General features: G+C 43.0%; 58 protein-coding genes and 1 pseudogene (2 of these 59 cut by a window edge). 49 read left to right on the forward strand and 10 right to left on the reverse strand.

The window, feature by feature from the left end; translation table 11 throughout:
* On the forward strand, positions 1 to 289 hold the 3' portion of the coding sequence (gene fni, locus U5K72_14285; GenBank protein MDZ7719981.1) for a type 2 isopentenyl-diphosphate Delta-isomerase. It extends 749 nt beyond the left edge of the window; 289 of the gene's 1,038 nt are visible here — the last part of the coding sequence; the start codon falls outside the window, past its left edge; its stop codon occupies positions 287 to 289.
* 2 nt (positions 290 to 291) lie between these two features.
* Here the strand turns inward: fni and U5K72_14290 are convergent, their stop codons facing one another.
* On the reverse strand, positions 292 to 1,131 hold the full coding sequence (locus U5K72_14290) for a lytic murein transglycosylase (GenBank protein MDZ7719982.1): 840 nt from the start codon (positions 1,129 to 1,131) through the stop codon (positions 292 to 294).
* Positions 1,132 to 1,836: 705 nt separating this feature from the next.
* Here U5K72_14290 and U5K72_14295 point away from each other — a divergent pair.
* From U5K72_14295 to U5K72_14315, 5 genes are all read left to right on the forward strand, one after another.
* On the forward strand, positions 1,837 to 2,337 hold the full coding sequence (locus tag U5K72_14295) for a hypothetical protein (protein MDZ7719983.1): 501 nt from the start codon (positions 1,837 to 1,839) through the stop codon (positions 2,335 to 2,337).
* 110 nt (positions 2,338 to 2,447) lie between these two features.
* On the forward strand, positions 2,448 to 4,637 hold the full coding sequence (locus U5K72_14300) for an alpha-glucuronidase family glycosyl hydrolase (protein MDZ7719984.1): 2,190 nt from the start codon (positions 2,448 to 2,450) through the stop codon (positions 4,635 to 4,637).
* 70 nt (positions 4,638 to 4,707) lie between these two features.
* Positions 4,708 to 6,243 carry a hypothetical protein gene (locus U5K72_14305; protein MDZ7719985.1) on the forward strand — a complete coding sequence of 512 codons (1,536 nt, stop codon included), beginning with the start codon at positions 4,708 to 4,710 and terminating at the stop codon, positions 6,241 to 6,243.
* Between the two features lie 317 nt (positions 6,244 to 6,560).
* A complete protein-coding gene (locus tag U5K72_14310) occupies positions 6,561 to 7,802 on the forward strand; it encodes a glycosyltransferase (protein ID MDZ7719986.1) in 1,242 nt (413 codons plus the stop codon).
* 506 nt (positions 7,803 to 8,308) lie between these two features.
* The gene (locus U5K72_14315) at positions 8,309 to 8,476 is read left to right on the forward strand and encodes a hypothetical protein (protein MDZ7719987.1); all 168 of its coding nucleotides are present in this window, start codon (positions 8,309 to 8,311) and stop codon (positions 8,474 to 8,476) included.
* Between the two features lie 1,077 nt (positions 8,477 to 9,553).
* Here U5K72_14315 and U5K72_14320 read toward each other — a convergent pair.
* The 5 genes from U5K72_14320 to U5K72_14340 all read right to left on the reverse strand — a co-directional run bounded on the left by U5K72_14320 (position 9,554) and on the right by U5K72_14340 (position 12,627).
* On the reverse strand, positions 9,554 to 10,690 hold the full coding sequence (locus tag U5K72_14320) for an IS110 family transposase (GenBank protein MDZ7719988.1): 1,137 nt from the start codon (positions 10,688 to 10,690) through the stop codon (positions 9,554 to 9,556).
* 480 nt (positions 10,691 to 11,170) lie between these two features.
* The gene (locus U5K72_14325; GenBank protein MDZ7719989.1) at positions 11,171 to 11,485 is read right to left on the reverse strand and encodes a winged helix-turn-helix domain-containing protein; all 315 of its coding nucleotides are present in this window, start codon (positions 11,483 to 11,485) and stop codon (positions 11,171 to 11,173) included.
* Between the two features lie 29 nt (positions 11,486 to 11,514).
* On the reverse strand, positions 11,515 to 11,691 hold the full coding sequence (locus U5K72_14330; GenBank protein ID MDZ7719990.1) for a helix-turn-helix domain-containing protein: 177 nt from the start codon (positions 11,689 to 11,691) through the stop codon (positions 11,515 to 11,517).
* A gap of 80 nt (positions 11,692 to 11,771) precedes the next feature.
* Positions 11,772 to 12,290, reverse strand: coding sequence for a hypothetical protein (locus U5K72_14335; GenBank protein ID MDZ7719991.1), 519 nt, complete (start codon positions 12,288 to 12,290; stop codon positions 11,772 to 11,774).
* Positions 12,291 to 12,453: 163 nt separating this feature from the next.
* Complete coding sequence (locus U5K72_14340) at positions 12,454 to 12,627, reverse strand: hypothetical protein (GenBank protein MDZ7719992.1); 174 nt, start codon at positions 12,625 to 12,627, stop codon at positions 12,454 to 12,456.
* 756 nt (positions 12,628 to 13,383) lie between these two features.
* On the opposite strand from U5K72_14340, the gene U5K72_14345 reads away from it, so the two are divergent.
* On the forward strand, positions 13,384 to 13,734 hold the full coding sequence (locus U5K72_14345) for a transcription termination/antitermination NusG family protein (GenBank protein MDZ7719993.1): 351 nt from the start codon (positions 13,384 to 13,386) through the stop codon (positions 13,732 to 13,734).
* Here the strand turns inward: U5K72_14345 and U5K72_14350 are convergent.
* The 4 genes from U5K72_14350 to U5K72_14365 all read right to left on the reverse strand — a co-directional run bounded on the left by U5K72_14350 (position 13,731) and on the right by U5K72_14365 (position 16,734).
* The gene (locus U5K72_14350; GenBank protein MDZ7719994.1) at positions 13,731 to 14,771 is read right to left on the reverse strand and encodes an IS630 family transposase; all 1,041 of its coding nucleotides are present in this window, start codon (positions 14,769 to 14,771) and stop codon (positions 13,731 to 13,733) included. The two genes, U5K72_14345 and U5K72_14350, sit on opposite strands and share 4 nt — an antisense overlap.
* 106 nt (positions 14,772 to 14,877) lie before the next feature.
* Positions 14,878 to 15,165 carry a transposase gene (locus U5K72_14355; GenBank protein MDZ7719995.1) on the reverse strand — a complete coding sequence of 96 codons (288 nt, stop codon included), beginning with the start codon at positions 15,163 to 15,165 and terminating at the stop codon, positions 14,878 to 14,880.
* Complete coding sequence (locus tag U5K72_14360) at positions 15,152 to 15,916, reverse strand: IS630 family transposase (GenBank protein ID MDZ7719996.1); 765 nt, start codon at positions 15,914 to 15,916, stop codon at positions 15,152 to 15,154. Before U5K72_14360 ends, U5K72_14355 begins: the two co-directional genes overlap by 14 nt.
* A gap of 491 nt (positions 15,917 to 16,407) precedes the next feature.
* Positions 16,408 to 16,734 (reverse strand): hypothetical protein, encoded by a 327-nt coding sequence (locus tag U5K72_14365; GenBank protein ID MDZ7719997.1) that lies wholly within the window; start codon positions 16,732 to 16,734, stop codon positions 16,408 to 16,410.
* Between the two features lie 165 nt (positions 16,735 to 16,899).
* On the opposite strand from U5K72_14365, the gene U5K72_14370 reads away from it, so the two are divergent.
* The 42 genes and pseudogenes from U5K72_14370 to U5K72_14575 all read left to right on the forward strand — a co-directional run.
* Positions 16,900 to 18,396, forward strand: a complete 1,497-nt coding sequence (locus U5K72_14370) for an IS1182 family transposase (GenBank protein MDZ7719998.1) — start codon at positions 16,900 to 16,902, stop codon at positions 18,394 to 18,396.
* Positions 18,397 to 19,082: 686 nt separating this feature from the next.
* A complete protein-coding gene (locus U5K72_14375; protein ID MDZ7719999.1) occupies positions 19,083 to 19,403 on the forward strand; it encodes a Gfo/Idh/MocA family oxidoreductase in 321 nt (106 codons plus the stop codon).
* Positions 19,404 to 19,576: 173 nt separating this feature from the next.
* Positions 19,577 to 19,900 (forward strand): hypothetical protein, encoded by a 324-nt coding sequence (locus U5K72_14380; protein MDZ7720000.1) that lies wholly within the window; start codon positions 19,577 to 19,579, stop codon positions 19,898 to 19,900.
* A 617-nt stretch (positions 19,901 to 20,517) separates the two neighbouring features.
* Positions 20,518 to 20,784: a hypothetical protein gene (locus U5K72_14385; protein MDZ7720001.1), complete on the forward strand. Its 267-nt coding sequence runs from the start codon at positions 20,518 to 20,520 to the stop codon at positions 20,782 to 20,784.
* A 222-nt stretch (positions 20,785 to 21,006) separates the two neighbouring features.
* Complete coding sequence (locus U5K72_14390; protein ID MDZ7720002.1) at positions 21,007 to 22,101, forward strand: DegT/DnrJ/EryC1/StrS family aminotransferase; 1,095 nt, start codon at positions 21,007 to 21,009, stop codon at positions 22,099 to 22,101.
* 335 nt (positions 22,102 to 22,436) lie between these two features.
* Positions 22,437 to 22,958, forward strand: coding sequence for a UpxY family transcription antiterminator (locus U5K72_14395; protein ID MDZ7720003.1), 522 nt, complete (start codon positions 22,437 to 22,439; stop codon positions 22,956 to 22,958).
* 752 nt (positions 22,959 to 23,710) lie between these two features.
* The gene (locus U5K72_14400; GenBank protein MDZ7720004.1) at positions 23,711 to 26,140 is read left to right on the forward strand and encodes a polysaccharide biosynthesis tyrosine autokinase; all 2,430 of its coding nucleotides are present in this window, start codon (positions 23,711 to 23,713) and stop codon (positions 26,138 to 26,140) included.
* Between the two features lie 191 nt (positions 26,141 to 26,331).
* Positions 26,332 to 26,526 (forward strand): hypothetical protein, encoded by a 195-nt coding sequence (locus U5K72_14405; GenBank protein ID MDZ7720005.1) that lies wholly within the window; start codon positions 26,332 to 26,334, stop codon positions 26,524 to 26,526.
* A gap of 3 nt (positions 26,527 to 26,529) precedes the next feature.
* The gene (locus U5K72_14410; GenBank protein ID MDZ7720006.1) at positions 26,530 to 26,823 is read left to right on the forward strand and encodes a type II toxin-antitoxin system RelE/ParE family toxin; all 294 of its coding nucleotides are present in this window, start codon (positions 26,530 to 26,532) and stop codon (positions 26,821 to 26,823) included.
* A gap of 10 nt (positions 26,824 to 26,833) precedes the next feature.
* Positions 26,834 to 27,013 (forward strand): hypothetical protein, encoded by a 180-nt coding sequence (locus U5K72_14415; GenBank protein ID MDZ7720007.1) that lies wholly within the window; start codon positions 26,834 to 26,836, stop codon positions 27,011 to 27,013.
* A 17-nt stretch (positions 27,014 to 27,030) separates the two neighbouring features.
* The gene (locus U5K72_14420) at positions 27,031 to 27,570 is read left to right on the forward strand and encodes a hypothetical protein (GenBank protein MDZ7720008.1); all 540 of its coding nucleotides are present in this window, start codon (positions 27,031 to 27,033) and stop codon (positions 27,568 to 27,570) included.
* Between the two features lie 375 nt (positions 27,571 to 27,945).
* Positions 27,946 to 28,236, forward strand: a complete 291-nt coding sequence (locus U5K72_14425) for a hypothetical protein (protein ID MDZ7720009.1) — start codon at positions 27,946 to 27,948, stop codon at positions 28,234 to 28,236.
* Between the two features lie 3 nt (positions 28,237 to 28,239).
* Complete coding sequence (locus U5K72_14430) at positions 28,240 to 28,461, forward strand: DUF4258 domain-containing protein (GenBank protein ID MDZ7720010.1); 222 nt, start codon at positions 28,240 to 28,242, stop codon at positions 28,459 to 28,461.
* A gap of 61 nt (positions 28,462 to 28,522) precedes the next feature.
* Positions 28,523 to 28,747: a type II toxin-antitoxin system MqsA family antitoxin gene (locus U5K72_14435; GenBank protein ID MDZ7720011.1), complete on the forward strand. Its 225-nt coding sequence runs from the start codon at positions 28,523 to 28,525 to the stop codon at positions 28,745 to 28,747.
* A 988-nt stretch (positions 28,748 to 29,735) separates the two neighbouring features.
* Positions 29,736 to 30,008 carry a DUF433 domain-containing protein gene (locus tag U5K72_14440; protein ID MDZ7720012.1) on the forward strand — a complete coding sequence of 91 codons (273 nt, stop codon included), beginning with the start codon at positions 29,736 to 29,738 and terminating at the stop codon, positions 30,006 to 30,008.
* Complete coding sequence (locus tag U5K72_14445; GenBank protein ID MDZ7720013.1) at positions 30,008 to 30,334, forward strand: DUF5615 family PIN-like protein; 327 nt, start codon at positions 30,008 to 30,010, stop codon at positions 30,332 to 30,334. The genes U5K72_14440 and U5K72_14445 overlap by 1 nt, the downstream gene beginning before the upstream one ends.
* A 637-nt stretch (positions 30,335 to 30,971) precedes the next feature.
* Entirely contained in the window at positions 30,972 to 31,280 is a 309-nt protein-coding gene (locus tag U5K72_14450; GenBank protein MDZ7720014.1) for a DUF4258 domain-containing protein, read from the forward strand.
* The gene (locus tag U5K72_14455) at positions 31,277 to 31,522 is read left to right on the forward strand and encodes a type II toxin-antitoxin system MqsA family antitoxin (protein ID MDZ7720015.1); all 246 of its coding nucleotides are present in this window, start codon (positions 31,277 to 31,279) and stop codon (positions 31,520 to 31,522) included. Before U5K72_14450 ends, U5K72_14455 begins: the two co-directional genes overlap by 4 nt.
* 724 nt (positions 31,523 to 32,246) lie before the next feature.
* Positions 32,247 to 32,552, forward strand: coding sequence for a transposase (locus tag U5K72_14460; GenBank protein MDZ7720016.1), 306 nt, complete (start codon positions 32,247 to 32,249; stop codon positions 32,550 to 32,552).
* Between the two features lie 11 nt (positions 32,553 to 32,563).
* Complete coding sequence (locus U5K72_14465) at positions 32,564 to 33,424, forward strand: IS3 family transposase (protein ID MDZ7720017.1); 861 nt, start codon at positions 32,564 to 32,566, stop codon at positions 33,422 to 33,424.
* A 1,017-nt stretch (positions 33,425 to 34,441) separates the two neighbouring features.
* Positions 34,442 to 35,083, forward strand: coding sequence for a DUF6266 family protein (locus U5K72_14470; GenBank protein ID MDZ7720018.1), 642 nt, complete (start codon positions 34,442 to 34,444; stop codon positions 35,081 to 35,083).
* Positions 35,084 to 36,334: 1,251 nt separating this feature from the next.
* Positions 36,335 to 37,684 carry a hypothetical protein gene (locus U5K72_14475; GenBank protein ID MDZ7720019.1) on the forward strand — a complete coding sequence of 450 codons (1,350 nt, stop codon included), beginning with the start codon at positions 36,335 to 36,337 and terminating at the stop codon, positions 37,682 to 37,684.
* Complete coding sequence (locus U5K72_14480; GenBank protein MDZ7720020.1) at positions 37,681 to 39,753, forward strand: Piwi domain-containing protein; 2,073 nt, start codon at positions 37,681 to 37,683, stop codon at positions 39,751 to 39,753. Before U5K72_14475 ends, U5K72_14480 begins: the two co-directional genes overlap by 4 nt.
* A gap of 1,445 nt (positions 39,754 to 41,198) precedes the next feature.
* A complete protein-coding gene (locus U5K72_14485; GenBank protein ID MDZ7720021.1) occupies positions 41,199 to 41,375 on the forward strand; it encodes a hypothetical protein in 177 nt (58 codons plus the stop codon).
* 1,516 nt (positions 41,376 to 42,891) lie between these two features.
* Positions 42,892 to 43,404, forward strand: coding sequence for a UpxY family transcription antiterminator (locus tag U5K72_14490; GenBank protein MDZ7720022.1), 513 nt, complete (start codon positions 42,892 to 42,894; stop codon positions 43,402 to 43,404).
* 955 nt (positions 43,405 to 44,359) lie between these two features.
* Positions 44,360 to 44,593, forward strand: coding sequence for a hypothetical protein (locus U5K72_14495; protein ID MDZ7720023.1), 234 nt, complete (start codon positions 44,360 to 44,362; stop codon positions 44,591 to 44,593).
* 255 nt (positions 44,594 to 44,848) lie between these two features.
* Positions 44,849 to 45,250: a PIN domain-containing protein gene (locus U5K72_14500; GenBank protein ID MDZ7720024.1), complete on the forward strand. Its 402-nt coding sequence runs from the start codon at positions 44,849 to 44,851 to the stop codon at positions 45,248 to 45,250.
* Between the two features lie 453 nt (positions 45,251 to 45,703).
* Positions 45,704 to 47,362 carry an ABC transporter ATP-binding protein gene (locus tag U5K72_14505; GenBank protein MDZ7720025.1) on the forward strand — a complete coding sequence of 553 codons (1,659 nt, stop codon included), beginning with the start codon at positions 45,704 to 45,706 and terminating at the stop codon, positions 47,360 to 47,362.
* 1,000 nt (positions 47,363 to 48,362) lie between these two features.
* A complete protein-coding gene (locus tag U5K72_14510) occupies positions 48,363 to 48,641 on the forward strand; it encodes a hypothetical protein (protein ID MDZ7720026.1) in 279 nt (92 codons plus the stop codon).
* 853 nt (positions 48,642 to 49,494) lie between these two features.
* A complete protein-coding gene (locus tag U5K72_14515; protein MDZ7720027.1) occupies positions 49,495 to 49,629 on the forward strand; it encodes a hypothetical protein in 135 nt (44 codons plus the stop codon).
* 2,300 nt (positions 49,630 to 51,929) lie between these two features.
* Positions 51,930 to 52,187 (forward strand): hypothetical protein, encoded by a 258-nt coding sequence (locus U5K72_14520; protein MDZ7720028.1) that lies wholly within the window; start codon positions 51,930 to 51,932, stop codon positions 52,185 to 52,187.
* A 110-nt stretch (positions 52,188 to 52,297) separates the two neighbouring features.
* On the forward strand, positions 52,298 to 52,468 hold the full coding sequence (locus tag U5K72_14525) for a hypothetical protein (GenBank protein MDZ7720029.1): 171 nt from the start codon (positions 52,298 to 52,300) through the stop codon (positions 52,466 to 52,468).
* Positions 52,469 to 52,822: 354 nt separating this feature from the next.
* The gene (locus U5K72_14530; GenBank protein ID MDZ7720030.1) at positions 52,823 to 53,251 is read left to right on the forward strand and encodes a hypothetical protein; all 429 of its coding nucleotides are present in this window, start codon (positions 52,823 to 52,825) and stop codon (positions 53,249 to 53,251) included.
* A gap of 36 nt (positions 53,252 to 53,287) precedes the next feature.
* Positions 53,288 to 53,932: pseudogene (locus U5K72_14535) on the forward strand (glycosyltransferase family 2 protein).
* Between the two features lie 410 nt (positions 53,933 to 54,342).
* On the forward strand, positions 54,343 to 54,993 hold the full coding sequence (locus U5K72_14540; protein MDZ7720031.1) for a methyltransferase domain-containing protein: 651 nt from the start codon (positions 54,343 to 54,345) through the stop codon (positions 54,991 to 54,993).
* Entirely contained in the window at positions 54,974 to 55,300 is a 327-nt protein-coding gene (locus U5K72_14545; protein MDZ7720032.1) for a hypothetical protein, read from the forward strand. The genes U5K72_14540 and U5K72_14545 overlap by 20 nt, the downstream gene beginning before the upstream one ends.
* A 47-nt stretch (positions 55,301 to 55,347) precedes the next feature.
* The gene (locus tag U5K72_14550; GenBank protein MDZ7720033.1) at positions 55,348 to 55,629 is read left to right on the forward strand and encodes a hypothetical protein; all 282 of its coding nucleotides are present in this window, start codon (positions 55,348 to 55,350) and stop codon (positions 55,627 to 55,629) included.
* Between the two features lie 163 nt (positions 55,630 to 55,792).
* The gene (locus U5K72_14555; GenBank protein ID MDZ7720034.1) at positions 55,793 to 56,242 is read left to right on the forward strand and encodes a glycosyltransferase; all 450 of its coding nucleotides are present in this window, start codon (positions 55,793 to 55,795) and stop codon (positions 56,240 to 56,242) included.
* Entirely contained in the window at positions 56,243 to 56,380 is a 138-nt protein-coding gene (locus U5K72_14560) for a hypothetical protein (protein MDZ7720035.1), read from the forward strand. It abuts the gene before it with no gap.
* A 213-nt stretch (positions 56,381 to 56,593) separates the two neighbouring features.
* Positions 56,594 to 57,004, forward strand: coding sequence for a hypothetical protein (locus U5K72_14565; protein MDZ7720036.1), 411 nt, complete (start codon positions 56,594 to 56,596; stop codon positions 57,002 to 57,004).
* A gap of 14 nt (positions 57,005 to 57,018) precedes the next feature.
* Positions 57,019 to 57,336: a hypothetical protein gene (locus tag U5K72_14570; GenBank protein ID MDZ7720037.1), complete on the forward strand. Its 318-nt coding sequence runs from the start codon at positions 57,019 to 57,021 to the stop codon at positions 57,334 to 57,336.
* Between the two features lie 159 nt (positions 57,337 to 57,495).
* Positions 57,496 to 57,671: the 5' portion of a hypothetical protein gene (locus U5K72_14575; GenBank protein MDZ7720038.1), read on the forward strand. 151 nt of this gene lie beyond the right edge of the window; 176 of the gene's 327 nt are visible here — the first part of the coding sequence; the start codon lies at positions 57,496 to 57,498; its stop codon lies beyond the right edge, outside the window.

Genomic DNA, 57,671 nt, shown 5'->3' on the forward strand with positions numbered 1-57,671 from the left:
TCGTCAAATCGAACCATTGAAACGTGAACACTCTTTTGGGTTAATTGCATCTGGCGGGATCAGAAGTTCGTTTGATATTGTGAAAGCGATGGCACTTGGAGCTGATTTTACCGCTTCAGCTCAACCCATTATTAAAGCGATTATGGATGGAGGATACGAATCCCTGGAAAGCCTTTACATGAGTTGGCAAAAACAGGCCCGGTATATACTCACACTTCTCGGATGTAGCTCCTTTAAAGATCTAAACACCAATCATCTGTACAGGAAAAAACAGGGGATAGGTCAGTAATTTCAATCAGATGCACGGTACACTTGCTCTGCCTCATCGGCCAATGTTAAAACGGCATCTCTGTATAGGCTGCTTGGGTTGTACCGGTACACGGCCCCCTCAATAGATCCGGTTACTTCATGAAAATGAGCCAGGTAATTTCCAATGGAATGGATGTTGTTCTCCATATCAAAAATATCATCTCCCACAAACCAACGGTTGATTGAGTAGGGAATAAACTGGCCATAAGACATAGCACCTGCATAACTGGATTTCAGTTCAAATACATCAATATTATTACGCTCTGTAAAAAGCAACAACTCTTCTAACTGTGCTTTGGCAAAATCGGCACGATAATCTTCGGTGTACATGGAAACATACACATTAAGAGGATTGTAGCTTCCAATATTTTGCCCAAAATCTGACTCTATGCCGATAATTGCTGCGATGACGAACTTGGGGATGTTATAGGTCTGTTCGGCTTGTTGAAGGGCGTTGTAGTGAGTTTTAATGAAATCCCCGATTCTTCCTTTTTTGTCTTCATATCCAAGTACGCGAAGATAATCTTCGAGACTTCCAATTTTTCGTTCAGCCGATTTCCGAAAGCGGTCGCCAATTCCGTCATAAATCTCAAATTTCGGATGATCCAGATGCGATTGTAAATCAAGGTCTTTGGATTTAAAATATTCAATCAGAGATGTGAGTCGTTCAGGATATGTTTGATGGTATTGCTGGTTAGTGCTGATCTCTGTCGTTTCTAATAATGGCTGTTCATTCAAACTGTCTGTTTCAAAAGAGGTCGAAATCATTAAAAAAGGAGCAAAAAGAGCAACTGCAAAAATTTTATAGGAATAATTGTTCATAATAGCATCTCTGTGTTTAGATATTCTTTACTCTATTGATACTAAAAAACCCGTCTCAAATCAATAAAAACTGTGTAAGATTTTATAAAAATTGTTACACCTGTCCAATACGTTTCTCCCTGATCAGCTAATGCGGAGTACTTATTTAGCGCGAAAAGACGCTCGGTTCAAGATCATTCATCGTTTCGCCCTCACCCCTTCGCCCCTCTCCCGCTGGAGAGCATCTGTTTAGCGTCCTGGCAGAGTGCGATAGCTCCTGCCAGAGTCGCGTGGGTCGGTTTTCGAGGGGAATGCCTTATCCCACAACTCTGACAGGAACCGAAAAACACGGTGCTCTGTCAGGTTGTTTGACTCAAACCGCTAAACATGTACGCGGGAGAGGGGCGAGGGGACACACCGGTTTTGCCAGTGATTCGATTTTTATCTATTGATCGCTAAACAGATACAATGCTGATCAATATGATTAGGTGTTAGAAAACCCCAATTCAGGGGTTTGGTTTTGCCATCTTATAAATACCTTCTTTCAGAGATAAAAAAGATAGATTTCTTCTCTTTCTTTAAATGTCTTGGACAGCTATGAAAAATTGTTACATATAGTGGTTTAGTATCAGATGGAAAACGTATTCCTAATATATTTTTTGAATTTTTAAAATTGATCTACATATTCCTCAGGAATAATTAAAACTAACCCAAAGAAGTGTTGTTATGAATAAATTAAAATTTACGATTATTCTGTCATTAGGATTGTTCTTGTTAAGTGCTGTTTCAGTAAAAGCTCAAACCATTACAGCGGGAGGCGGTGTTGGATACGGTAGTAAATCGGAAGATTTTAATTTCCAGGTAAATGCATACTACAGTATTCCGAATTTACCTTTACGTATTGGCGGAGATGTTGGCTTTTCTAAACCGGAAGACAACCTCACTCAGATTGACGGAAATGCGAACGTCCACTTAATGATATTGGATAACGAAACTGCAAGTTTGTATGCGCTGACCGGCTTAAACGTTCTCTACTCCAAATTTTCAGTTGGTGATGTATCCGAATCTGAGACATTTACAGGATTAAACGCCGGTGGGGGTATTGAATTAGGTTTAGGTTTTGGCAGAGCATTTGGAGAAGTCAAGTATATCATCGGACGCGATATACCAAACGATGATGAGCAGTTAGTTATTGGAGCGGGTATACGTGTAAATATTTCAAATTGAGGAAGAAAGTTTTCGATGAAGTGAAAGCCTGGTTGTAGAATCAGGCTTTTTTTTTATAAACTGATTAAAGTTGATCAACTGATCTATTATTTCACTCACTTTTTATCATTATGAGATCATCCAATTCTTTCCTGATATTATTTTTGATCCTGATTATTCTGTTTTTTCCAGCTGTTTTATCTGCTCAACATACAGCGGAAGATGGCTACAGGGCGTGGCTCAGATATGAAAAAGTAGAGAATGAAAGCCTGTTGAAAGAATATCAGGAAGCTCTGAAGGCTGTTGTATTAAGGGGACACTCAGAAACAACCGGGGCAATTCAGGATGAACTTCAAAGAGCACTTCCCGGCCTGTTAGATATTAACGTTCCGTTTCACAATGATATTCAGGTTCATGGAACAGTTTTTATTGGTACTCCTGAAAGTTCGCAGGAAATTGCCAATCTGAACTTGAAGGAGGATTTGGACTCTGTTGGAGAGGAGGGTTATCTCATTAAAAAGACCGATGTGAATGGGTATAGTGCAACGGTCATTGCAGCAAATAGGGATATTGGCCTGCTTTATGGAGTGTTTGATCTTTTGCGGCACCTTCAAACTCATAAGGATATTTCAGAAATTTCCATACAAAATGCACCGAAGGTTGAATACAGGACAGTGAACCATTGGGATAACCTGAGCCGTTTGGTTGAACGCGGGTACGCAGGTCTCTCTATCTGGGATTGGGGGACACTGCCCGAATACAAAGATCCGCGATATACCGATTATGCCAGGCTGAATGCATCTATCGGAATTAATGCCACAGCGGTCAATAATGTGAATGCCGATCCGCGAATGTTAACCGGTCAGTTTTTAGAAAAACTGGTGGTTCTGGCGGATATATTTCGACCGTATGGAATTAAGGTTTTTATATCAATCAATTACCAGGCTCCGATCTCTGTTGGTGGGTTGGACACTGCCGATCCGCTTGATCCTGACGTCCGTCAATGGTGGGCAGACAAGGCTGATCAGATTTATGAGATGATCCCCGATTTTGGCGGATTTCTTGTGAAAGCCGATTCCGAAGGTCAGCCGGGTCCATTTGCTTACGGCCGAAATCACGCCGAGGGAGCCAACGTGTTGGCTGATGCAGTAGAACCCCATGGGGGTGTAGTGATTTGGCGGGCGTTTGTATACAGTCCCGAGCAGAATGATCGGTTCAGAGAAGCGTATGATGAATTCGTTCCGCTCGATGGCGATTTCAGAGATAATGTGATTCTCCAGGTAAAAAACGGCCCGATCGATTTTCAGCCCCGCGAACCGTTTTCGCCGCTGTTTGGTGCGATGGAGGAAACCAATACCATGCTGGAACTCCAGATCACACAAGAATATTTTGGATTTTCGTATCACCTGGCGTATCAAGGGACTTTATTTGAAGAAGCACTCGACTCAGATACCTATGCAAAAGGAGAAGGCTCAACCGTTGGGAAGGTTGTAGCCGGTGAGATTTTTGATTATGAACACACGGGCATGGCAGGCGTCCTTAATATTGGCAATTACCGAAACTGGACAGGCCATCCGTTTGTGCAATCAAGCTGGTATGCTTACGGACGTTTAGCGTGGGACTATACACTTTCTGCGGAAGAGATTGCGGATGAGTGGATGCGAATGACATTCACAAATAATGAATCATTTTTAAATCCGATTGGCGAAGTAATGATGGAATCGCGCGAAGCAGGAGTGAATTATCGATCCCCATTGGGATTGACGCATCTTTACGCGCAGGGCCATCACTACGGCCCCGCTCCCTGGACTTCCGATCTGCCGCGCCCCGATTGGACAGCTGTTTACTATCACAAAGCGGATGAAGAGGGAATTGGATTTGACCGCACCGAAACCGGCTCAAACGCGGTTGAGCAATATCATGAGCCCCTGGAAACTCGCTTTAGCAATATTGAAACAACCCCCGAAGATTACCTGCTGTGGTTTCATCATGCAGATTGGGAGTACGAGATGGACTCAGGGCGGACACTTTGGGAGGAACTGGTTCACAAATATTATAAAGGTGTGGAACAGGTTCGGTGGATGCAGGAGCAGTGGAATTTAATGGAAGGATTGATTGATCAGCAGCGGTTTGAGCATGTAAAGGCGTTGCTCGAAATACAAGAAAAAGATGCTGTGAGATGGAGAGATTCCTGTGTGCTCTATTTTCAAACCTTTTCTGATATGCCCATTCCCGATCAGTACGAAAAACCGGATCACAATCTGGAGTATTATAGATCACTTGAGGACTCTCTTTACATTCCGTCTCCAAGGTATGATTAATTTTAATGTTCAAAAATTGTATACTGCTTTTATAAGAATGTTTGTCTAAAATTTCTAAATAAAAAAAACTATGTCTTCACCCATTTTTCGCTACTCTTTGCCCGTTTTAATCAGCCTGGTTATTGGATTCTCCGCCTCGCTTAACGAACACGAAACAAATAACCTCGGAATCTTTGAAAACACACTGGATATCGGGGATGTAAAACATGAAGGTAAAGTTTCATATGATGAACGCACGGGAGAATATACTCTGACCGGTTCCGGTGAGAATATGTGGTTTGACAACGATGAATTCAGGTATCTTTGGACACCTGTTCAAGGCGATTTTATTCTGCGGGCTGAAGTTGAATTTCTTGGTGAAGGAGTTGATCCTCATCGAAAAATTGGATGGACCGTACGGAATACACTGAGCTCGAATTCAGCAATGGTAAATGCAGCCATTCACGGAGACGGGCTTACATCACTTCAATATCGAAAAACAGAAGGCTCGGAAACATTGGAAAGTGTGTCATCTGACAGCCTCCCAAATGTAGTTGAACTTTCCCGGATTGACGGAACCTATATCATGAAAACAGCCAAAAAGGGAGAGCCGTTTACAGCGGTTGAGGTTACGGATGTAGAGTTGAATAACGAACTCTTTGCCGGAATTTATATCAGTGCTCATAATGAGGATGTTGTGGAAACGGCCGTGTTTAAAAATGTAAGAATTACAAAACCCGCTCCGTCTGACCTTGTTCAGTATCAACAATACCTTGGAAGCCGTTTAGAGGTGCTGGAGATCGAATCGGGAACTCAGAAAGTGCTTCATACAACGGAGCACTCTATACAAGCTCCAAACTGGACCGTAGACGGCGAGCGCCTCATCTTTAACTCCAATGGCTATCTCTATAACTACTGGCTTGATGAGGGCAAAATTACGCATCTGAACACCGGCTTTGCGACCAGCAACAACAACGATCATGTTCTCTCATTTGATGGTACTATGCTGGCGATTAGTCATCATAATCCTGAAGATGATGGAAACTCAACGATTTATACACTTCCGGTTGAAGGAAGTGACAATCCAAAACAGGTGACGCAATCCGGTTTGGGGGCGTCTTATCTTCATGGAATTTCACCCGACAATCAAACTGTACTTTTTACGGGAAACAGAAACGGTCAGTATGACATTTACGCCGCCGATGTGAATACAATGGAAGAGACGCAGCTAACGGACACCCCAACATTGGATGATGGCTCGGAATATTCACCGGATGGAAAGTACATCTACTTTAATTCCGAACGAACCGGTACCATGCAGATCTGGCGAATGGATGCGGATGGAAGCAATAAAACTCAATTGACCTTTGATGAGAACTTTAACGACTGGTTTCCACATATCTCTCCCGATGGTGAGAAGATGGTGTTCATCAGCTACGGAACAGATGTGGCCTCAGGAGATCACCCGTTCTACAAAAATGTGACTCTTCGCATGATGCCGGTTGATGGAGGTGAACCAGAAATTATTGCTTACTTGTACGGCGGACAGGGAACTATCAACGTACCAAGCTGGTCACCCGATAGTAAAAAAATTGCGTTTGTAAGCAACACAGGCAGGTTTTATTGATTTGTACTCCCGAAAGCTTTCGGGGTTGTCCGGCACTGCAATTTGTTGGTAGGGCGAAGACCGGGAGGTTTTGTTTTTTGAACGATATTCAGGTGTTCTGATTCACACGCATCCGTAGATTTGAGTTAATCAGTAACGGGCAAGCTGCCCGTTGTACGCCGGACAGCTTGTCCGGCACCACAATTTGTTGGTGTGGCAAAACGGGTGGTTGGGTTTTTGAACGATATTCAGGCATCCTGTTTCACACGCATCCGTAGATTTGAGTTAATCAGTAACGGGCAAGCTGCCCGTTGTACATATCAAGAAAAAGTTAAATCATGCCAAATAATCTAAAACTATTAATCATCGGCAAAGTTTGGCCGGAGCCAAAATCCTCGGCGGCCGGCAGCCGAATGGTTCAGTTAATTCAGCTCTTTCTTGATGATGGCTGGCAGATTACCTTTTCCAGTTCTGCCTCGAAAAGTGAGTATTCATTTGCTCTTGAGGAGATCGGCGTGCGAGAAGAACCGATTAAAATGAATGATTCATCATTTGATGAGTTCGTTCGGGAGTTAAATCCGGATATAGTTCTGTTTGATCGCTTTATGATTGAGGAACAGTTCGGCTGGAGAGTGGCTGAAAATTGCCCGGATGCCGTTCGAATTCTTGATACGATAGATCTGCACAGTTTACGAATTGCTCGTCAAAATGCATTCAAAAAGGAACACGAATTCAACATACAGGATCTGTTGCTTGAAGATACTGCAAAAAGAGAGATCGCCAGTATGTTAAGATGCGATCTCTCACTGATCATATCTGATGCAGAGATGAAAATTCTGAAAGAGATTTTTCAAATAGATGAGGATCTTCTTTTTTACTTACCCTATTTATTGGATTTCGACTCGGACCCAATTCCGAAAGATACCCCCGGCTTTGAAGATCGGAACGGGTTTGTGTCGATCGGGAATTTTAAACATGAACCGAACTGGAATGCCGTTCTTTGGATGAAAGAGGAGATCTGGCCTTTGATCCGAAAGCAGTTACCGGAAGCCAAATTGTATCTTTACGGCTCATATCCATCCAAAAAAGTATTTCAACTGAGTAATTCGGATGATGGATTTTTGATTAAAGGCCGGGCGAATGATGCGTTGTCTGTTGTCAGCAAAGCCAGGGTATTAGTAGCACCATTGAGATTTGGTGCTGGTTTAAAAGGAAAATTAGTGGATGCTGCATTGAGTGGTACACCGAGTGTGACAACATCCATCGGATCGGAGGGAATCGAACTTGGATGTAAATGGAACGGCGTTATCAGCAATGATCCCGAACAGTTCGCAAATGCGGCTGTTCAACTTTACCAGAACAAAGAGTTCTGGGAGAGATCACAAAAAACCGGATATGAATTACTCAAAGATCGGTTTGATCTGAAAAAATTTGACACCTTTCTACTCAAAAGAATCAAAGAGCTTCGTCAAAACCTGGATGGCCATCGCCGGCAAAATTTTATCGGCGCTATGTTAAGACATCACACTATGAACAGCACCAAGTTCATGAGCCGATGGATTGAAGAGAAGAACAAGTAGCAGGGTACAAGACACAAGGCACAAGTTTCAGGATACAGACAGTGTCAATCCAGGGACACCGGACTGTGAGGACCCACCCCTTGGTCCCCTCCCTATGCCGAAAAAGAACGGCACAAGGAGGGGAGATCCATTGATTACCCATGGGCAAACCAACCCCGAAGGGGTGTAAAATCAATAGCCCCGGGTGGAGGACACATGAAGAGCGCTGCTCTGAATAGAGTCCGCAACTCGGGGGACAGAGACGCCCCCAAACCCAGATGCCCCGAGGCGATAAACGTGAATTGGTAATGATAAATGAATTCGAGGGGCTTCGCATTGGTTCAAAGTCTAATGTTTAAGGTTCAAGGTTTGTCAAATACAGTGAGCAGTTTGACAAAATCTGAAATCTGGATCTTGCATTCTAAAACCCGGAACCAGCAAATTTGTATAAATCAGAATAAGTGGTAAATCATATTTTGTATATTATAGAACCTTTAAAAATCACGTTTGACTAAATTATTGGAATTATGGTAACAACTATTAAAAAAGGTGCCTCTGAAGAATCTGTTAAGCAGAAATATGAAAAGCTCACAAAGGCATCAAAAAAAAATAATCTTCGAAAATATTGCGGAGTCATTTCTTTGAAAAAAGATCCTGTTGAACTCCAAAGAAAGTGGCGGGATGAGTGGAAGTAGTTTGCTTCTTGATACGAATATCATCCTTTATTTTTAAATGGAGATGATACGATTTTACCGCTTCTTGAAGAACGAAATCTGATTATATCTATAATTACAGAAATAGAATTGTTAGGATATGAAGGATTCAATAAAAGAGAGCTGTCTGTTACCAAAGATTTTCTTAAAAAATGTACAATTATCAATTTAAATACAGATATAAAGAATAAAGCAATTGCTATCAGAAGAAAATATAAGATGAAACTTCCGGATACGGTGATTATGGCCACAGCCAAAAGTTTAGAAATCCCCTTGATAACAGCCGATCATGACTTCAAAAAAGTTAAATCTGCCACTATTATCTTCTATGACAGTACTTTATAGTTTGCTAATGATTCAGTTGACAATAAACAAGTAACAAATTGTCAATCCAGGGATTGACAGTATGAATGATTGCCCATGGGCAATCCAACCCCGAAGGGGTACAAAATCAATAGCCCATGGCAAAAAACACGAGCGTTGCGATGTGTTTGCAGCCGTGGGTTGAACAGTTCCCAAACCCAGATGCCCCGAGTCGATAGGCGCGAATTGGTAATGATGAATGGATTCGGGGGGCTTCGCATTGGTCAAAGTCTAATGTTTAATGTTCAAGGTTGAAATAGAACTTTAAACCGTAGACTTGAAACCTTAAACCCATAGAGGGGCTGCATTGATAGACGTTGACAGGGTTCTTCCCTGAATCGCGGAGATCCCTGTTATGTTAAATCGCAAGTTTTTTACTAAAGCCTCCCTTTAAAGGACATACCTTATCTACCCAGGTTCTATTGGTTTTTACCTGTTCGGTCATGCCCGGTTTTTACATGGTTTTTGTTGTAGAGAATTACCTTTGTTTTTCGGTTCTTTTCTTTGCCATCTGACAATCTGTTATAAACAATCTTGCTGCCCCCTCATCGGGGTGGCCTTCAAGCTGCAAGGTTTCTTTCAGTTCAGGATAAAGTGGGGCGGACAGAACCTCCAGATAGCATGAACGGTACGGCCGAGGGCCGTCGCGCAGGGATCTCGAACTGCCGCCCCGAATTGAACGTTGCAGATGGGTAATCAAAGAACGTGATTATTGGTTTTGTGGAGTTGCTGCTGAGTGTTCGGCGGCAACGGATCCAACTCTATCCATACTTTTCGCATCCGCAAAGCCAGTTTTCGGGCAATGCGAATAATTGCTTTTTGTTTGGACATCCGGCGGATGTACCCTCGCCAACAGCTATGCAGCTCCTCATCCTGGCGAGCCGCCACCCATGCCGCCTCAATCAGCAAGCGCCGCAGTCGCTGGTTGCATCGGCTGGTTACTCCTTTGTACTGCTCATAGTCCCCGCTGCCGTGCACATCCGGGACCAAGCCCAGATAACTGCTCAGCCGGTCGCCGTTGGCAAAACGATGAATGTCCATCAGTTCACAACAATAGCCAATCGCAGTGATCCATCCCACGCCCCGAAAGCGTGAACGCAACGCCTCAATCACTTCCCATATACCATGAGCCTTGCATTGCTCACGCAACAACCGGTTGACCTGCAACAGCTGCTGGCCGAGGGTGGCCAGTCGTTCCAGATGCTGATCCAGCACGAGCCGGGCTGCCGGTTGATCGAATTCCAGGGAGCGCAAATACTCCACAAACCGCCGCGACCAGCGGGGTAATTCATCAGCAGCAGGCACCGTCATTCCCCATTTGTCTAAAAAGGACCAGATGCGGTTTTTCATCCGGGTTTGCTCGTTTACCAGCTGATCGCGAAGCCGGAACACATCGCGTAACGCTTCTGCCCCGGCCGGAGGGACCCAGACCGGGGTAATCCGGCTTTCGGTATACGGGTCCGGATTGCGGCAATACTCCTCCAAAAACCGCGCCAGTTTGCGACAGTCCACCTTATCGGTCTTGCGGCGCTTTTCCTTGTCGGTCGTTGGCACATCAGCCGGATGGATCACCAGATTTTCAAATCCCTGATCGGTCAGATCGCGATGGGTCGAAAAACCAGTAAATCCCGCCTCATATACCGTCACAAACCGCCCTTGCCCATAGTGTCTGTTGACAAAATGCCGCAACTGCTCAGCAGACGGATCCATGCTGAGCCTGCGTAATTCCTGTCCGTTAAACCGAATGGCCAGTTTCCAGGATGGCTTGTGCACGTCGATACCTATACAATATGTATCGTAGATTTCGTAATTTGATGCTTGTATATTTTTCATAAGGGCTCCTTAAGTTTGGTTTTAGGGTACTTGGGGAGCCTTTAGTTTAGCCAAAGGCAACAATGATTTAAACATAATACCTCGGTTCCGCCTCGAAAAACACTCAGCTTCACTACCGGTGACAGTTTCATTCATTGAGTTCGACTAAGCCATATCCAAGCTGTGACGCATGTTTGTGCAGCATATGCAATCGCCGCTCCTGGTACTGTTTTTCATAGGCCTCGATACCTTGTTCCACGTAATCCATTCCCTGGGTCATCGCCCGGTAATAGAGAATAGCCAGTTTGCGGGCAACCGCTTTGACTGCAACGCCAGGGCCTCGCCGTGCGCGTATCCGGCGGCCAAAGGCGCCAAGGGCGTGGTTTTTACTTTCCAGCAGGCTTTGCGCGGCTTGTTTAAAAATCTCAGCAGCCCGCGGAGCAGATTTGTATTTATGTTTCCGGATATGTTTGTCGGATTGTTTCTTGCCGGGAGCCAGTTTCAGCCAGCTGGATGCTGGCAGCTATTGCGCACCCCCGTTTCATCGGCCCAGTGGATCTCGGCATCCTCCCGCTGAGCTTGCTTTCTGATGGCCGGGTAGGTGTTGTCCAACCACTGTTTGACTTCGGCCGGGCGTTGCTCATAGGCTCGTTTGGCCGGCTTTTGGGGAGTAAATCCCCATTTTCTCAAATAATCGCCCATCGTGTTAATCGCCAGCGAAACATCAAATTCACGCTTTACCAGCTCCTGAACGGCTTTACGAGTCCATAAAGCGTAGTCCAGCTTAAGCTGATCGGGCATCGTATCGATCAGCATCTTCTGAATAGCTTTTTCCTGAGAAGCACTTAGTAGTTTTTCGCTTCAGAGGGGGCGCCTCGCTTTTTTTCGGTCAACCCGGCGGTTCCCCGGGCAGTGTAACTTTTCCACCAGTTGCTGACCGTATTCTTGTTGACACCAAGCAGTTGGGCTACGTCGCCTTTTTTGATCCCCTGTTTAATCATGCGGATCCCGCGCTTGCGCAAAACCGGTGCGCTCGGCTTTGGTTAAGGTTCTTAAATCTTGGTTTTCCATACCCAAAATATACCACTTTTTCCCATCATAATTATGAATATTTTATCGCCGGGTTAATAAAATGACCTTCCTTTGGGAATGGGGACAAATCCACTCCGATTTCACCCATCAGGCGAAGCGCTGAATAATCGGTAATCCCCGGCAATTCGTTCACATTGATTCCGCGGCCGCCTCGAACCATTTTCTGGTGAAGCTGGTTGATAGCGGGTTTATGGTGGCGAATCGGTTTGGCTTTTCCGTACTCGTTCGGAATGGGTTGTCGGTCGGCCAACTGGGTTAACTCCCCGTCGATCTGCTGGTCACACTCGTATAATTTGCCCTGGTAGAACTCATAGCAATCGATCGCATCGGCCAGCTCATACAGATACTCCGGGCGGTAGTGTCCCTCCAGGGAGGCAACCACCTGATCGTGTTTGTTAGTCTGAATTCGTTTATCACAAAGAGCAACCAGTGCTTCAGGATCCCGCTCCCCATCCAGAATCGCCCGTAGCACTCGCATGCCGCTGGCTCCATGGACCTGGGAAATCACCTGGTGAAGGCGGATATTCATCAGCGTCAGGTTTTTTGCATGTGCAGAACGGCTTTGGCCGATTCACTGATGTAACGTTCGCGCAGCCGCAGGTACGCCCTCAAGGCTTTAATGGCCGGATCGGGAAGGAAACTATTAGCCAGCAGCCCGTAGCTGTGAAGCTGCTGAAGCCACTGGCAATCCGCTACATCACTCTTGCGGCCGGGCACATAGCGAAGGTGAGCAGCTCGATGGCGACACGAAATTCACAGGTAAATGTGCCAAATTGATGGACCGAATCATCCTCAAGGCCAATAAATATATGTTCACTGCCGATATCGATACCAGCGGTATGGTTCCGGATTTTTGTTATTTTCATGGGTTTTTCATTAGGATTGATAAATGGGCAGTCTCACCCAGGCCTGCACTGAGAAGTAGTAAAAACTACCGGCCGGGGTTCCCGAAGGACCACCAAAGCAAAAGACTCAAGGTGCAGAGTAAGGCTCAGGATCAGGTATGGATAACACTAATGGAAGATCTACTAAGTGCAAGGGTAAGCTGCTTTTTATATATCGGATGATATCAACTTTCTGTCACCTTTTAAATAGTGTTGCCCGACTTTTTGGGCAAAATTAGTGGCTCAGGATGACAAGTGCGGGATGGTAACAACGGCGGGCACAACGTGCTGATATTAAACACCGTTTCGACCCGCCCGCCGGGACAAGGTTCAACTTCTAAAGTTTAAAGTTTTGGTTGATTGACAAAACCACAAACCTTCAACCAAACCCCCATCCATTCTGCAATTCTTAAGAGGTGAGAGGAATTAAAACCAGTTGGATGTGATAATTGATAATAAATTTACAGGCGCCATTAAATCGAAATTGAAAAAAGCTCAACGAACTAAAACTCATGATTGACCTTGACCCCGTTTGTTTATTCGTCTACTTTTTTACTCTGATATAAGAAACCATTGATCATCATTACCAGGAATTCCAAGATACAGGGAGTCGGGACTGCCTGAGAATTGAAAGGGCCGGCAGTTGTTATCATTGAATATTAGGCGCATCATGAACACAGATTTACCAGGAAACTCCTTTTCCCAAAAATCAGATTTATCAGAAGGGCCAAACGGACATTGGTACGCCTTCTAACTGAAACCCCGACACGAAAAAAAGCCTCCGCACGACTGGACGAGCAGCATGATTTTGAAATCTTTTGTCCCCTGAAAGAGGAGCGTGTGCGCTGGAGCGACCGCTGGAAAACCGTTACCAAGCCGTACATTCCCGGGTACCTGTTTGCGCGGGTGACAGAGCATGAACGATTCACAGTCTTGAACGACCACTCCATAGTTCGAACTGTCTGCTGGAAAGGAAAGCCGGCGGTGATAAGGGAAGAAGAGATTGAAACAGTCAAACGAGTTATCGGCCACCCGGATGTGGAGGATATTCAATTAGAACAAATCTCACCTAGTGTAACTACCACTTAATTCGTTAAGTATTCTTCACCATAGGTCCAGTTGAACGGTTTGGCGCCGGTTTCGTTATACTCCCTAATGTAGCTCATCAACTGATCGACCAGATCTTTTTTGGAATGCCAAACTCCATCTTTGAGTATTTTCCGGCTCATAATGCTAAACCAGATTTCAATCTGATTGAGCCACGAGGAGTAGGTGGGGGTAAAATGAAGGTGAAATTTTCTTTTTTTAGCCAGCCACTCCTTGACAGCCTTGTTTTTGTGGATTGACAAATTATCCAAAATAATATGGATCTGAACATTGCGGTATTTGCGGTCCAGGTGTTTGAGAAATTTCAGAAAATTTTCGGAGTTGTTGCGGTCGATCTGCCGTGCGGTGATTTCTCCTGTGTGCACGGCAAGAGCGGCCATCAGGTTTACGGTACCATTGCGTTTGTACGTAGTGGTAAGCCTGCGAGGGTTCCCTGTCCGTAAAGGCAGCTCCGGCTGGGTACGATCCAGGGCCTGAATCTGGGTTTTCTCATCTACCGATAGCACCAATGCGTGTTCAGGGGGATTCAGATACAGACCAACAATATCAATCATCTTGGATTCAAATTCCGGATCCGGGCTTTTCCCACACCAATAGTCGGTTTTGTGTGGCTTGAGGTCAGCCTCTCGCAGGATCTGTGAAACCCAGCTCTGGCTCATCTGGCACATTTCGGCAATCTGGTGTTGGCTGTAGCGCGGCGTTCGGCTTTCGGTGCGCTGGCAGGCCAGGTGGATCACCCGGTTGCGGTCTGCCTCCGTAAAGATCGATGGTGTGCCGGGGCGCTGGGCATCGACCAACCCTGCGAGTCCATCCCGTTCAAACCGCTTGCGCCATTTGGCAATGGAAGGTTCACTGATCCGATTCTTTTTGCTGGATTCTTTATAGGTCAATCCACCGAGCCAGTCTAAAATAATCTGAGCGCGCAGGCTCAGGCGCCGTTCTATCTTATGAGATCGTGCGTAGGTAATGAGTTGGCCTTTAACCTTATCTGAGACCGTGATTGTCGTACGTTTAGCCATCGGTTTTTCTTCTCAAGATACGGAATCAGTAAATATTTTACTTAACTTATTTAACGGTAGCTACACTAGTGACCGTGTTATTAACCCGACGGGTAAATACCTATAATTAATCAGCTGCATATTGGATTTCGGGATGTTTAAAATATTTCTTAATGCGTTGGGGCGTTTGGGCCAACATACTCATATAAGAGCGTAGATTTTCGGTTAACGTTGGCTTGTCTTTGGGAGCCGGAGTTTGAGACATACCCTGTTTGAGGTCACAGTTTAAATATTCATCGGGATTTTTTTCCGGGGAGTAAGCCGGTAAAAAGAATAGGGCAATTTGGTCTTCATGAGCCTGCACCCATTCGGTGACCGGGCGGCTGTGGTGAACCCGCAGATTATCGGCAATCACATAGAGTTTCCTGGAGTTGGTTTTGATCAGTTGTTGCTAAAAATTCAATAAACCGCTCTGAATTCATCGTATCTGAATAGATCATGAATTGAACTTTGCCCTGATTGGTGACCGTAGAGATCATATTAACCGACAATCGTTTGGCCATGCTCTTTCGGACCGGTGTTTGACCTTTGGGGGCGTATGAGCGCCCATGCTGGCAGCTATTGCGCACCCCCGTTTCATCGGCCCAGTGGATCTCGGCATCCTCCCGCTGAGCTTGCTTTTTGATGGCCGGGTAGGTGTTGTCCAACCACTGTTTGACTTCGGCCGGGCGTTGCTCATAGGCTCGTTTGGCCGGCTTTTGGGGAGTAAATCCCCATTTTCTTAAATAATCGCCCATCGTGTTAATGGCCAGCGAAATATTAAATTCACGCTTTACCAGCTCCTGGACGGCTTTGCGTGTCCATAAGGCGTAGTCCAGCTTAAGCTGATCGGGCATGGTATCAATCAGCATCTTCTGAATAGTTTTTTCCTGAGAGGCACTTAGTAGTTTTTTTGCTTCAGAGGGGGCGCCTCGCTTTTTTTCGGTTAATCCAGCGGTTCCCCGGGCAGTGTAACTTTTCCACCAGTTGCTGACCGTGTTTTTGTTGACGCCAAGCAATTGGGCCACTTCGCCTTTTTTGATCCCCTGTTTTATCATGCGGATCCCGCGCTTGCGCAACACCGTACGCTCGGCTTCTGTTAAGGTTCTTAAATCTTGGTTTTCCATACCCAAAATATACCACTTTCCCACATCATAATTATGAATATTTTACCGCCGAGTTAATAAAATCGAATCAGGCGAACTGCGGGACATGAACGGTGTAGTTGTACATATAAAAGGAGATCGGGCCTGTGTTTTGCTTGAGTCGCTGCATAGTAATATGACATTCACAGTGAGGAGATCTGTCTTGAATCTTGTATCGTGACCGTAAGGTTCAAGATCTAAGGTTGAAAACTTAGATCGTGAAGCTCAGCAATGGGACTGAGGGAAGCGAAGCTGTACGAGGTTCAGGATACAGGGAAAGATTGCCCTCGGGCAATCCAACCCCGAAGGGGTGGCAGACAGTAGCCCCGGTTGGAGGCCGCATGAAGAGCATAGCTCTGAAGCGAGGCCGCAACCCGGGGTTAGACACTAAAATCCAGATGCCCCGAGGCGGGAAACGTAAATTGGAAATGAGGAATGAATTCGAGGGACAATAAAGACGAACGTTGACAGGGTCATCGCCCTAAACGATGAGCTCCCTCATATTCGTTCGGGATGACAGGGGCGGGGGTTGGATTCGGCGGGCACAACGTTTTGACATTGAATCCGGTTTTGTCTCGCCCGCCGGATATGGCTTTTTTACCCGTCTGACCGCTTAGAGCGTTCTGACGGGTATCTGTGGCAATTACCAAAAGAAGAAGAGCTTCAGGCTGGCGAACCGAAGGAAGACCTTCGGAACGAGTAAAACACAAAACCACTCCAACGTCATCCCGCAACCCGATGCGGGATCTCCACTTGTTGTTCAGGGACGGCCGGCACCAACGGCAGGGAATCCCTGGCACGTTCGGAGATCAGTCAGCAGTGTCTGTTGCACAACGCAGATCTGAATTAATTGTGTTGAGTTTTTATTTTTTATGCATGATTTACAGAGCGGAAAAAATAATCATATCTTAAATAATAACAGTAATATAGATAGATTTAGTTTACCCTTTTTCATATCTTAATCCATGCAAGGAAAAAAACAACGTACCTCTAAACTCTTTTACCAGTTTTCTCTGGAAGATGCCGTTCCGGCCGATCATATGTACCGCCGAATCGATCAAGCTCTGAATCTGCGGTTTTTATACAGGCGCACCCGGACCTATTACGGCAAAGACGGCCAGCAGAGCATTGATCCGGTTGTCTTTTTCAAGATGTGTCTGATCGGCTATCTCAATAACATCGCCGGAGACCGTGCGCTGTGCCGGTTCTGCTCGGATTCGCTGGGGTGCCGGTGGTTTTTAGGCTATGACATTGACGAGGCTCTGCCGGTCCATAGTACCCTCTCGCGAACCCGGGCCTTGTTTGGGGAGTCGCTTTTTTTGGATGTATTTGGCCAGGTGCTGGGCTTATGTGTGGATGCCGGTATGGTGAGCGGCAAACGTCAGGCGGTCGACAGCGCCCTGATCAAAGCCAATGCCAGTGTGGACTCGATGAGCCGGGATGTGATTATGAGTGACGCCAGCGAATATTGCCGGCAGGTGGTCGAAGAGAATTCTGACCAAGAGGAGGCCACAGATATTCCCTCACAAAAGAGGACGGAACAGCCCTCGCCCTCCGGCTGCTTAACCCCAGTAGATATTCCAGCCCCGGACAACCCCGTCAAACGCACACGTTCCAATAAAACTCACCGTTCGACCAGCGACCCGGATGCCCGAATCGCCCGTAAGCCCAACAAGCCCACCGAGATGTATTATCACGGGCAGATTAGCGTGGATGCCGCCCAAGGGGTGATTGTAGCAGCCCTGGCCGATTACGCCGATTTGAATGATCACGAAAGCCTGCCGGACCTGCTTAATCAGAGTCTTGCGAATTTAGCCCCCTACGATCTGCAGCTGAGCGAAGTACTGGCAGATTCCAAATACAATACCCATCATAGCCTCCGGGTTTGTGAAGCCGCCGGGATTATTCCGTACATGAATAATCCTTCAGGATATAAAGCAGAGCGGGAAGGCTTCCTCTACGATCCGCTCAGCGATAGTTACCGCTGCTCGCAGGGGGCGGAACTATCCTTTCAGGGATTGAGAAAAAGCCACGGGAAATACATCAACCGAGCCTATACCTCGCGTGTGGGCGATTGCGCAGATTGTCCGTTACGTGGGGACTGCCTGTCGGGTGAAAAAACCTACAAAACCCTTTATCACAGCAGCGGAAAAGAGTTCTATGATCGCATGGACGCACGCTTGCAAACCGATAAAGGCCGATGGATGCTGGCCAAACGAAAGGGGATTGTGGAGCCGGTTTTTGGCACTCTTGTCCATCACAATGCCATGAGAAAAACCTTCGCGCGTGGCAAAGCGGCCGCCACCAAGCACGTGATGATGGCCTCGGCGGCCTTTAATTTGAGGAAATGGCTCAAACAAGCGGGCAAATCACCACAGGGCGGGGCCTGTTCGATGGTGAGGTCTGTTTTCGACCTTTTGGGGCTTGTAACCTTCACAAGAATGCCCTGTGGAGTTTTTTAACAGGAAAACCGGTCCTGGGCCTGACACATTCATAAGTATGGCAACCCATCATGGAAATCAGCAAAAATTCAACCCAGTGTTGTGCAACAGACACAGCTGACGGACACGGTTCTGAATTCCCCACGGGATGCCCAAGGCAAAATTCAGAATGACGGTATTCAACATGTCTGAAACCAAAACCCAACTTCTGCGAACCACAAGAAATCTGTAAGGAAACCTCTATAAACGTTTCATCTTTATATTTAGGCAAAAACCAACGCCCATTTGTTACGAAGAAGCTTAATGTTTTAACTTGAATGATCTTTAAAAAAGGCATTTCTCCCTGGTGCTCAATCCTATAAATTTCGGTATAGCGAACCAGTGCTTGCAGGTTTGAGGAATATTGAATTTGGAAATACCCGAATGAGTCTGAAACCTAAAAAAGTAGACTTTTGTGTATTGACCCCGGGTTGGTTCTTCAATAGTTGGGTAACGGCTGCGGATATTATTATCATAGATCAATTGACTTAACAATAAAACAGTTTATTTAGGTTATCTCCTGTGTATTCTAATTAATATATTCATCATGAAAGTAAATTATTAATAAGAAATCATGAAAAACTTTGCATTAACCGGTTTAGCCGGATATATCGCTCCACGACATCTCAAAGCTATAAAAGACACGGGAAATCAGACTGGTTGCGGCTGTGGATCCACATGATTCTGTGGGAATTATTGATAGCTACTTTCCACGGGCAAGTTTTTTTACAGAAGTTGAACGGTTTGACAGACACTTAGAAAAAATACGGCGTGAAAAGAACGGAAAAGCGATTGACTATATGAGTATCTGTTCCCCCAATTTTTTACATGATGCTCATATAAGACTTGCATTGCGTGTTGGTGCAGATGCCATCTGCGAAAAACCACTCGTATTAAATCCTTGGAATCTTGATGTGCTTCAAGATCTGGAAGAGGAATACGGACAACGGGTATGGACGATTCTACAACTTACGTGTACATCCTTCTAATTGTACAGTTAAAAGAGAAAATAGAAGCTGGAAAAGCAATGAAAACGTCATAAGGTCAGGCTTGACCTATATTACTTCGCGAGGTCTGTGGTACCACTATTCATGGAAAGGAGACATGAGAAGTCCGGTGGACATTGGGACTAATATTGGGATTCACTTTTTTGATCTTGCTGATGTGGTTATTTGGCAAGCCGCAAGCGACTGAACTCTATATACGAGAAGACAACCGAATGGGAGGATTTCTTGAGCTACCAAATGCAGATGTGGAATGGTTTTTCTCATTGGAACCAGAGGATATTCCTACTAATGCCGATTCATCCCAGAGAACGTACCGTTCCATTACTGTAGATGGAAAGGATATTGAGTTCAGCGGTGGATTTACAGATCTGCACACCAGTGTTTATGAAGAAACCCTGAAAGGAAATGGATTTGGAATTGAAGATGCAAGGCCTTCAATTGAACTGGTTCATCGTTTAAGAACGAAGGATCTGACATGAAAAACCGGAAGGATTGGTTCATCCGAGTATTGAGAAAATGAAGAGTTGATTAGTTTTTTAAATCATTCGTTTAATTGAGTTTCTTTGATATTTCTGTGTTTATTGCTATAGATGAGCTTTGATTGAATGTGTAAATACAAATCTAAAATATGAGCAAAGTTAGTATCCACAAATCTGCTTACATCGACGAGCCGGTTTCTATTGGGAAGCGGGACAAAAAATCTGGCATTTCTGTCATATTTCTAAAAATGTCAATATTGGCAGTGATTGTGTTTTCGGGCAAAATGTGTTTGTGGCTAATGATGTGAAGATCGGTAATCGAGTAAAAGTGCAAAACAATGTATCCATCTACACTGGATGCGAACTGGAAGATGAAGTTTTTCTAGGGCCGAGTTGTGTACTGACCAATGTTACCAACCCGCGAAGCCAGGTGAACCGCCATTCGCTGTACGAAAAAACGCTGTTCAGGCGAGGTGCTACTGTCGGAGCCAATGCAACAATTACACCGGGTATCACCCTCGGCAGATATTGTTTTATCGGGGCTGGGGCGGTGGTAACTAAAGATGTTCCCGATTATGCGTTGATTCTCGGTAATCCCGGGAAAGCAAAAAGGGTGGATGAGCCGGCATGGGCATGTTCTTTCGAAGAAGGATTCAGATGGAAACCTGGTCTGTCCCAAGTCGGAGTTTCGGTACCAGTTACTGGATGTATCAGGATGCAAGATGCCCCGAGGTGTCGGGACTGTGGAAAGCACACAGCAGGATACAGGTGGCAGGATACAAGATGAAAGTAAAGTGTTGCGATGCCTGGACCTGGATGAGGAGGAGCCGCTGCCGGAGGAGTTGGCGAAAGGCGCAAAATCTTATAACGAATTTAAAGAATAAAAGGTAACCGCAGAGAACGCAGGGTTGCGCAGAGAAAAACTTAGTGTTGCTCGGCGGCCACAGCGGTTAATAGATATGGTATTTATTGATTTGAAAACACAAACTGAAGGACCCACCCCCGGGCCCCTCCCTCCGGCGAAAAGCACGCCGCAAGGAGGGGAGGCTCAGCGTTCCTTCGCGTCCTCCGCGGTTTACCAGTCGAACTTTTAATTACGATCAAATATGGAATTCATAGATCTTAAGACTCAATACCAACGCTACAAAGACGAGATTGATTCTCGGATGCAGAAGGTTCTGGAGCATGGTCAGTATATCATGGGGCCGGAGGTGGAGGAGCTGGAAACCACGCTTGCGGATTTTGTGGGGGTGAACCATTGTATCACCACTTCGAGCGGAACCCACTCCCTCGAGATTGCTCTGCGCGCGCTGGGTATTGGGCCGGGGGATGAGGTGATTACCGTTCCGTTTTCGTGGATCAGTTCGGCGGAGGTGATCATGCTGGTGGGGGCTACTCCCGTATTTGTGGATATTGAGTACGACACATTTAATATGGATGCCTCCAAACTGGAAGAGGCAATTACAGAAAACACCAAAGCGATTATCCCGATCAGCCTGTTTGGGCAGATGCCCGACATGGAAGCCATCAACAGCATTGCGGAGAAAAACAACATTGCCGTGATTGAAGACGGCGCCCAGAGTTTTGGAGCGTCTCGAAACGGAACACGAAGCTGCGGAGCCTCATTGATTGGCAGCACCTCCTTTTTCCCGGCAAAACCGCTGGGTTGCTACGGCGACGGCGGTGCCCTATTTACAGATGACAATGATCTCGCCGATACTATCCGTGCCATCCGAACGCACGGCGGTTCAAAACGCCACCACCATACCCATGTGGGAACCAACGGACGATTCGATTCCCTGCAGGCCGCCGTCATCCTGGGTAAATGGCCGGAGTTCGAAAAAGAGGTAAAAGCACGTGCTAAAAACGGTGCCCGGTATAGTGAACTTTTAAATGACACCGTAGTGACCCCCAATGTAACAGAAGGCAATACCCATGTCTATGCACAATACACCATTCGGGTCAAACCGGATCAACGTGAGTACATTCGAAAAAATCTTAAAGATTCCGGCATCCCAACCGGTGTATACTACCCGACTTGTTTTCATGAGCAACCTGTGTTTGAGCATTTGGGATATGAATACGGTGATTTTCCTGAATCTGAAAAAGCATCTAAAGAAGTACTGAGCCTACCGATGCATCCTTTTTTGACAAATAGTGAACAAAACAAAATTGCAGCTCAGCTCATTAATTCAATATGAAAATAGTTACTGACCTGAGTTCGATTGCTAAATTTGGATTATTGAGTTCCCCTCCTTTGTAAGTGGGAGAGGGGTCAGGGGAGGTAGTCTCAGGTTACTGATATATGGAATACTGTTTCCTGCCGAACTTTAAAGATGCACCTATTTTTAAAACCAGGGGAACAAAAAAATTTCAAACTTTCTTTATGCAATAATCAGAAATTGAAATGAATTGTGAACCTGTTTAGAAATAGATAAGTTTGAATATCATCTGCAAAGAGAAACAGGTAATAAAGAAAGCTCAACATTTGTAAGAAGGCAAAATTGGTAAAATTTTTAGGATTCGTTGATTTATCATGAAGAAAGGATCTGCCTCTGTTCATTCCAATAGAGATAAAGCCTGGTATGCTTTTTATGTAAAACCCAGGCACGAAAAGAAAGCTTCTGCTCGTCTGAAAGATCATTATGAAATCTATTGTCCGATCCGTGAACAGCGAGTACGATGGAGCGACAGGTGGAAAACCGTGAAGAAACCACTTATTCCGGGATACCTTTTTGCAAATGTTAATGAAAAATCCCGCATACAAATTTTAAACGATCCATCGATATTTCGAACAGTCTGCTGGAAGGGCAAACCAGCAAAAATTCGGCAGGATGAGATTGACACCATGAAAAAGATAACCGGACATCCTGATGTTGTGGATCTTTCTTTAGAACCATTTCAGCCCGGTGACTGGGTAACCATTAAAGGTGGAGAACTGGTTGACCTGGATGGCACCATTGTTAGAGTGAAGGGCGGTAAGGCCAAGCTTCGTTTAGATTCTTTGCATAGTAATCTTACGTTCACGGTAGATCAAAGACTTTTACAGGCAGTCTGATACATTTTTTGAACGAATTTAACGGTTGAGAATACCCATTTAATACTTCTTATTTTTGAGTTGAAATGGGACTCAGGCTGGCGAAGCCGTATCCGGTTGAGTCTGTCATGTTTGAATTTTTAACCGTACCTGTTTAGTGCGTACAGAGAACCGGACAGAGCTTGATCCCGACAGGCTTGTCGGGACACTCTCAGGTCGCTAAACACGTACTTTTAAACTGAGTTCGATGTAATGACGTTTAAACGATGAATACGATACATTGAAGATAACCCAAAACCGTCGGTAAGTCGAAATGTGTTTTCGTTTCTGTTCCCTCAAAAGAAGATTGATACTGCCAGATAGTGTTACAACCTTTAAAAAACTATGTCCGGCAGGTAACCACAAAAACACGAAATCACAAAATATTTAATGTTTTCGTTCTTACATAAGTGATCAGGTTTACATTTATTAACGTCACGGCGTTAAATCACATAGAAATCAGAAGAAAATTTAATTGTGAGAAGTTTTTCTTTCAATGTGATTATCTTATTTTAGTTATTCAATCCATCTGGTTTTATTGCTCTAAGAGGGCTTTGAAATACCGGATCGACTTTAATAGAACGTCAGTTTGAGCGCCCCATTGGAATCCCTTACGGGACAATGATGAGGTGCGATGAATGAAGTCGAAAACAAATGATTGCTTCTGCAAAGCCCTCTCTAACAAATCAGACAGGTTATCTAAAAAATATCAAGTATTCTAACACGTAATTTTGATGAACGAAGAGAATCTTGACAATCCATACGCTTCCAATGGGAACGCGTCCAAAAACGGCCGGCCGTATAACGGTGCTGAACATTATTCAGGAGAGAACATTCCAAACAGCACGCAAGAAAAAGAAGAGATCGATCTGAAGCATCTGATTGCCACTGCCATTCGTTATAAATGGTGGGTCATTTCAATAACATTTGTTTGTACTGCTGTCGCCTTTTTTTATGCACGTTCACTCGATCCTGTTTATACCAGCAGCGGTACAATTGTCATTGAGGAGCAGAGAAATACATATACATACAGAAACTCGGATATCTCGAGCATTGTTTCCAACTCCTTTGGCGTGGGATCGGGAAGCCGGCTTGTGAACGAAATACAGGTTTTTAAATCCAGGAGGCTGGCCGGTGAAATAGCCCGTAAAGTTCTCGAGGAAGAAACAATGGTTACCGGCGAGCAGTTCCCAATTACCTGGTACTCTTACCCGGAAGATTCCACGATGGTAGGCCGGGAAGTACTTACGCGGCGAATTCAAAACAGGATGCAGGTTCAGCGGGTGGATATGGATACAGATATTATCCGGGTTAGCTATAACAGTATCTCACCCCATGAGGCGGAATACCTGGTAAATACTACACTCGATACCTATACTGAAGTATCAGCAAATCAGCGGCGAATGGCCGCAAACTCGGCATTAGATTTCCTGGAGGAGGAACAGCAGGAAGCGAAACAGCAGCTGGAAAACTCTGAAGAAAATTTGAGAGAGTATATGAGCCGAACCAACCTGATTGAGGTGGACGGACAGACTAACGCTGTAATTAACCGCATAGCTGAACTTGAATCGCAGCTTCAGCAGGTGCAGGTAGAAAGGGTTTCTATAAACTCATCCATTGACGCCTATGAAAATCAGTTGGATCAGATTCGGCCCGGGCTTGCAGAGCAGTTTGCCGACAATGTGAGCTCAACGATGGAGCGAAGACAGTTCCGCCTTGCCGAACTGGAAACGGAGAGAGACCTGATATTACAGCGAAACCCGGCTCTGCGTAATAATCCTGAACAGGAACCGCAGCTTGTGCAGCTTAACGAAGAGATTAAAGCACTAAAAAATGATATCAACCAGCTTGCCGCTGAACTGATTGGGGACGAATCGGATGTGTTTATCGGATTTTTAAACAGTGAAGACGGCGGAATTACAAACCGTATCATTGATCTGAGACAGCAACTGATTGAGCTGAGAATTCAGGAATCTCAACTGAATGCCAAAGAAAACGTTCTGAACGAGCGACTGGAAGAGGAGAATGAGTTTTTCGATAATCTTCCCGAAAATATGATTGATCTTGCCCGACTTCGCAGAGACAACCAGGTGAATGAGCGGCTCTACACTACAATTTCGGAGAATTTTACACAGACGCAGCTCTGGAAACAAACACAATTTGGAGCCGGCCGGCCGCTGGATTACGGCATTGTACCCGATGCACCCTCGGGGCCAAACCGAACCCGGTACATTATGATCGGTTTTCTTTTGGGTGGTATGTTGAGTGTGGGTTTTGTGTTTGTACGTGAAAACCTGAATCACAGGATAGACGGGACGGAAAAAATTCGAAAAATGGGATACCCGCTGCTGGCTGTTATCCCCGACATCAAAGAACATGTTTCTGAACGGTTCAGTAAAAAACAATTTATAACTCTTGAAAACCGGAAAATATCCACCTCCTGGACGGCTATTATTGATACGATTAACCCGATAGCGGAATCATACAGAAGGCTGCATAATAACATTATCTACTCCGACCCGGACCAGACATTTAATACTATTGTTATTACGAGTTCAAAGAAGGGAGAGGGTAAAACCACGATCGCCATCAATCTTGCGGTGACGCTTGCAGAATCGGGTAAAAAAGTATTGGTGATTGACTGCGACCTGCGAAGGCCCAATGTGCATAAATTTACGGGGGAAGACAGAGAACCCGGTGTTGGAGAACTCTTCTACGACGACGAGAAACTTGAAAATGCCATACGCGCTACCGTTGCGCCCGGCGTGGACGTTCTAACAGCCGGCCGTAAAATTCCAAACCCTTCGGCTGTGATGCAGAGTAAAAAGATGAAAAAGCTCCTTGAAACGGTTCACGGTATGTACGATCACGTGATTATAGATACGCCCCCGTTTGGCGTGATAACAGATGCGGCCCCTGTATTAAAACAGGCTGATACGGTTGTTTTGATTTCAAAGTTCAATATCACGCAAACCAACGAGCTGAACCATACCATTGAAAACCTGGAGCGGATTCGGGCAAACATTGCCGGAACGGTCATTACCGCTTTTGATCATAAAGAAAGCGCCGACTACTACTATTCGGGGAAATACTCCTTACTACAACAGCTACAAAGCCTACGAAGAATACCAGGAAAAGAGTTAGATTTTGTCAGTTGCAGTTAAACAGTTGACAAAAAAATAGAAAACAAAATAACATTTATCCGCAATCCGCAATCCGCAACCAGAACTCTGAACCCGAAAAAAACGGCACATACTTTTTCGTGAATAATTTGGGTTAATACCAGGAAGGAAGATATTTTTTTGAAATATTTTTCCTTACATTTTTACAATTCAATACTCTAAACCCATTTTTTATGGAATTGACGATCAACAAAAAACGGATGCTAAAGGCTATTGATGAGCTGCCAGAGGATGCAACCATTGAGGAAGGAATAGAGAGACTGGTATTTTTACATAAAATTCAGAAAGGATTAAGAGAAAAAGGGGGCAAAACACAAGCTCAGATCGAAGAACACTTTCGCCAGCGAAGGGAAAGCCGAAAAAAATAACGTATGCAAGTCGTCTGGACACCTCAGGCAGAAAAAGATCTGGAGGCGATTGAAGATTATTTTTTAAAAGTTGCTCCTGACTTTACAGAAATTATTGTTGATGAAATACAATCCAGGGTTAAACAATTAGAAAATTTCCCTCAGATTGGCCGAATGGTTCCGGACATATACGATCACAACATCCGGGAAATTTTATACAGAAATTATCGCATAGTTTATTATCTGCCGGAAACAGAAACAGATCCAATTGAAATTATAACTGTTTTTCATTCATCAAAGCAGTTTGGGGAAATATGAAAGAATCCAAATGGCTGAAGAAGAGGACAAAAGAAAGTTAACAGTTGACAATAAACAAGTATCAAATAACATTTATCAGCAATCAGCAATCAGCAATCAGCAATCAGCAATCAGCAATCAGCAACCAGTTGTCACAAACCACAAACCCCAAACCCCAACCACAAACCTTCACCTGAAACCTGCATCTTGAATCCTGAACCCTGCATCATGCAAAAGAATTTCCTATCCATCCTCTTCATCTCTCTTCTCATTTTTTCTTTTAAAACCGAAACTGTTCAGTCTCAAAATTTAGGCCGGGCGATGTTCCAAATGGCGGAGGGATTTGTGCGAATTGCCGAACCGGGACAGTTGGCGGATACAGTAACCGTTTGGGGGGATATCAGTTCAGCAGGTCGGTATATCATTCCGCGTGGAACCAAACCTCATGAATTGATTTCGTATGCGAGGGGGCCGCAGACGAGAATGTCTGGCGGCGGGCAGGAAGTGGCACTCGACTGGAGTAAGCTTCGGCTTGAGCTTAGTATCTCTACATATCATCCTGAAAGAGGGAGGACCGTTCAGAGTTACGAATTTCGATACAGCGATCCCTATCCGGCAGAGCTCAGGAACTACAGGCTTCAGAATGACCAAATTGTAAGTTTGCAGGTCAAACGCCGCCCGGGACTTACAGACTATCTGCGTGTGTTAGGACCGGTTCTTTCGGTAACCACAACTACAATATTGTTGATAGACCGGCTGCAGAATTAGAGGTGGAGTAGGCAGTAAGCAGTTGACAATTAACAGTAGGCAGTAAGACAGTTGGCAATAAGGACAAGTAACAAATTGTCAATTCAGGGATTGACAGTATGAATGATTGCCCTTGGGCAATCCTACTCCGAAGGGGTATAAAATCAATAGCCTCAACTACGCCATCCACTATACAAAGGCTTTGTAGATCAGGAAGTCTTCGTTGATCATGAGTTCAAGGATTGAGGATTGAGGATTGAGGATTGAGGATTGAGGATTGAGGATTGAGGATTGAGGATTGAGGATTGAGGATTGAGATTTGAGATTTGAGATTTGAGATTTGAGATTTGAGATTTTGTATATTGATTGCCCTTGGGCAATCCAAACCCCGAAGGGGTGTCAGTCAGTAGCCCACGGCAAAAAACAAGCGAAGCAACGTTTTGCAGCCGTGGGACAGAGACTACAAGGAACGTTGATAGGGTTGTTGCCGGAAACAATGAGATTCTTCACTACGGCTCGCAGTGGCTCGTCTCCGTTCTGAATGACAAAATGAGTGGTTTGAATCGGCGGGCACGGCGTACTGATGTTGAATACGGTTTTGTCTTGCCCGCCGGGTTGGGCTGGGAAAATATGAGAGCTTCAGGCTGGCGTTCTGAAGGGGCCTTGGGAACGAGTAACGTTATATGATGAATGAAATGTAAAGAGATTATATACAGCGAACATGCGATTACACAGATGTTTGCGCGTACTATAAAAAAACCAGATGTGGAGATCGTTATAGATACAGGTGAAGAAATTGAAACATATCCCGATGACCGGCCTTTACCCAGTAAATTATTACTTGGTTTTGTCGGTGAGAGGCCTATCCATATTGTTGTTGCGTATGATGAAAATGAAAAAGATGTATTTTAATAACTGCTTATGAACCTGATCTTGAGATTTGGGATTCTGATTTCAAAAAACGGAGGAGAAAATGAACTGTGTAATTTGTAAAAACGGAACGACCAGCGAAGGTTTGGTTACGGTAACCCTTCAGCGCGGATCCAGTATCATCATTATCAAAAGTGTACCAGCCCAGGTTTGTGACAACTGTGGTGAGTATTATTTGAGTGATGAGGTTGCAGAATCTGTTTTGCGGATTGCAGAAAAAGCTACAGAGAACAATCCGGAAGTTGAAATCCTGCAGTATGCTGCGTGAACACCGAGTTTCGTTGGTTTCGTCCTACCCGCCGGGTTGGGAGGACCCACCCCTTGGTCCCTGACATTACCCATAAAATCTCAATTTTTGAGATGATATCTTTATCAAGGTTTATTGGAAAGGTTGAATATCATTCATAATAATAGGCTATCAACCGTAACGTTCACCTTGTTCATTTTGTCTTGAAACAAAAGAACCAAAAATTCAAGGCGGTGAAAGAATTGGCGGCGGTCACTGAATCTCTGCTACCTTTTATCAATGGTCCACCGCGTTTATAGCTTGTTAACATCGTTAAGAGCCGGTATGATAAAAGGTCTCCGCAGATCTTCAGGCTCCCTCAATCCGCCAATTCTTTCGAGGCCGGAGTTGTTCTGACCCTAAAATAAATCAACTCTAAAACGGCAATGAATAGATGTTGAAGCACCTATTATTCTTCTTTCAAAAAGCGTATTGCAAATCTATTTTTAAAATGATAAACAGATATTTTTCGAAAATATACCTAACAGCTTTAAGTCAATCATTACCAATACTTTACATAGACTAAATTAGTCATATTTGAAATTACATGGGTAATGTCAGCCCTTGGTCCCCTCCCTATGCCGAAAAAGAACGGCACAAGGAGGGGAGAATCATGGATTGCCCGGGCAATCCAACCCTGAAGGGGGTGTAAAGTGAATAGCCCGCGGCAAAAAACAAGCACAGCGTCGTTTTGTAGCCGTGGGAAAAAGACACCCCAAACCCAGATGCCCCGAGGCGGGAAACGTAAATTGATAATGATGAATATTTTCGAGGGGCTGCGCAGGGGTTTAATGTCTAAGGTTTAACGTTCAAGGTTGACAAATACAGAACTTTAAACTTTAGACTTGAAACCTTAAACCCCTGACTTGGTGAGAAGTTTTTATCAAAACTCAATTATTTTTACCCAATATATTTTTGAATTTATTTGTTATCATAGAAGCAGGTATTATTTCAAAAAAATAAAAGAGTTATGGCCACTGACACTGTTCATCCATATATCATGAAAGATGAGAATGTTGCGCGGGGAAAACCTGTCGTTACAGGAACCCGAACCCGAGTTATAAATATTGCAGCTTATTATAAATTGGGATATTCCCCGGAAGAGCTGGCCCGGGAATTTCCACATCTTTCCTTGGCACAGATCTATGATGTATTGTCGTATTATCACGAGAATGCGGATGAAATTGATAGAGAAATCGAAAATGAAAAAGAGGAAAACTTAATCAGTACTCATATTCAATAATGCGAGTCAGATTATATCTTGATGAAGACGTTCCTTTATCATTTTCGGAGGCTTTGGCTAACCGGGGAGTGGATGTTTTAACTACGCAAAAGAGCGGCAATAAAGGGAATTCTGATCAGGATCAATTGAGTTTTGCAATAGCTGGGAAGAGAGTTCTTTTTACCCATAATAAAGTGGATTTTATAAAACTTCACGATCATTATTCAAAAAACAATCGCACACACTACGGAATGATTGTATCCGACCAAATACCGATTGGAATGCTTCTGAGAAGGACGATGAAACTTTGGTTTTCTATGGATGCTGCGCATGGGTTCAACGTCTAATGTTTAAGGTTCAAGGTTGACTACAACAGTACACAGTTGACAATAAACAGTTGACAAAATATGATTTATCAGCAATCAGGTATCAGCAAACAGTTGACAGTAGGCAATTGGCCCCGAAGGGTCGGGACTGCGAAAAGCGCGCAGCAGTTGACAAACGGTTAACAGTATGCAATTGACAATAAGCAAGTAACTAAATAATGTTTATCCACAATCCACAATTCAAAAACCCCAGAACTTTAAACCTTAGACCTGAAACCTTAAACCCACTGCGAGGGGCTGCGCAGGGGTTTGATGTCTAAAGTTCAAGGTTTAACGTTCAAGGTTGAACATGAAACATTAAACTTTGAACCTGAATCGATGAGATGCCTCACATTCGTTCGGGATGACAGGGCTGGGGTTAAAACGGCGGGCACAACGTACTGATGTTGAATACGGTTTTGTCTTGCCCGCCGGGAAAATGTTTTTGGCTGATTCATAACAAAAAAGAAGCGGTCAACTTCGCCGAGGCTTCGATGACTGTAGAGCTTCAGACTGGCGTTCCGCCCCGGAGGGATGGCGATGCCAAAGGAGGACAACTACGCTAAAAGATTCTATTACCGTGAATCTTTAGGACGAGTAAAAAAATACTCATTACGTAATGAAAAAATTCATTTCAAATGCCGCACTACAAGGCCGTATTATTTGGAAGCGACATGCGTTGCAAAGAATGATGGAACGAAATATTTCCAGAAGTGATGTAAAGAAAGTACTTATAAATGGTAAAATAATTGAGCATTATTCAACAGATCATCCATTTCCGAGTGTGCTAATGTTTGATTATTTGAAGAATGATGAACCACTTCATGTTGTTGCGGCATTAGATAAGCAGGCAGATAGGTGCTATATTATCACTGCATATAAACCAGACCTCCGGCATTTCAAAGAAGACTTTAAAACCAGAAGATGATGAAAAAAGATAAACAGACAGATCTTTGTGCCACTTGTGGTTCCCAGATGGAACAAGGTAAAACTACATTTACGGTTGATTATGGTTCCGGTGTGGTGGTTGTGCGTAATGTACCGGCTATGATTTGTACCCATTGCGGAAGTGAGTGGATCGATGACCAGCAAGCCGAAAAAATTGAGAAAATTGTGGATGAAGCAAAATCCCAAAAACGAGAACTGGAAGTGATGTCGCTTTCTGCATAAGTGTATTGTTTTGTACCGTTCACGGTTTGGGAGGACCCACCCCTTAGTCCCCTGACATTACCCATAAAATCTCAATTTTTGAGATGATATCTTTATCAAGGTTTATTGGAAAGGTTGAATATCATTCATAATAATAGGCTATCAACCGTAACGTTCACCTTGTTCATTTTGACGCTTCGAGACAAAAGAACCAAAAATTCAAGGCGGTGAAACAATTGGCGGCGGTCACTGAATCTCTGCTACCTTTTATCAATGGTCCACCGCGTTTATAGCTTGTTAACATCGTTAAGAGCCGGTATGATAAAAGGTCTCCGCAGATCTTCAGGCTCCCTCAATCCGCCAATTCTTTCGAGGCCGGAGTTGTTCTGACCCTAAAATAAATCAACTCTAAAACAGCAATGAATGGATGTTGAAATACCTATTATTCATCTTTCAAAAAGCGTATTGCAAATCTATTTTTAAAATGATAAACAGATATTTTTCGAAAATATACCTAACAGCTTTAAGTCAATCATTACCAATACTTTACATAGACTAAATTAGTCATATTTGAAATTACATGGGTAATGTCAGCCTTAGTCCCCTCCCTATCCCCGACACAAAAATACGTGCCGGGGACAAGGAGGGGAGAATCATCGATTGTCTCTTGGACAATCTGAACCTGCTACATTTCAGTGGACACTAAGTTAAGGTATATTGTGGTGTTCAAATAATTAAAGAAGTAATGGGTAAAAAGAAAACACGAAAAAGTTATAGTAAGCAGTACAAACTGGATGTGATCCAACAGAGTTATCTACGAGATAATATCAGTGAACTGGCCTCAGAGCTGGGATTACGTCCTGCCCTGATTTACAAATGGAGAGCTGCCTATGGCGGGGGATCCCCGAATGCGTTTCCAGGAAAGGGTGTGGAGAAGCTATCCGCTGAACAAGCCGAACTACAGCGAATCAAAGCAGAGAATGCCGAGCTTCGCATGGAACGCGATATTTTAAAAAAGGCCATTGGCATCTTCGGCAAGACAAATGGATAATCTTTGAGTTTATGGCAGATCACGCACACAACTTTTCCATTACGAAGATGTCGCAGGTATTTCAAGTAAGCCGAAGTGGCTACTACAGCTGGCTGGGGCGTAGCCCCTCCAGGCGAGCTGCTGAGAACGGGCGGCTACGCAAGCAGATCCGGCGGATATGGAAGTCCTCAAAGCGAAAGTACGGCTCCCCGCGTATTCATCGGCAGCTGGTCGCTGAAGGCTGGACCGTTTCCCGGCAGCGTATTGCCCGGCTAATGAGAAAGATGGGTATTGCCAGCAACATCCGTAAAAAATGGGTTAAAACCACCGATTCCAATCACCGCTGGCCAGTGGCAGCTAACCTGTTGGATCGAAATTTTACTCCTGATGGATTGTCACAGGTGTGGGTGAGTGATATTACCTATATCCCTACTCGGCAGGGTTGGTTGTATTTAACCACGGTGATGGATCTTGGTGATCGTCAGATCCTTGGATGGTCCCTGAGTGATGGGATGAGCGCCCGGCAAACCAGCATGGCCGCTTTTAAGCAGGCTGTGGTACGGCGCAAACCCAAAAAAGATATGCTCTATCATTCCGACCAGGGAGTTCAGTACGCCTGTGAAGATTTTACGAAGATGTTGAGCAAATACAGCATCACGCAAAGTATGAGCCGAAAAGGGAACTGTTGGGATAATGCCCCGGCGGAAAGCTTTTTTAAAACACTCAAATACGAACTGGACATGCCCGATCGCTACGAGAGCTATCAGCAGGCCAGAACAGCTATTTTTGAGTTTATTGAGATCTGGTACAATAGAAAACGACTGCACTCGGCACTTAACTATCAAAGCCCGGTACAGGCTGAACAAAAACTAAAACACAAACAAGCTGCATGAGTCTCTTAACTAACTGTCCACTTTTTTGTAGCAATCTTACCCCGAAGGGGTGGTCAGTCAGTAGCCCGCGGCAAAAACACGAGCGTTGCGATGTGTTTGCAGCCGTGGGACAGAGACGCCCACACCACCAGATGCCCCGAGGCTGGAAACGTGAATTGATAATGACAAATGAATTCGAGGGGCTGCGTATTGGTTCAATGTCTAACGTTTAAGGTTCAAGGTTGACCAAAATACAGAACTTTAAACCTTAGACCTGAAACCTGAAACCTTAAACCTATTGAGAGGCTGCATTGACAAACGTTGACAGGATTCTTCCCTGAATCGCGGAGATCCCTCACATCCGTTCGGGATGACAGGGACGGGGGTTGGATTCGGCGGGCACAACGTTCTGATGTTGAACCCGGTTTCGACCCGCCCGCCGGGAAGATGTTTAAGGTCTAAAGTTCAAGGTTTAAGGTTTGAAAAATTTAAAACTTAAACCTTACCCGCAGTTGAGATCTCCACACCGTTGTTCAGGGATGGGCGGTACCAACGGCAGGGAATCACTGGCACGTTTGGAGATTCCGGCTCGGAGGCCGGAATGAGAAACTTCTTAGATCTAAAATCTGCATTCAAAACTCTTCATTCATGTCTACCCCAACTCCGGGTTTGCTCCGTACCAACTCCGCAAAATTAGAGAGTTGGTCCATCTTTGATGGATCGTTGTTTAAGTTCGATGCTCATATAAGATTAGATCCCTGTGCATGTACATTATTTAGGCATTTCCTTAAAAGTAATTATAACAGAAGAGACAGGAGCCGCTATAAGAATTTAACTGATAGCAGTTGAACAGCTTACTTCATCAATAGCTCTGGAAGAAACCGGCAAAAACCGGAATGAAGTGGAAAGAACCGGAGATCGGCCTCTGCAGAGTTTGCGGGGCTTGTTTTTGATTTTAGATTGGCCGCTGAACTCACGGGAGCAGGGTGTTAACTCATCCGGTTTTCGTGTAACCCTTTAATTCAAACCATATATATTATGGCTAAACTTAGTTCTGGTATCCTGGGAGGAATCTCAGGCACAGTAGGAAATGTAGTCGGTGGACGCTGGCGCGGAATCGACTACATACGATCGAAACCGGCAACGGTGAATAATCCAAACACGGTAGCGCAGAAAACCCAACGGCTTAAATTTAAGCTGGTAGGGCAATTTCTGAAAAGTATCCGCCCGTTTGTAAATATTGGCTTCAAGAATTCGGCCAATAAGCGAACGGCGATGAATGCTGCAATGTCAGTCAACCTTAAGCAAGCCATCACAGGCGACTACCCGGACCTGGGAATCGCCCCAGAACAGGTAGAGGTTGCCACCGGTGATCTCTATGGTGCGGATACGTTTGACATGGATTTGTCAACTGCTGGATCGGTAACGATCACGTGGAGTAATAATGCCGGTATCGGCAGGGCTGCCAATACCGATGCAGCGATGATTCTCCTGTACAACACAGATACAGGAGCGGTTACCTATAACCTTCACGGGGCTTCTCGTGAAGATGGAACCCTGGAACTCACCATTCCCAGCGGATGGAGTGGGGCAAACATTGCCGGTTACCTGGCCTTTCGGTCGGAGACGAACCGCGATGTTTCCAATGGGATCTTTATCGGGGAGGATACCGCTGCCTGATCGATATCGATATCTTTATTCTGATTTCGATTTCGACAACAGGTAAAGGCGGCTTCAGTTAATTCTGAAGCCGTTTTTTTTATCTTATTCATTTCTATTTACGTGCCAAACATCATTCAGAATCGTTGATTTGTCGCGGTTGGGACCAACGGAATTGGTCCCCCTTGGTCCCTGACATTACCCATAAAATCTCACTTTTTGAGATGATATCTTTATCAAGGTTTATTGGAAAGGTTGAGAATCATTCATAAAAATAAGTTATCAACCTTAACGGTCACCTTGTTCATCCCGACGCTTCGGGACGAACCAAAAATTCAAGGCGGCGAAACAATTGGCGGCGGTCACTGAATCTCTGCTACCTTTTATCAATGGTCCACCGCGTTTATCGCTTGTTAACATCGTTAAGAGCCGGTATGATAAAAGGTCCCCGCAGATCTTCAGGCTCCCTCAATCCGCCAATTCTTTCGAGGCCGGACTTGTTTAACACTAAAATAAATGTCAACTTTATACGGCAATAAACAGATATTGAAGTACCTATTATTCCTCTTTCAAAAAAGCTTACTGTGCATCTCTTTTCAAAATATTAAACGGATATTTTGTTAAAAAAACCATAACAGTTTTAAGTCAAACATTACCAATATTTTAAGTAGCATGAATTGGTCATATAAAAAATTACATGGGTAATGTCAGCCCTTGGTCCCCTTCCGTCAGTGGACGGATAAAATGAATGTAGACAGAGCTGTTCCCTGAATCGACGAGATCCCTCGGTTCCGCCTCGAAAAACACTCGGCTTCACTCCCCGATAAAAAACATCGGGGCAGGCGGGATGACAGGGCGGGGGTTGGATTCGGCGGGCACAACGTACTGATGTTGAGCATTGTTTTGTCTTGCCCGCCGTGATACGTTTTTTGATTGATTCATACCAAATAAGAAGCTGAGCTTCAGGCTACCGTTTCGAAGGAAGATCTTCGGAACGAGTAACGAGTAAGTCAAGGATGTCACTTGTGCCCACGTAAAGGGGCACAAGTGACGCTTCGCTCAACACTTGCGCCAGTAGGGGGTTATACTGTGGTTAGGATTCACAACAATAATACCCCCAAAAACTGGCACAAGTGACGCTTTGCTATCGGTTACCTCTCCCCGAGGTGTCGGTGTCGGGACACGCGAGAGGGGAGGTAATCAACTCACATTTTCGATAAAAATTCATTATTCTATTCGGGGAGACGGCTTTTTAAGAGACGAAATGTAAATATGGAATACGAGGAGATATACGCGAACGGGGTTCGGAAACTCTTGTTTGGAGAGTACCGCCCGGAACATCTTTTGAGACGGTATCGCAAAGAGGAGGGGCAGCTTTTTCACCGACTTTTAACGAAACCGGATATCCCATCGGCCTACCTGAAATTTACGCCAGCTGTGAACATACGTTGGCTACATGCGGAAATGAATAATCAGACAGAACAATGGCCGTCTGATTATTTCCATATCCCCGATACTTATCCTGAGCCGGGTCATATCCTCTCGACGTTCTACCGGGCCTACATTTGGTGTGAGCTTCGAATGGTGATTCTTGCGTTGTCGGCGAAGCAATCTGATACATCTGTTCCGGTAGAAGTGCTCAGATATGAACTGATTACTCTTCTTGAGTCCTGGCAGGATTTATTGATTGAGTGTCATGAACGCCTTCAGTTACGGAAGGCGGGAACTCATAATGAGAGTTTTGAGTCTGGTAAGCTGATAGAACACCTACAGATCTATCTCTGGAAACGGTTATTTGTAAGTCTCGAAATATCCATTTATGAACTTCAGATACGGTTTCCGCTGATTCCGAATGACAGAATGCTGACTCGTGAAGAACTCTACCTGCAACAGCTTGAGCAACCGGTTCCGGATGAAACTCCTTATGTACAAACCGTTGCCCGAACCCGGATGGAGCTGCAACATCTCATTCACAAAGAGAATGCCCCGGAGCAGATCGATTCACTTATTGCTGATATTCAGTCTGAGCTTTCTGTCCACTCTGATAAAGAGTTGCGACATGTACTCTGCGAATCCATGCGGCTGTTGGAAAATGCAAGGCTTTGTGCCGGACTGATCCAAGAAAATAATAAAACAGGTCTCTCGGATATCCTCAACGAGAAGAAAAATGGTGACCGGATCTCACATCTGATTGGAATTCTGCAGGAGGGCAGAACACAATCGTCAAAAGAGAAAGCAGATCTGCACAAAGTGATGCGGTCTATGAATGAATACAGGGTTCTTTTTGCAACCGGGAAATCTGAACATGACGAGATCCAATCGGAAGCGGTGCAGTTGATACGGATGATTGACAACTATTTTACGGAGCCGCATTCAACAGCCTATTCTCAAGACAGAACTCTTCAGATAAGCCCGAAACATGCAAAAGAGAATTTGCTGGACCGGTATGTGGATGTGGACGAGATCAGAAAGAAGATTGGAGTGCATCATAAAACGATGAAAAAATACCTGGGTAAAAGCGGTGCAGAGGTGATAGAATTTTCACCGCAGCGGCAACTGATCCATGAAGATGAAGTAGAGAAATTTCTAAACTATCACAAGAAGATCAAACAAACACAATGAGTCAATCATCAGGCCTTACATTAAACCTCATCCCTCTGCAGGGCGATTCGAAAAAAGTCTTTCAATTTTATAAAGAGAAAAGGAGTGATGGTGATGTTCCTCTTGAACCGAATGAATTTCCCGAAATGATTGATAAGAGGCACGGAGACTCCAGATTGTATACGGATTTTTCGGACGAGGATGCTGATATTACATTTGAATTGAGTTTTAAAGACGCACCCTTTTTCGCCAAGCATTACCTGAATTACAGGTTCTTTGAGTGGTTTCGGAAACGGGAGGAGGTGCGGATGATTCGAACGGACTTCGTGGGAAACCTGGAGCTCTATTTTTTGATCAAAAAAGGAAAGGAAAAGAATGTTGGGGTTTTTGACTGTTTTAAAGTGCGGGGAGGATACGGGCGATGTACAGACGGATTTGAGTGTACGGTTATCTACGATGGGATGAAACAGGTGTGGCTTCGGCCGGTTTATGAGTATCCCGGTGAGACGACCGATATTAAGACAGTTGCTTACGACAGATCCCTTCACTCCTACAAGCGTTTGATGGAGAGCGGAACGGCAGATACCAAAGAGGTTTATCCGGTGATTAACTACAAGATCAGGGAAATATTAGAGCTGCCCGGTTATCGGAAGAAAACAGGCAACAAAATTCGCCATTATACGGAAAAGATCGACTGGTTTTACAATCGCTTCATTGAATCGGAATTATTTCGGGATGAGTTTCAGCCGGACAGCAGCGGGTACTGGACCGTGCCGGAGAACAGAGTGCAACGGCTTCCCTTGTCATCGGCTGATCTTGAGTTTGGGAAAGGAGTTGTAGATCGTAATCCGTTCCAGGGATTGAAAGAGGGCGGACCTTATCAGCCGCCGGCAGTTGCTCATATGGAGTTGTTTATGATTGTACATGAATCGAGTACAAAAACGTTGGGAAATCGACTCTACATGGATCTGAAAAAAGGCCGAGCATCTTTTCCCGGCTTGTCTGCCTTTGCCAAGATGCCTCTTCATATCCGTGACAAGAATATCACCTTCAAAAATGAAGATGATCCTCTGCCGGAGATTCGAAAAGCATTGCGTGAGATGGAATTGAAAGAGCATATTCGATATGGTGCTATCTATATCAGCCCGATTGCCAAAGATGATCCCGACCCGGCCAGGCATGCGGTGTACTACCGTATGAAGGAGGAACTACTGAAATATGGTATTACCTCACAGACAATCTTCCGTGGGTCGATAATGGATTCTTCGTTTAACTTGTATCTGCCAAATATTGCCACAGCATTGGTGGCCAAGATGGGAGGGAGGCCCTGGTCGCTCAAACAGGAGACATCCAAAGAACTTGTGATTGGGATTGGTGCATACAGACCTAACAAACTTCGAAAACGGTACCTGGGAAGTGCTTTTTGTTTTACACGGAACGGTGAGTTCAGGGGATTCGACTCTTTTACGGCCGATGATGACATTAAACTGACCGGCTCAATACTGAAGGCAGTGAGAGATTTTCATAAAAAGAATGAGAATATGGAGCGCGTTATCATTCATTTTTACAAGCAGATGAAACGGAGGGAGGCAAAAGAACTGCACCGCAAAATTAGGGAGCTGAACCTCGACGTACCCCTGGTTATTTTGACAATCCATAAGAGTGCTTCGCGCGACTTGATTCTATCCGACCGATCTGTTTCTCATCGGCTGCCGTTAAGTGGTACGTGGACCCGAATCGGAGATCGCCAGTTTCTTCTCTACAATAACACCCGGTACGGTTTGCCGAATGACAAGATGAAATCCTATCACTATCCATTGAAGGTGAGGATAGACATTGCGGACAATTACAATAAAGAGGAGAAATGGGAGGAGTATATCGAACGGTTAGATCAGAAATTAGAAGAGGAGGGATGGGTGGAAGAGCTGCTGCGGCAGGTGTATCAGTTCAGCCGCCTGGACTGGCAATCCGTCAGCGTAACGACCACCCCGGTCACGGTGAAATACCCGGAGATGGTTGCCCGGCGGTTCCCATATTTTAAGAGCGAGACACTGCCGGAGTTCGGGAAACGGAATTTGTGGTTTTTGTGAGAACCCACCCCTTGGTCCCCTGACATTACCCATAAAATCTCAATTTTTAAGATGATATCTTTATCAAGGTTTATTGGAAAGGTTGAATATCATTCATAATAATAGGCTATCAACCGTAACGTTCACCTTGTTCATCCTGATGCTTCGGAACAAAAGAACCAAAAATTCAAGGCGGTGAAAGAATTGGCGGCGGTCACTGAATCTCTGCTACCTTTTATCAATGGTCCACCGCGTTTATAGCTTGTTAACATCGTTAAGAGCCGGTATGATAAAAGGTCTCCGCAGATCTTCAGGCTCCCTCAATCCGCCAATTCTTTCGAGGCCGGAGTTGTTCTGACCCTAAAATAAATCAACTCTAAAACGGCAATGAATGGATGTTGAAGCACCTATTATTCTTCTTTCAAAAAGCGTATTGCAAATCTATTTTTAAAATGATAAACGGATATTTTTCGAAAATATACCTAACAGCTTTAAGTCAAGCATTACCAATACTTTACATAGACTAAATTAGTCATATTTGAAATTACATGGGTAATGTCAGCCTTGGTCCCCTCCCTATTCCCGACACAAAATACGTGTCGTGAACAAGGAGGGGAGATGTGTTGAAAGTTTACCCGTCTGACCGCTTAGAGCGTTCTGACGGGTATCCGTGGCAATTTCCCAAAGATTGCCCCGGCAATCCAACCCCGAAGGGGTGGTCAGACAGTAGCCCGCGGCAAAAACACGAGCGTTGCGATGTGAGCGGTTCAATGTTTAAGGTTTAATGTTCAAGGTTGACAACAACAGTATACAGTTGACAATAAACAGTTGACAAAAAACAGTTGACAAAATATGATTTATCAGCAATCAGCAATCAGCAATCAGCAATCAGCAATCAGCAATCAGCAATCAGCAAACAGTTGACAGTAGGCAAAAAGCAGTTGACAAACGGTTAACAGTATGCAATTGACAATAAGCAAGTAACTAAATAATGTTTATCCACAATCCACAATTCACAAACCCCAAACTTTAAACTTTAGACTTGAAACCTTAAACCCACTGCGAGGGGCTGCGGTGATGAACGTTGTCAAGGATTCTGCCCATATTGATGAGATCCCTCGGTTCCGCCTCGAAAAAACACTCGGCTTCACTCGGGATGACAGGGACGGGGGTTGGATTCGGCGGGCACAACGTTTTGATATTGAACCCGGTTTTGTCTTGCCCGCCGGGAACATGTTTAAGGTCTAAAGTTCAAGGTTTAAGGTTTGAAACATTAAACCTTGAACCTTAGACGCAGTTGAGATCTCCACACATTGTTCAGGAGTGGTCGGTATCAATGGCACGGATCCCTGGTTCAAGCCTGCCCCGGGAATGCGGGGTCCGGAAGAACGGTAATGATGTTTTGTGCAATACATATTGAAATAGTACATTATAAAAGTGTTGATAATTACAGTTAATACTCCTCTATGGAAACGAAGAAAAAATCTGAACAAACAGGCAGCCAAAAATTTACGTCTGGTACATCACTAACCGAAGAAGAGTTTAAAAAAGGTATAGAGGATGCTGAAAAGGGTCCCTTCTACAGTGTACAGGAATCGATGAATCAGTTTGAATCATGGCTGAAAAAGAGAGAAAACAAGTAAGGGTCTCGTCCCAATTTAGTGAGGATATCCAGTCGGTTTTTGAATATGGTGAAGAGATGTTCGGAATAGCTTCGGCAAAAAGCTCAATGTCTAAAGTTTAAGATTTTTATGAAAGATTGCACTTGTGCAATCTCACCCCGTTAGGGGTATAAAGTGAGTAGCCCGCGGCAAAAAGCAAGCGAAGCAAGGTTTTGCAGCCGTGGGGATAGTAACACCACAAACAAGATGCCCCGAGGCGGGAAATGTAAATTGATAATGATGAATATTTTCGAGGGGCTATATTGATGGCCTGCGCTACCAGTGACAGATTCATAAAAATACGTCTTGATACAACATAAAAGCCTCATACCATTTCTTCCCTATTCCTTTTGGACCGCCAAAAGGAATCAAAAACTCCCGGCTATGATTGCTTCCGGGGCATGGTTTGCCCGCACGGGTACACTCTGCGAATGCTCACAAGGCGAGCGCGCAGAGCGATTTCTCCCGTGCTGTGTTGCAAACCATGCAATCCCTCCACCAATCAAGGCCGAAGGATGAGAGATCTTCCTTATACTTGAAAGTTGGAACTACGGGTAAATTTTCTGTCTCTTCCTCAATGGTGTTGCCCCGCTTTTGGGCAAAATTAGTTGCTACCGGTGACAGATTTAAAAATAAGCCTTAAAACAGCATAAACGCCCTTATTCAGTTCTGTCTTGATACTTTTGAACCGTCAAAAGTATCCAAAACCTCTCGGCTGTGATGGCTTCCGGGCATGGTTTGCACGCACGGGTACACTCTGCGAATGCTCACAAGGTGAGCACGCAGAGCGATTTCTCCCGTGCTGTGGCGCAACCCATGCCACTCCTCCACCCATCAAGGCCGAATTTAATGGACCTATAATTGATCATCAGGTTTTGCGGGAATAGCGGGAAAACCGATGGAAACGGCAAGAAAGAACTGAAAGCAAATCATAGTTTAAAACTATAGAATGTGAACATCTCTATTCCCGATGCGTTTTTCGTCCCTTTTTTCGCATTAAAAAGGGACTAACACAAAACTTGATACATATCAATGTTATCACTTCAATGGTGTTGCCCCGCAGTTGGGCAAAATTAGTGGCTCAGGATGACAGGGGTGGGTGATTTGAATCAGCGGGCACCACATACTGATGTTGAACATGGTTTCGTCCCGCCCGCCGGGAAAAGGTTCAACGTCTAAAGTTTAAAGTTTTGGTTGACAAAACCACAAACCTTAAACTAAATTCCACATCTATTCTGCAATCCTAAAAAGATGAGAGGAATTAAGACCTGTTGGATATGAGAATTGATATACAGACGCCATTAAATCGAAATTAGAAAAAAGCTCAACGTACGAAAACTCATGATTGACCTTGACCCCGTTTGTTTATTCGTCTATCTTTTTAATTCTGATAATAGAAACCACTGATCATCATTGCCAGGAATGCCAAGATACAGGGAGTCGGACTGCCTAGAATTGAAAGGACCGGCAGTTGTTATCATTGAATATTAGACGCATCATGAACACAGATTTACCAGGAAACTCCTTTTCCCAAAAATCAGATTCACCAGAAGGGCCAAACCGAGATTGGTACGCATGTTACCCGGAACCCCGCCATGAAAAAAAGGCCTCCGAACGGCTGGATGAGAACCATCTTTTTGAAATTTTTTATCCCCTGAAGGAGGAGCGCGTGAAGTGGAGCGACCGCTGGAAGACGGTGGTGAAGCCCTGGATACCGGGGTACCTGCTTGCAAAGGTAACCGAAAAAGAAAGGCTGAACCTCTTGCAGTATCCCTCGGTGTTTCGATCTGTTTGCTGGAAAGGAAAACTCGCCGTAATCCGGGAGGAGGAAATTGAAACGGTAAAACGGATTACCGGCCATCCGGATGTGGAGGATATTCAGTTAGAACAGATCTCCCCCGGCGACCGCGTGAAAATCGATTCCGGCGAACTGCGGGATATGAACGGTGTAGTTGTACATATAAAAGGGATCGGGCGTGTGTACTGCTCGAGTCTCTGCATAGTAATATGACGTTTATACGGTAAAGAGGTCTGTGCTCAAACTTGTGTCGTGATCGTCAGGTTCAGAGTCTAAGGGTTGACAATCCTTAAACGGCGAAGCTCAGCAATGGGACTGAGGGAAGCGAAGCTGTACGAGGTTCAGAGTACAGGATGCAGGATATAGGATACAGGATGCAGGGAATGTCCTGAGGTGGGCATCACATACTCATATTGAACATTTTTTGTCCCGTACGGCGGTTTGGAGGACCCACCCCTTGGTCCCCTCCCTATCCCCGACACAAAAACACGTGTCGGGGACAAGGAGGGGAGATCTATTGATTGCCCTCGGGCAATCTTACCCCGAAGGGGTACAAAATCAATAGCCCACGGCAAAAACAGGAACGAAGTAAACTGTTTGCAGCCGTGGGAATGGGTAACACCACACACCGAATGCCCCGAGGCGGTGGGCGTGAATTGATAATGATAAATGACTTCGAGGGGCTGCGCGCGGTTCAATGTTTAAGGTTTAATGTTCAAGGTTGACAAACACAGAAACTTTAAACCTTAGACTTGAAACCTTAAACCCACTGCGAGGGGTTACATTGATGAACGTTGACAGGGCTACTGCCGGAATCACGGAGATCCCTCGATTCCGCCTCGAAAAAACACTCGGCTTCACTCGGGATGACAGGGTGGGGGTTGGAATCGGCGGGCACAACGTTCTGGTGTTGAACACGGTTTCGTCCCGCCCGCCGGGAAAAGGTTCAAGGTCTAAAGTTTAAGGTTTTAGGTTTGACTTTAAACCTTGGATCATGAACCTTATGAACCTGAACCCTGAAACCTATTATTCTTCCATATTTGCAGACAGGTTGGACAATCGTATTGAATATGATTAAAATACATTCGAAATTGAATCAATTTAAAGGTTATCAATAGAGTAGAGTACGGTTTAAATGATAACATTCAGAATGTATAGGTGATTTTTGATGAGTAAAAAAAATGATGTATTGACATATGAAGATTATGTAGAAGGAATAGGCAATCTTAAACCTGAGCAGCAACTACATTTAGTTGAATTATTAACTGCTACGTTAAAAAAACAGATTGGCAGAACATCCGGTAAACGAAAGATTACAGAACTGGATGGTTTAGGTGCAGAGGTTTGGAAAAACATTGAAATACAAGATTATATTCAAAAGGAGAGAAATTCCTGGGATTAAAGGAGAAGCTCATATTCCGAATTATTCACGAAATAGTATAAAATTGAAGTTAAGTCACAGAAATTATTCTATACCTCGGAAAATGAGCATAGCTCAAATTTGAATGTTGTGGTAAATGGCTGCGAAATTTGCCCGTGCACTGCGTTGAATTTGAAATGCTTTACTCAGGGTACTCAGGTACTCTTCCGTCACCATTTCCTCTTCGCCTTGTGCACAACCAAATTTCTTGGTGAATAATCCGGAATAAATAAAAAAGTGTGTATTGACACCGCTCCATTTATCTATTTTATGGAGGCACACCCGCATTATGGAAAGATTGTAAAGAAGATCTTTAATGATATTGAAAGGGGAGAAGTTGAAGCTATAACAACAAATATAACCCTATTGGAAGTTCTGGTTCATCCATACAGAACGGGTAATGAAAAATTAGCCGCACAATACAGAGATATTTTATTGAATTCTGAAGGTTTGACCACGTTTGAAGTGAATCATGAAATTTCAGACCAAGCTGCAAAATTAAGAGCTGCATATGCAATACGAACACCGGATGCTATACAAATATCCACTGCTGTCATTCATAATGCAGATGTTTTTTTAACCAACGATGAAGCTTTAAAAAAGATTTCAGAAATAAACGTTGTATGCCTCAATGATTAAAAAGTGCAATGTCTAACGTTTAAGATTCAATGTTTGAATACTGAGAACATTAAACATTGGACATGGAACCTTGAATCCTTCCCGCCCGCCGGAAATAAGTTCAATGTCTAAAGTTTAAGGTTTTAGGTTTGACTTTAAACCTTGGATCTTGAACCTTAAACATAGTTGAGAAACCTGAAACCTGAAACCTGAAACCTGAAACCTGAAACCTGAAACCTGAAACCTGAAACCTGAAACCTGAAACCTGAAACCTGAAACCTGAAACCTGAAACGCTGAAACCTGCAATACAACTGAAACACTGACAGTTGACCATAAGCAAGTACCTGAATAACGCTTATCGACAATCCACAATGCACAAACCGGCAAATCACAAATCGCAAACCTGAAACCTTCGAATCTTCTCCAACATCAAGTACTACCTGAGCGTCTACCGCCGATACCTGGGGCGAAGAATGTACATCATTTTTGCTTTGACTCTTCTTACGGCCCTGGCTGAAGGCCTCGGCATCTCCCTTCTGCTGCCGCTCATTGAAGCCGCGGACTCTGCCACAGCCGATTACGACAACCTGGCCATGCAGGCGATTAACGCTGTTCTCTCTTTTTTTGGAGCCTCAGATTCCATCAGTACCATTCTCATCTTTATCGGGATTGTATTTGTCGGGAAAGGGCTTCTGAAATTTGCCGAAGGCGGATATAAAGGATACCTGGAATCTCAGCTCATGCGGGAGTTGAAAACCAAAATGTATGACGCTTACAACAGCATGGACTACCGCTACTTTATCCAGCGAAACACCGGGCATTTTATTAATGTGATTAACGGACAGATTCAGCAATCCATCGGCTCTTTTAATAAGTTTTTGACGTTTCTCACCCAGGTAATTATGGCTGCCAGTTACCTGGTGTTTGCTTTCTTTATCACCTGGAATTTTGCACTCATGGCGATAGGTGTGGGTGCGATTCTTTTAATTCTTTTCAAAACGCTGAATGTTTATGTGACCAAACTGTCCAGGAAAACGGCCAGGGAAGCTTCCAACCTGAACAAGTTCCTGGTGCAGACGCTCCAGGCGTTCAAGTATATCACCTCCACCGGGCAGAACGATCACCTGCGGGAAAGTGTGATTGAGAGCGTTCATAAACTGGCCGGGTACCGGATGCGCCAGCAGATTGCCAATGCCTTTACCACGGCGATTAAAGAGCCGGTATCCATTGTGTTTATGATCGGCATTGTGGCGATCCAGGTGTTCTGGCTGGGGGCATCCATCGGGCCGATAGCCGTGGCGCTTCTGCTCTTTCACCGGGGGATGCGTGCCACGATTACCGTGCAGGAGAGCTGGCAGGGGACGATGAATGTGATCGGCTCGCTGGAGATGGTGGAGGAGGAGTTTACAGCTACATCTGAAAGTGTAGAGATAGACGGCGAAGTGGATATCGGCCCGCTTTCGAAGGAGATTCGGTTTGAGAGCGTTAATTTTGCGTATGATATGAAGGAAGAAACGGTGATTCAGGATCTCTCTCTCACCATTCCGGTCAATCAAACGGTTGCCCTGGTGGGAGAATCGGGAGCCGGTAAAACGACACTGGCCGATCTGTTAACACTGATGCTGAGGCCGCAATCGGGCGATATTTATATAGACGGCGTTTCTGGTAGAGATATTCAGAGATTGTCCTGGCGGAAACAGATCGGGTACGTTTCCCAGGAAACGGTAGTTTTTGACGATACGATTGCCAACAATATCTCCCTCTGGAAAGGCGATTACGCTAATGATCCGGAGATGCGAAAACGTGTTGAGGAAGCGGCCCGAAAAGCATACGCGGATATTTTTATTCAAGATCTGCCGGACGGATTTGAAACGGTTGTGGGAGATCGCGGCGTCAGGCTCTCAGGTGGCCAACGGCAACGCTTGTTTATAGCACGCGAACTCTTTAAGGAACCCAATCTTTTAATTTTGGACGAAGCCACCAGTGCACTTGATTCCGAATCGGAGCAGTATATCCAGGAAGGGATTGACGGACTGAAAGGATCGCTGACTGTGGTGATGATTGCACACCGGTTTGTCTACAATCCAGAATGCGGATATCATTTATGTATTAGATCACGGAAAGTTGATTGAAGAGGGTTCTTATAACGAATTGACGAAGTAGACTAGATAAAAACCCGGTTCAGCCGTATGGCGGAAGTTCAAAATTTATAATTGAAATTGAATATCTAATATCGAACAGAGAAACAGATGAACAGATGTTAGGTTGAGAATGATCCTGATTATGAAATAAATAACAAATTTCCCTCATTTTTTTTTGTGGAACGAACCTCAGCCTTGAAAGGGTACTCACATGACAGCCAAGAGTAAAGTGAGTATTGGCAAATATAACTTAGGATAGAAGAACATACATCAGATCCCCACAAGACGTGGACCTCGTTGTAAAAGCAAGTATAGGATCGAAGGAGATTAAAATGGTTTTTTTACAAATTAGTTCTCACAAAGAGTTAAATGTGGATGAGCAAACTCGATTCAGTAATTTGTTAGATATTCAAAAATTTTTTATTAGCAGATTGTTCATGGAAATTAGATGTTTTGAAAAATCTTATGATAAAGGCTCTATTCATGTACGCAAGAAAAACAAAAATTTTTCAAAAACACCAAATGTAAGAAAGTATTACATAAAAAGTCAATTATACTCGGTGGATGTGGGCGCTTTGGGGCAACACTTTTGCTCTCCTTTACTTTCCTGCCATCCTAAAATATTTAAAATCAAATAAATTATGAAATGAGATTTGTTTTATGCACCGGCAGAACAGGATCGCCAGCTTTGGCAAAGGCCTGTAAATACATGAAAAATTATTCTGTCGCTCACTGAAAGCCGATGTAATATGGTAGGTAATTCGAGGTTTGAATATCCGAAAAATCACATTGAGATCGACAGCAGGCTTGCATTTCATCTTGGTGACACTTGATAAGATATATGGTAGTAAAGCAAAATACATTCCATCTCAATAGAGATCGGGATAAAACGGCTTGAAAGTTTTTTGAAAAGAATTGAAGCGTAACGGTCCCAGAATAACGTATGCGTATATAAATCATATCAAATACCCCCCTAAATATGAAAATGAGATTGAGAAGAGAGAAAATGGAACGTAAACTCGCATATGAATTTATCGATACACAAAACAACAATATTGAGTTGCTCCGAAAAGATAAAAAATATATAAATATACAAGTTGAAAGTTTTGAAAATGACTTTGTGAATTTTTGGAAATTTATTGGCGCTGAAGGTGATATTGAAAATGCAAGAGAGGAATTAAAAATTAAATATCATGAAAGTATTGATTTAAAGACTAAAAAGAATACAAATAATAAAAGAAATTTTAAAAAAATAACTAGTAAAAATTAATTTAAGATCGGTAATTAACAAGTTTTTTTTAGGTCATGCAAAAAACACTGTTATAAGTTAAGATTAAACTATGATACGAAGCAACTGGCTATTATCCGATGTTAAATCCAGATATATTGGGAAGGTTACTCAAATTTGGCAGTATTGTGTAGCGTTTTCAGACGGCAACTACTCGGCAGGAATGGCAATATCAATTGTCATGTCATTATTCAGCATGATGAGAATGAAAACAATAGACATTACACAACAACAAATCATATCTGATAACAAATATTAGGAATGGATTAAATAAACTGAGATCAATAAAGATCAAATGTTTAATAAGAGTAGTAGTAAAATTTTGATTGTTAAAGCAGATCTATCTTCTTTGCAATAAATTAGAAGTTTAAATTGACAAAATTAAAAAGTATAAAAATTGCTAGGTCTTCTGTTTGCCGAGGCTTCTTACTTAGAAAATCCAAAACGTGAATGACAAACGTCTGATAAATAAAAAAATATTTTTTCTCACTTCGATATTTACATTTGTAAAAGCATCAATATCATTTCTTTTTGTTCTGAGATAGTTTCCAATTTTACTGTCATTTATTATTTATGTTTTGATCCTGAATGGATTGATGGTTTATGTTTATAATTTGTACTATAAATTTAATAATAAACTACAAGGGCTTCGAAGATAGATTTTGGATAAATCAGCATTTGAGTATAGCTTTAACACCTTTTCACAATTGGAGGCACTAATCTCCTTGTATCAGTTTATATCTCCCGCATATCCTCTTGAGAAAACAAGAAAATGGGCCGCTTCTCCTGATTTTTTAAATCTAATATATAAAATTATGAAAGATCACAGACCGAAATGATTGTAGAAGCTGGGAGTGGAGTATCAACTGTTATTGCCGGTTATAGTGTTGAAAAATTAAACGTGAAAAACGCAAAAATATTTTCATTAGATCATGACGAAGTATATGCTGAAAAAACTGAAAAATGGTAAAAAAACATAATCTTAGCAATAATATAGAAATTATTCATGCACCTTTGAAAAAATACAGAAATGGTAATTCTAAATTTAAATGTTACAGCATAGATGAATCGGATAAACTTAAAAGTATACGTGATATAGATCTGTTAATTCATTGATGGACCACCGGCTCATCTTTTTGATATATCTGAAGAAACCCACAATCCACGTTATGGTGTGTTGCCATTGCTTTTCGATAAATTATCAGAAGATTCAATTATTTTGTTGGATGATGGTGCGGAGAGAAACGGAGAAACGTATGATTGAACAATGGCAAGAGAAATATGAAGGATTTACTTTCTGATATATATACCCGAAAAGGGTGCTTTCATCATTAGGGTTCAAGAAATGATTTATAATGAACATCAAAAGTGGTCTTGTCTCTGTTATAGTTCCTCTGTACAATAGAGAAAATTAATATCTGAAACTATAGATTCTGTAAGGAATCAAATTTATCAAGATTGGGAGCTTATTGTTGTTGATGATGGTTCCACAGATGCGTCGCTTAAGAAGCTAAAAAAATATTTACGCTACCGATAGTCGTATCAAATTGTATAAAAGAAATACATTACCAAAAGGTGCTCCGACTTGTAGGAATATTGGTATAGATAAGGCAGAAGGAGAATTTATAATTTTTTTGGATTCAGATGATCTGTTAACTACCTGATTGTATATAAATAGAGTATCATATATGAGAAAAAATAACGGATTAAATTTCTCTGTTTTTTTACACGACTTTTTTATAAAAAACCAGGTGATACTAAAATTTTATGGAATGTAAAAAATGATGAACCTGATATATTTCGTTTTTTGAAAGCTGGATCCTCCTGGCGCCACATTCAGTGATTTGGAGAACGGAATCAATAAAGAAACATGATCTTTACTATGATGAAAAACTATTAAGTTTCCAGGATTGGGACTATCATATACGAGCTTTACAAGTGAATTTGAGTTATAGTTTTATTAATAATCCAGATTGTTACTTGGAGGTTACCCTTAGCACACGAAACAATTGGTAGTAACTCATTGAGTTTAGAGCATATGAAAGTCTCGATGAGTATTTGTTTGAAAAGACTCAAAATTCATTTACCAAATCTGGAAACTATTGCCTCAAAGATGTGAAGATTTATATGTCTTCTCATCATTTTGGCTTATTCAACAATATTGAAGGCTAATAAAAAAATAGTGCCATGAGAGTATGGAGAAGGTTAAATGTAATAACAGAGAAATGGGTGTCCTATTTGTTGTTGATTTATATTTTTTTGTACAAGGTTAAAGGGTTTCATTATTATGAAAAACTGCTTAAAAAATAATGAGGCCTGTGTTTTTTAATCATTTCCATTATTCATTTAGAAAAAGAAATCAGTTTCTATTCCATCGAATAATGTGTTGAGAGTTGTGCATATATCCACTTCCTCTAAACAAGGAGGTGCTGCGATAGCTATGCAAACTCAAAAAGGCTTACTTGAGAAAGGCATTCAATCTTCCATTTTCTCTATGGATGGTTCTGATAACATTAAGCATGAAACCTGTTTCATGCCAGACAAGAGTTTGGCAGGAAACTGAAACGAATGTATTGGAAAATAAAAGGATCAAAAAAGATTTTTCTAAATACCCAGAGGCAAAGATACAGAACTCTTTACCCATCACAGATCACAGTATCAAAACGACTTACTGAAACAGCTGCCCGAAGCAGATATCTACCACCTTCACTGGGTTTCAAGATTTATAGATATTCCTACTTTTTTCAAAACGTAGGAAAACCTATAGTATGGACTTTATGATATGAATCCATTTACAGGCGGCTGCCACTACGATGAGCACTGTGGAAAATTCAGGTCGTGCTGTGGTGCTTGTCCCCAGTTACAATCTAACAATGAGAACGACTTATCTCGATTAACTTTTACTGAAAAAAAAGAGCTTTAAAAAATATCAATGCAAAAAATATAGTAATTGCAGGAAATAAGTCACTGGACTACAGCTGTAGCTGGTGAAAGTGAATGTTCGAAGGGATAAGATTGTAACTGTTCACTTGGGCGTGGATCATAAATTATTTAAACCCAGAGATAAAAAAAGTATTCGTACTTTGTTGGGTATTCCGGACAGTAAAAAAGTAATTCTTTTTGGAGCTCCCAGTGTTTTAAACCGCCGGAAAGGTTACCTGGAGTTGGAAAACGCAATACAGATATTAAAAGAACAAGAAGCGATCTGTTCCTTCTCTCATTTGGTTCGGGGAATCTACCGGTTACATCGTAAACCAGATCATCTTCATCTTGGAAATATCAATAACGATCTATTTTTATCTTGGATCTATAGCTGCAGCCGATGTTTTTGTAATCCCCTCACTGGCAGGAAACATTTGGGCAAACCTGCCTGGAAGCGATGGCGTGCTGGAGTTCCGTGCGGCCGGTTTTGATACGGGTGGCATTCCGGATATGATTAAAGACGGGGAAACCGTATACGGTATCTGTCCTGAAACCGGTAATGCAAGCCGAACTGTGCTAATGCAAATTCAAAAAAGTACTATCTGAAAAAGAATTACTTAGCAAGAATTGCAAGAAGTATGGTCGAGGAAAAGTTTTGCATTATCTCATCAGGCGGTAAACTATATTGAAATTTATAAACAATTAACTGTTCATTAATGCAGGATAAAGGGTTCATAACGATTGCCGTTGGGGACTGCTACAAATACCTGGCCATTAATCTTGTGCAAACTTACAGGCTGAACGGAGGTAATGGCTACTTGTTTGTAGTGGTAACAGACAAACCGGACGAGAATCTATCCCGCCATTTTGACCAGGTGGATTATTGAGCATGATAAGCTGGAGGATGGGTACCGTTTATAAGTTAAAATTGCCTGAATACAGCCCATTCGAGGAAACGATTTTTGTAGATGCTGATTGTTTGGTTATAAAAGATATTGATTCGGTACTGGCGATTTTCTAAAGAATTACGGACTTTGGTGTCTTCGGGAGAAATGCTTCAATCAGATGCGATGAAGGAGTGCCGCCTTTTTCCGACAAAAAAGACGTTTTGAAAGAGATATTCTTTGGATAATGTGCCTCGGTTCAACGGCGGTATCTGCTATTTACAAAAAAAATGAAACAGGGCTTAAAAAATATTTAGAGATGCAGCAGATCTCACAAAAGAGTATGATGACTTGGGCATGCCTCGATTTACAAATATCAAAACAGGTACTCAAAAAATGGGAGATGAGCCGCTTCGGTGGCCTGGCGATGGCTTCGCAACAACATACCTGCTGTTGAACCAGTTAAACGAAGGCACGCGGAACATCAACGGTGCCACGGAATTTGAAATTGATGTAATGAACAGATGGTGCAACTATAAAAAATATGGAATGGATGTGTGGCCATCTATGGTACATTTTGGCACCGATAATACAAAGCGGTATCATTACAGAAAAGAAATTATAAAAATGGAAATGGCTGAAAAGGGCTGGCTTGGTAGGATTGTCAATCACACTAAAAAAATAACGTTAAAATACTTGTATGCCACAAAGGTATTTCTATCCCGGTTACTGCTCCTAAATTTCAAACACTATCACGAGTTTACCCGGTGCATGACGCTTCACTGAAACGGTTCCAGGTTATTTAAAAAAGGTGGGCTTTTAATGGCACATAAAAGTGTACAAAGCAAAACAGAAAGTTGGCCCTGGATAGAAGTCAAACAAACTGATAATATTGATATTGGCCCGGAAAAGTGGCCGAAGATTACCATCGTAACGCCCAGCTATAACCAGGGAGAATTCCTGGAAGAGACAATTCTCTCTGTGCTCAATCAAAATTATCCGAACCTGGAGTATATCATTATTGATGGTGGGAGTACTGACAACAGTGTGGAGATTGTCAAACAGTATGAGCAATGAGATTGAATTACTGGGTCGAGCGAGCCGGACCGGGGGCAGAGCCACGCCATCAACAAAGGATTTGAGCAGGCCACCGGTGAATGGGGGAACTGGATTAACAGCGACGACCTGCTGGCAGAAGGGGCGTTATTGAAATGTGTTGAGTACTTGAAAAAGGCTGATGAAAAGACGCTAATAGTTGGCCATTTAATACATACAAATAAAGATAGAAGCAGGGAATACACAAGTATCAGTAACATAAATAACTTTAAGGAATATATTGACATAGCAAATTATTGGAGGAAGGGAAATGGCTTTCAGCAAAGTGCGCTATTCAATATAAAAGAGTATAAAAAGATAGGCGGGTTGAATAAAGATAATCACTTTACGATGGATACGAACTATGGGTGAGTTCTCGTGACGAGGGCATAAAATAAAACATGTAGATTTTCCCGTTGGTATTTTTCGTTTATACGATGGACAAAAAATTTCAGATCGGTTAAAAACCACTGACGAATTGAATTCGATCCGCAATATCCCTTGTTGATAAAAGCGACAGTTTATCAAACTCAGAGAAACTAAAAGCAAAATGGTCTATAAAGTTATATGGATTACGTTTTAGATATGGGTTATTTCGAAGTAAAATTGGCATTAGAAGAAGGCTGAAGAATTTAATGATTGCACCTTGATACTTACAGTTGTAAAAACATGAAGCAGCAATAAAAAATATAGATGGACAAGAATTTTTTTCTGAAAAAGCTAAGTAAGAATAACATAGATAGATTTTATGCACGTAGTTCAATTCTTAAAGCATTAAAGCAATGCCTGCCGTTATTAAATGGCCATCTTCTGGATGCAGGCTGCGGGAAAATGCCTATAAAGAGTTCATTATGATGAATTCAGAAGTTTCCAAGTATTCAGGACTTGATATCGAAGGTGCAATAAATTACGATGATTCAGTGAAACCAGACTATACCTGGGATGGTTTGAAAATGCCCTTCCAGAGTAATCTATTTGACTGTGCAATTGCAACAGAAGTTCTTGAGCATTGCCCAGATCCTGACATTATTTTGAATGAAGTTTTCAGGGTTTTAAAAAATCAATCGCACCTGTTTTTAACTATACCGTTTTTGTGGCCGTTACACGAAGTGCCAAATGATCAGTACAGATATACACCTTTTTCATTGCAAAAGCATTTAGAAGAGGCAGGTTTTGCTGAAATAAAAATACGCCCTCTTGGTGGCTGGCATGCAGCAATGGCACAAATGTTAGGTTTATGGGTTATAAGAGCTCCTTTCAGTCTGATGCAGAGAAGATTTTTGAAATTATTAGCAATTCCTTTTTACAAATATCTGGTCAAAATAGATACCAAGCCCAAAACTTTTACAGAAGGTAGTATGATTACGGGATTGGCGGCAGTTGCCTACAAAAATGATTACACTATAAAAGTAGATGAAGTATCTAAACAATAAAAAAATATTACTATTTACTGAGGAATTTCCATTCGGAAAAACCGAAACATTTCTCGAAACTGAGATTTCGTATCTTTCTGAAGAATTTACCAACGTGATCATTTTACCTGGCAGGAAATTGAATGATAAAAGATTATTACCCGACAATGTAGTTGTTGATGATTCATATGCTGAATATCTGCAAGGAAAACCAACAGGAAGCAAACACTACCTGTGGAAAGGATTGCTTCCGGCATTTGACAGCAATAGGCCTCTATATACCAATTTGTTCAAAAACCACAGCGATACTTCCATCCCACAGGATTAAAACGTGTGTTTGGGTGGTCGGGCATGGCAGAGGACAGAGCGAGTTTTTTGAAAGCTTATATTAACTCTCATGAACTTGACAGAGATGATGTGTTGTTCTATACGTATTGGTTTCATATTACAACCGTAGCATTGGGAAGAATATTAAAAAATACAAAACTGGTAAGCCGTGCCCACCGATTTGATCTTTATGATGAGGAACTCCCATCGCCACATAGCTCCTGGAAGTGCCTCGGGGTTCGAATAGGTTGTCTGAGCTTATTTCTATTTCCGAAAGATGGGTATCACTATTTATCTGAAAACTATCCCGGCTATAAAGAAAAGGTATAGTATTTCCCGACTGGGTGTAAAAGATCTGGGATTCAGATCGAAAGCGTCAGAAGGTAATGGGTTTAGAATTGTCTCCGTTTCTGGAATTCGGGAAGTTAAACGGGTAGATTTGATAGCAAGAGCGATAGCACAGACAGCGTCATAAATCTACCTGAATATCAAAATATTCTGGGACCATTTTGGTGACGGGCCTTTAATGGATGATCTGAAAAAGGTCATTACCGAAAAGATATATGATAAGGCAATCGTGAAACTTCACGGAATTATACCCAATAAAGAAGTGATGGAACACTATCGAACGATGCCGGTGGACTTGTTTGTGAATGTAAGCAGTTCCGAGGGAATCCCGGTCTCTATTATGGAAGCTCAGTCTGCGGGAGTTCCGGTTCTTGCTACAGATGTGGGGGGAACTTCTGAAATTGTAAATGAAGAAAACGGGTGGCTGATTTCAAAGGATGCAAGGCCAGATGAGATTTCCAACATTTTGAGAGAAATTATCTCCAACAGGAGCATTCTCTCTAAAAAAAGGCTGGCCGCAAAGAGAAACTGGGAAGAAAATTTTAATGCAGATACGAACTACCGGGAATTTGCGAAAACCCTGACAGAGCTGTAGATGGAAAAACTACTCATCGTTCTAAGTACGGCTGATTTTGATAATTTTACCCGGCGGGCTACAGTTGAAGCTATTTGCAGGGAACATAAAGAGACAAGTCTTCTTTTTTTGAGTGGGGTGAAAGCATTTTCCAATTAAAAAACCGGGTAATGCAGCGCTGAAATGGAAATCTTTTTACAGCTTCACACTTGGGAAGCTAAGAATACCCATTCAGATCCGCTGAGACTATTTTAAAAAAAATGTATTGGGCTCAATTTTTTAAAAAATTTGACACTGTTTTCTTAACAGATCCAAACCAAGAACTGTTTTTGAATTATATAAATGAATCTCAGAAGGTTATTTATTTAATACGTGATCCGAATATTTCTGCAGTATGAAAAAAATCATTCTAAAGAAATAGCACTCGTTGGGAGAGCTGATATTGTGTTAGCTACGAGTAAAAATCTTGCTGAGAGATATCTTCCAAAATATTTCGGTATTGAGCATGAGAACATTCGTTATTGGCCTAATACTGCAGACCTGGAATTATGGAATCATGAATCAATGGCTAATCACGCTTTTAGTAATGATAAATATATCGCAGGTATGGCTGGGAATTTGAATGACAGATCCGACATGCAACTACTTGATTCCATCACGGATGTAGCTTCTGTTTATTATGAAATTTGCAGGAAAATTACAGATGAAATTCGAGCAAGTTCACTTTTTACAAAAATATTTCAAAAACCGAATGTCAAACACCTTGGGTTTATTTCCATTTGATAAATTAACGGAAGTTGTTTGAGAGATGGAATGTCGGTTTAACTATAGAAAAAAGATGTGAATACACACTTTATACTCACCACAACAAGATATACCAGTATTTAGGGTTAGGTAAACCGGTAATTGTTAATAAAATACATGATGATTACGATGATTTTGGGGAACCGGTTTTTGTCTGTAATACAAAAGAAGAATATGCCCAAAAACTTAAAGAACTTATGTTATCAGAAAAAAAAGAAATGGAGTGGATTGAAAATGCCCAACGTATCGCAAAAGAGAATTCGGCAGAGATAAGAGCGGAAGATTTTTTGAAGTGGGTTCAAATTAAATAATTATCAATCCCATACTAATTCATTTAAGATGTCTTAGGTTCATTGGAAATGATTGATTATCTGTTTATGCGAAAAAGTTTTTTATAATTAGTTTATATGGGAGAATATATAAAAGTTTAAAAAAAGGGATAAGTTCTGAATATGAAATATTTTAGTTATTTGAAAAATTTAAACTGGTATGCAAGACCAGGATACACTATTCCATTTTATGATCGTCTACATTTTGAAAAGCAACTGCCTTTAAAAAACACGAGTGGAATTCAGGTTATTTGGCCGAAAAAATATTCCAGAAAAACCTACAGGGTTGAGCCAATTAAAAAAGCAATTAAAAGATA

This window comes from Balneolaceae bacterium (assembly GCA_034521495.1).
Taxonomy (GTDB): domain Bacteria; phylum Bacteroidota; class Rhodothermia; order Balneolales; family Balneolaceae; genus Rhodohalobacter.

What these genes read in the sequence shown, in the direction of transcription:
- U5K72_14290 (MDZ7719982.1), bottom strand. Translation starts at nt 1,131, where the DNA reads ATGAACAATTATTCCTATAAAATTTTTGCAGTTGCTCTTTTTGCTCCT.
- U5K72_14295 (MDZ7719983.1), top strand. Translation starts at nt 1,837, where the DNA reads ATGAATAAATTAAAATTTACGATTATTCTGTCATTAGGATTGTTCTTG.
- U5K72_14300 (MDZ7719984.1), top strand. Translation starts at nt 2,448, where the DNA reads ATGAGATCATCCAATTCTTTCCTGATATTATTTTTGATCCTGATTATT.
- U5K72_14305 (MDZ7719985.1), top strand. Translation starts at nt 4,708, where the DNA reads ATGTCTTCACCCATTTTTCGCTACTCTTTGCCCGTTTTAATCAGCCTG.
- U5K72_14310 (MDZ7719986.1), top strand. Translation starts at nt 6,561, where the DNA reads ATGCCAAATAATCTAAAACTATTAATCATCGGCAAAGTTTGGCCGGAG.
- U5K72_14315 (MDZ7719987.1), top strand. Translation starts at nt 8,309, where the DNA reads ATGGTAACAACTATTAAAAAAGGTGCCTCTGAAGAATCTGTTAAGCAG.
- U5K72_14320 (MDZ7719988.1), bottom strand. Translation starts at nt 10,690, where the DNA reads ATGAAAAATATACAAGCATCAAATTACGAAATCTACGATACATATTGT.
- U5K72_14325 (MDZ7719989.1), bottom strand. Translation starts at nt 11,485, where the DNA reads ATGCTGATCGATACGATGCCCGATCAGCTTAAGCTGGACTACGCTTTA.
- U5K72_14335 (MDZ7719991.1), bottom strand. Translation starts at nt 12,290, where the DNA reads ATGAATATCCGCCTTCACCAGGTGATTTCCCAGGTCCATGGAGCCAGC.
- U5K72_14340 (MDZ7719992.1), bottom strand. Translation starts at nt 12,627, where the DNA reads ATGAAAATAACAAAAATCCGGAACCATACCGCTGGTATCGATATCGGC.
- U5K72_14350 (MDZ7719994.1), bottom strand. Translation starts at nt 14,771, where the DNA reads ATGGCTAAACGTACGACAATCACGGTCTCAGATAAGGTTAAAGGCCAA.
- U5K72_14360 (MDZ7719996.1), bottom strand. Translation starts at nt 15,916, where the DNA reads ATGGAAAACCAAGATTTAAGAACCTTAACAGAAGCCGAGCGTACGGTG.
- U5K72_14370 (MDZ7719998.1), top strand. Translation starts at nt 16,900, where the DNA reads ATGCAAGGAAAAAAACAACGTACCTCTAAACTCTTTTACCAGTTTTCT.
- U5K72_14380 (MDZ7720000.1), top strand. Translation starts at nt 19,577, where the DNA reads ATGTGGTTATTTGGCAAGCCGCAAGCGACTGAACTCTATATACGAGAA.
- U5K72_14385 (MDZ7720001.1), top strand. Translation starts at nt 20,518, where the DNA reads ATGAGCCGGCATGGGCATGTTCTTTCGAAGAAGGATTCAGATGGAAAC.
- U5K72_14390 (MDZ7720002.1), top strand. Translation starts at nt 21,007, where the DNA reads ATGGAATTCATAGATCTTAAGACTCAATACCAACGCTACAAAGACGAG.
- U5K72_14395 (MDZ7720003.1), top strand. Translation starts at nt 22,437, where the DNA reads ATGAAGAAAGGATCTGCCTCTGTTCATTCCAATAGAGATAAAGCCTGG.
- U5K72_14400 (MDZ7720004.1), top strand. Translation starts at nt 23,711, where the DNA reads ATGAACGAAGAGAATCTTGACAATCCATACGCTTCCAATGGGAACGCG.
- U5K72_14405 (MDZ7720005.1), top strand. Translation starts at nt 26,332, where the DNA reads ATGGAATTGACGATCAACAAAAAACGGATGCTAAAGGCTATTGATGAG.
- U5K72_14410 (MDZ7720006.1), top strand. Translation starts at nt 26,530, where the DNA reads ATGCAAGTCGTCTGGACACCTCAGGCAGAAAAAGATCTGGAGGCGATT.
- U5K72_14415 (MDZ7720007.1), top strand. Translation starts at nt 26,834, where the DNA reads ATGGCTGAAGAAGAGGACAAAAGAAAGTTAACAGTTGACAATAAACAA.
- U5K72_14420 (MDZ7720008.1), top strand. Translation starts at nt 27,031, where the DNA reads ATGCAAAAGAATTTCCTATCCATCCTCTTCATCTCTCTTCTCATTTTT.
- U5K72_14430 (MDZ7720010.1), top strand. Translation starts at nt 28,240, where the DNA reads ATGAAATGTAAAGAGATTATATACAGCGAACATGCGATTACACAGATG.
- U5K72_14435 (MDZ7720011.1), top strand. Translation starts at nt 28,523, where the DNA reads ATGAACTGTGTAATTTGTAAAAACGGAACGACCAGCGAAGGTTTGGTT.
- U5K72_14440 (MDZ7720012.1), top strand. Translation starts at nt 29,736, where the DNA reads ATGGCCACTGACACTGTTCATCCATATATCATGAAAGATGAGAATGTT.
- U5K72_14445 (MDZ7720013.1), top strand. Translation starts at nt 30,008, where the DNA reads ATGCGAGTCAGATTATATCTTGATGAAGACGTTCCTTTATCATTTTCG.
- U5K72_14450 (MDZ7720014.1), top strand. Translation starts at nt 30,972, where the DNA reads ATGAAAAAATTCATTTCAAATGCCGCACTACAAGGCCGTATTATTTGG.
- U5K72_14455 (MDZ7720015.1), top strand. Translation starts at nt 31,277, where the DNA reads ATGATGAAAAAAGATAAACAGACAGATCTTTGTGCCACTTGTGGTTCC.
- U5K72_14460 (MDZ7720016.1), top strand. Translation starts at nt 32,247, where the DNA reads ATGGGTAAAAAGAAAACACGAAAAAGTTATAGTAAGCAGTACAAACTG.
- U5K72_14465 (MDZ7720017.1), top strand. Translation starts at nt 32,564, where the DNA reads ATGGCAGATCACGCACACAACTTTTCCATTACGAAGATGTCGCAGGTA.
- U5K72_14470 (MDZ7720018.1), top strand. Translation starts at nt 34,442, where the DNA reads ATGGCTAAACTTAGTTCTGGTATCCTGGGAGGAATCTCAGGCACAGTA.
- U5K72_14475 (MDZ7720019.1), top strand. Translation starts at nt 36,335, where the DNA reads ATGGAATACGAGGAGATATACGCGAACGGGGTTCGGAAACTCTTGTTT.
- U5K72_14480 (MDZ7720020.1), top strand. Translation starts at nt 37,681, where the DNA reads ATGAGTCAATCATCAGGCCTTACATTAAACCTCATCCCTCTGCAGGGC.
- U5K72_14485 (MDZ7720021.1), top strand. Translation starts at nt 41,199, where the DNA reads ATGGAAACGAAGAAAAAATCTGAACAAACAGGCAGCCAAAAATTTACG.
- U5K72_14490 (MDZ7720022.1), top strand. Translation starts at nt 42,892, where the DNA reads ATGAACACAGATTTACCAGGAAACTCCTTTTCCCAAAAATCAGATTCA.
- U5K72_14495 (MDZ7720023.1), top strand. Translation starts at nt 44,360, where the DNA reads ATGAGTAAAAAAAATGATGTATTGACATATGAAGATTATGTAGAAGGA.
- U5K72_14505 (MDZ7720025.1), top strand. Translation starts at nt 45,704, where the DNA reads ATGTACATCATTTTTGCTTTGACTCTTCTTACGGCCCTGGCTGAAGGC.
- U5K72_14515 (MDZ7720027.1), top strand. Translation starts at nt 49,495, where the DNA reads ATGATTGTAGAAGCTGGGAGTGGAGTATCAACTGTTATTGCCGGTTAT.
- U5K72_14525 (MDZ7720029.1), top strand. Translation starts at nt 52,298, where the DNA reads ATGCAGGATAAAGGGTTCATAACGATTGCCGTTGGGGACTGCTACAAA.
- U5K72_14530 (MDZ7720030.1), top strand. Translation starts at nt 52,823, where the DNA reads ATGCCTCGATTTACAAATATCAAAACAGGTACTCAAAAAATGGGAGAT.
- U5K72_14540 (MDZ7720031.1), top strand. Translation starts at nt 54,343, where the DNA reads ATGCCTGCCGTTATTAAATGGCCATCTTCTGGATGCAGGCTGCGGGAA.
- U5K72_14545 (MDZ7720032.1), top strand. Translation starts at nt 54,974, where the DNA reads ATGAAGTATCTAAACAATAAAAAAATATTACTATTTACTGAGGAATTT.
- U5K72_14560 (MDZ7720035.1), top strand. Translation starts at nt 56,243, where the DNA reads ATGGAAAAACTACTCATCGTTCTAAGTACGGCTGATTTTGATAATTTT.